Annotated in this window: 53 protein-coding genes and 1 riboswitch (2 of these 54 running past the window's edge); of the genes, 28 read left to right on the plus strand and 25 right to left on the minus strand. The window is 70.6% G+C overall.

Going from position 1 to position 55,854, the window contains the following annotated elements; translation table 11 throughout:
- Nucleotides 1-1,519 carry the 3' portion of an ATP-dependent Clp protease ATP-binding subunit gene (locus ACZ561_RS09925; protein WP_470991766.1) on the plus strand. It extends 986 nt beyond the left edge of the window, so the window shows 1,519 of its 2,505 coding nt (coding positions 987-2,505); the start codon falls outside the window, past its left edge; the stop codon is at nt 1,517-1,519.
- A gap of 143 nt (nt 1,520-1,662) precedes the next feature.
- Here the strand turns inward: ACZ561_RS09925 and ACZ561_RS09930 are convergent, their stop codons facing one another.
- Nucleotides 1,663-4,014, minus strand: a complete 2,352-nt coding sequence (locus ACZ561_RS09930) for an FtsX-like permease family protein (protein ID WP_470991769.1) — start codon at nt 4,012-4,014, stop codon at nt 1,663-1,665.
- On the minus strand, nt 4,011-4,733 hold the full coding sequence (locus ACZ561_RS09935) for an ABC transporter ATP-binding protein (protein ID WP_470991772.1): 723 nt from the start codon (nt 4,731-4,733) through the stop codon (nt 4,011-4,013). Before ACZ561_RS09935 ends, ACZ561_RS09930 begins: the two co-directional genes overlap by 4 nt.
- Nucleotides 4,734-4,873: 140 nt before the next feature.
- On the opposite strand from ACZ561_RS09935, the gene ACZ561_RS09940 reads away from it, so the two are divergent.
- Nucleotides 4,874-5,719, plus strand: a complete 846-nt coding sequence (locus ACZ561_RS09940; protein WP_470991775.1) for a sensor histidine kinase — start codon at nt 4,874-4,876, stop codon at nt 5,717-5,719.
- Nucleotides 5,716-6,432 carry a response regulator gene (locus tag ACZ561_RS09945; protein WP_470991778.1) on the plus strand — a complete coding sequence of 239 codons (717 nt, stop codon included), beginning with the start codon at nt 5,716-5,718 and terminating at the stop codon, nt 6,430-6,432. The genes ACZ561_RS09940 and ACZ561_RS09945 overlap by 4 nt, the downstream gene beginning before the upstream one ends.
- An 11-nt stretch (nt 6,433-6,443) precedes the next feature.
- On the opposite strand, the gene ACZ561_RS09950 is transcribed toward ACZ561_RS09945, so the two are convergent.
- The 3 genes from ACZ561_RS09950 to ACZ561_RS09960 form a co-directional block, all read right to left on the minus strand.
- Nucleotides 6,444-6,749 carry a CU044_2847 family protein gene (locus ACZ561_RS09950; RefSeq protein WP_362358037.1) on the minus strand — a complete coding sequence of 102 codons (306 nt, stop codon included), beginning with the start codon at nt 6,747-6,749 and terminating at the stop codon, nt 6,444-6,446.
- A gap of 277 nt (nt 6,750-7,026) precedes the next feature.
- Nucleotides 7,027-7,821 (minus strand): ArsR/SmtB family transcription factor, encoded by a 795-nt coding sequence (locus ACZ561_RS09955; protein ID WP_470991782.1) that lies wholly within the window; start codon nt 7,819-7,821, stop codon nt 7,027-7,029.
- Nucleotides 7,822-7,883: 62 nt separating this feature from the next.
- Complete coding sequence (locus tag ACZ561_RS09960; RefSeq protein ID WP_470991785.1) at nt 7,884-8,462, minus strand: TetR/AcrR family transcriptional regulator; 579 nt, start codon at nt 8,460-8,462, stop codon at nt 7,884-7,886.
- Between the two features lie 90 nt (nt 8,463-8,552).
- Between ACZ561_RS09960 and ACZ561_RS09965 the strand changes: the two genes are divergently transcribed.
- The 8 genes from ACZ561_RS09965 to ACZ561_RS10000 all read left to right on the plus strand — a co-directional run bounded on the left by ACZ561_RS09965 (nt 8,553) and on the right by ACZ561_RS10000 (nt 15,186).
- On the plus strand, nt 8,553-9,767 hold the full coding sequence (locus tag ACZ561_RS09965) for an FAD-dependent monooxygenase (protein ID WP_470991788.1): 1,215 nt from the start codon (nt 8,553-8,555) through the stop codon (nt 9,765-9,767).
- A 57-nt stretch (nt 9,768-9,824) separates the two neighbouring features.
- A complete protein-coding gene (locus ACZ561_RS09970; protein ID WP_470991791.1) occupies nt 9,825-10,394 on the plus strand; it encodes a PadR family transcriptional regulator in 570 nt (189 codons plus the stop codon).
- Between the two features lie 93 nt (nt 10,395-10,487).
- Nucleotides 10,488-11,444 carry a LysR family transcriptional regulator gene (locus ACZ561_RS09975; protein ID WP_470992954.1) on the plus strand — a complete coding sequence of 319 codons (957 nt, stop codon included), beginning with the start codon at nt 10,488-10,490 and terminating at the stop codon, nt 11,442-11,444.
- A 74-nt stretch (nt 11,445-11,518) separates the two neighbouring features.
- Nucleotides 11,519-11,974: a peroxiredoxin gene (locus tag ACZ561_RS09980; protein WP_470991794.1), complete on the plus strand. Its 456-nt coding sequence runs from the start codon at nt 11,519-11,521 to the stop codon at nt 11,972-11,974.
- Between the two features lie 125 nt (nt 11,975-12,099).
- A complete protein-coding gene (locus ACZ561_RS09985) occupies nt 12,100-12,495 on the plus strand; it encodes an SHOCT domain-containing protein (RefSeq protein ID WP_470991797.1) in 396 nt (131 codons plus the stop codon).
- A gap of 113 nt (nt 12,496-12,608) precedes the next feature.
- Nucleotides 12,609-13,436, plus strand: a complete 828-nt coding sequence (locus ACZ561_RS09990; protein WP_470991800.1) for a hypothetical protein — start codon at nt 12,609-12,611, stop codon at nt 13,434-13,436.
- 36 nt (nt 13,437-13,472) lie between these two features.
- Nucleotides 13,473-13,925, plus strand: coding sequence for an RrF2 family transcriptional regulator (locus ACZ561_RS09995; RefSeq protein ID WP_470991803.1), 453 nt, complete (start codon nt 13,473-13,475; stop codon nt 13,923-13,925).
- A 73-nt stretch (nt 13,926-13,998) separates the two neighbouring features.
- The gene (locus ACZ561_RS10000) at nt 13,999-15,186 is read left to right on the plus strand and encodes a globin domain-containing protein (protein WP_470991806.1); all 1,188 of its coding nucleotides are present in this window, start codon (nt 13,999-14,001) and stop codon (nt 15,184-15,186) included.
- Between the two features lie 96 nt (nt 15,187-15,282).
- On the opposite strand, the gene ACZ561_RS10005 is transcribed toward ACZ561_RS10000, so the two are convergent.
- From ACZ561_RS10005 to ACZ561_RS10020, 4 genes are all read right to left on the minus strand, one after another.
- Entirely contained in the window at nt 15,283-15,654 is a 372-nt protein-coding gene (locus ACZ561_RS10005; protein ID WP_470991809.1) for a peptidase inhibitor family I36 protein, read from the minus strand.
- Nucleotides 15,654-16,352: a hypothetical protein gene (locus ACZ561_RS10010; protein ID WP_470991812.1), complete on the minus strand. Its 699-nt coding sequence runs from the start codon at nt 16,350-16,352 to the stop codon at nt 15,654-15,656. The genes ACZ561_RS10005 and ACZ561_RS10010 overlap by 1 nt, the downstream gene beginning before the upstream one ends.
- A gap of 419 nt (nt 16,353-16,771) precedes the next feature.
- A complete protein-coding gene (locus tag ACZ561_RS10015; RefSeq protein WP_470991815.1) occupies nt 16,772-17,548 on the minus strand; it encodes a polysaccharide deacetylase family protein in 777 nt (258 codons plus the stop codon).
- A gap of 346 nt (nt 17,549-17,894) precedes the next feature.
- A complete protein-coding gene (locus ACZ561_RS10020; RefSeq protein ID WP_470991818.1) occupies nt 17,895-18,272 on the minus strand; it encodes a hypothetical protein in 378 nt (125 codons plus the stop codon).
- Nucleotides 18,273-18,458: 186 nt separating this feature from the next.
- On the opposite strand from ACZ561_RS10020, the gene ACZ561_RS10025 reads away from it, so the two are divergent.
- On the plus strand, nt 18,459-18,989 hold the full coding sequence (locus ACZ561_RS10025; RefSeq protein WP_470991821.1) for a DUF6328 family protein: 531 nt from the start codon (nt 18,459-18,461) through the stop codon (nt 18,987-18,989).
- Between the two features lie 9 nt (nt 18,990-18,998).
- On the opposite strand, the gene ACZ561_RS10030 is transcribed toward ACZ561_RS10025, so the two are convergent.
- Complete coding sequence (locus ACZ561_RS10030) at nt 18,999-20,546, minus strand: ATP-dependent DNA ligase (protein WP_470991824.1); 1,548 nt, start codon at nt 20,544-20,546, stop codon at nt 18,999-19,001.
- A 98-nt stretch (nt 20,547-20,644) separates the two neighbouring features.
- Nucleotides 20,645-21,118 carry a MarR family winged helix-turn-helix transcriptional regulator gene (locus ACZ561_RS10035; protein WP_470992957.1) on the minus strand — a complete coding sequence of 158 codons (474 nt, stop codon included), beginning with the start codon at nt 21,116-21,118 and terminating at the stop codon, nt 20,645-20,647.
- 250 nt (nt 21,119-21,368) lie between these two features.
- Between ACZ561_RS10035 and ACZ561_RS10040 the strand changes: the two genes are divergently transcribed.
- Nucleotides 21,369-22,919, plus strand: a complete 1,551-nt coding sequence (locus ACZ561_RS10040; RefSeq protein ID WP_470991827.1) for an MFS transporter — start codon at nt 21,369-21,371, stop codon at nt 22,917-22,919.
- Here ACZ561_RS10040 and ACZ561_RS10045 read toward each other — a convergent pair.
- Both ACZ561_RS10045 and ACZ561_RS10050 read right to left on the minus strand, forming a co-directional pair.
- The gene (locus tag ACZ561_RS10045; protein WP_470991830.1) at nt 22,873-23,880 is read right to left on the minus strand and encodes a DUF6397 family protein; all 1,008 of its coding nucleotides are present in this window, start codon (nt 23,878-23,880) and stop codon (nt 22,873-22,875) included. The two genes, ACZ561_RS10040 and ACZ561_RS10045, sit on opposite strands and share 47 nt — an antisense overlap.
- A gap of 131 nt (nt 23,881-24,011) precedes the next feature.
- A complete protein-coding gene (locus ACZ561_RS10050; RefSeq protein WP_362357998.1) occupies nt 24,012-24,425 on the minus strand; it encodes a roadblock/LC7 domain-containing protein in 414 nt (137 codons plus the stop codon).
- Between the two features lie 137 nt (nt 24,426-24,562).
- Between ACZ561_RS10050 and ACZ561_RS10055 the strand changes: the two genes are divergently transcribed.
- Nucleotides 24,563-24,988 carry a PPOX class F420-dependent oxidoreductase gene (locus ACZ561_RS10055; protein WP_470991834.1) on the plus strand — a complete coding sequence of 142 codons (426 nt, stop codon included), beginning with the start codon at nt 24,563-24,565 and terminating at the stop codon, nt 24,986-24,988.
- Between the two features lie 28 nt (nt 24,989-25,016).
- Here ACZ561_RS10055 and ACZ561_RS10060 read toward each other — a convergent pair whose 3' ends face one another.
- The 5 genes from ACZ561_RS10060 to ACZ561_RS10080 all read right to left on the minus strand — a co-directional run bounded on the left by ACZ561_RS10060 (nt 25,017) and on the right by ACZ561_RS10080 (nt 30,428).
- Nucleotides 25,017-25,637, minus strand: a complete 621-nt coding sequence (locus ACZ561_RS10060; protein ID WP_470991837.1) for a GTP-binding protein — start codon at nt 25,635-25,637, stop codon at nt 25,017-25,019.
- Nucleotides 25,618-26,034: a DUF742 domain-containing protein gene (locus ACZ561_RS10065; protein ID WP_376434100.1), complete on the minus strand. Its 417-nt coding sequence runs from the start codon at nt 26,032-26,034 to the stop codon at nt 25,618-25,620. The genes ACZ561_RS10060 and ACZ561_RS10065 overlap by 20 nt, the downstream gene beginning before the upstream one ends.
- A 12-nt stretch (nt 26,035-26,046) precedes the next feature.
- Entirely contained in the window at nt 26,047-26,481 is a 435-nt protein-coding gene (locus ACZ561_RS10070; protein ID WP_470991841.1) for a roadblock/LC7 domain-containing protein, read from the minus strand.
- Nucleotides 26,478-29,348: a sensor histidine kinase gene (locus ACZ561_RS10075; RefSeq protein ID WP_470991844.1), complete on the minus strand. Its 2,871-nt coding sequence runs from the start codon at nt 29,346-29,348 to the stop codon at nt 26,478-26,480. Before ACZ561_RS10075 ends, ACZ561_RS10070 begins: the two co-directional genes overlap by 4 nt.
- A 189-nt stretch (nt 29,349-29,537) precedes the next feature.
- Entirely contained in the window at nt 29,538-30,428 is an 891-nt protein-coding gene (locus tag ACZ561_RS10080) for an MHYT domain-containing protein (RefSeq protein ID WP_470991847.1), read from the minus strand.
- A gap of 151 nt (nt 30,429-30,579) precedes the next feature.
- Between ACZ561_RS10080 and ACZ561_RS10085 the strand changes: the two genes are divergently transcribed.
- The 4 genes from ACZ561_RS10085 (at nt 30,580) to ACZ561_RS10100 (ending at nt 34,114) form a co-directional block, all read left to right on the plus strand.
- Nucleotides 30,580-31,176 carry a class I SAM-dependent methyltransferase gene (locus tag ACZ561_RS10085; RefSeq protein ID WP_470991850.1) on the plus strand — a complete coding sequence of 199 codons (597 nt, stop codon included), beginning with the start codon at nt 30,580-30,582 and terminating at the stop codon, nt 31,174-31,176.
- A 101-nt stretch (nt 31,177-31,277) separates the two neighbouring features.
- Nucleotides 31,278-31,592 (plus strand): hypothetical protein, encoded by a 315-nt coding sequence (locus ACZ561_RS10090; protein WP_470991853.1) that lies wholly within the window; start codon nt 31,278-31,280, stop codon nt 31,590-31,592.
- A gap of 99 nt (nt 31,593-31,691) precedes the next feature.
- The gene (locus tag ACZ561_RS10095; protein ID WP_470991856.1) at nt 31,692-32,600 is read left to right on the plus strand and encodes a hypothetical protein; all 909 of its coding nucleotides are present in this window, start codon (nt 31,692-31,694) and stop codon (nt 32,598-32,600) included.
- Between the two features lie 134 nt (nt 32,601-32,734).
- On the plus strand, nt 32,735-34,114 hold the full coding sequence (locus ACZ561_RS10100) for a tannase/feruloyl esterase family alpha/beta hydrolase (protein ID WP_470991859.1): 1,380 nt from the start codon (nt 32,735-32,737) through the stop codon (nt 34,112-34,114).
- Between the two features lie 42 nt (nt 34,115-34,156).
- Here the strand turns inward: ACZ561_RS10100 and ACZ561_RS10105 are convergent, their stop codons facing one another.
- The 3 genes from ACZ561_RS10105 to ACZ561_RS10115 all read right to left on the minus strand — a co-directional run bounded on the left by ACZ561_RS10105 (nt 34,157) and on the right by ACZ561_RS10115 (nt 36,215).
- The gene (locus ACZ561_RS10105; RefSeq protein ID WP_470991862.1) at nt 34,157-34,702 is read right to left on the minus strand and encodes an MOSC domain-containing protein; all 546 of its coding nucleotides are present in this window, start codon (nt 34,700-34,702) and stop codon (nt 34,157-34,159) included.
- Between the two features lie 213 nt (nt 34,703-34,915).
- The gene (locus ACZ561_RS10110) at nt 34,916-35,098 is read right to left on the minus strand and encodes a hypothetical protein (protein ID WP_329112629.1); all 183 of its coding nucleotides are present in this window, start codon (nt 35,096-35,098) and stop codon (nt 34,916-34,918) included.
- A gap of 16 nt (nt 35,099-35,114) precedes the next feature.
- The gene (locus ACZ561_RS10115) at nt 35,115-36,215 is read right to left on the minus strand and encodes a fatty acid desaturase family protein (protein ID WP_470991867.1); all 1,101 of its coding nucleotides are present in this window, start codon (nt 36,213-36,215) and stop codon (nt 35,115-35,117) included.
- 277 nt (nt 36,216-36,492) lie between these two features.
- Between ACZ561_RS10115 and ACZ561_RS10120 the strand changes: the two genes are divergently transcribed.
- Nucleotides 36,493-39,417, plus strand: a complete 2,925-nt coding sequence (locus tag ACZ561_RS10120) for a DEAD/DEAH box helicase (RefSeq protein ID WP_470991869.1) — start codon at nt 36,493-36,495, stop codon at nt 39,415-39,417.
- A complete protein-coding gene (locus ACZ561_RS10125; RefSeq protein ID WP_470991875.1) occupies nt 39,414-40,700 on the plus strand; it encodes an SWF or SNF family helicase in 1,287 nt (428 codons plus the stop codon). The genes ACZ561_RS10120 and ACZ561_RS10125 overlap by 4 nt, the downstream gene beginning before the upstream one ends.
- 22 nt (nt 40,701-40,722) lie before the next feature.
- On the opposite strand, the gene ACZ561_RS10130 is transcribed toward ACZ561_RS10125, so the two are convergent.
- The gene (locus tag ACZ561_RS10130; protein WP_470991878.1) at nt 40,723-41,400 is read right to left on the minus strand and encodes a hypothetical protein; all 678 of its coding nucleotides are present in this window, start codon (nt 41,398-41,400) and stop codon (nt 40,723-40,725) included.
- Between the two features lie 107 nt (nt 41,401-41,507).
- On the minus strand, nt 41,508-42,362 hold the full coding sequence (locus tag ACZ561_RS10135; RefSeq protein WP_470991880.1) for a bifunctional 5,10-methylenetetrahydrofolate dehydrogenase/5,10-methenyltetrahydrofolate cyclohydrolase: 855 nt from the start codon (nt 42,360-42,362) through the stop codon (nt 41,508-41,510).
- A gap of 28 nt (nt 42,363-42,390) precedes the next feature.
- Nucleotides 42,391-42,497, minus strand: a riboswitch (ZMP/ZTP riboswitch).
- Between the two features lie 134 nt (nt 42,498-42,631).
- Here ACZ561_RS10135 and ACZ561_RS10140 point away from each other — a divergent pair.
- Nucleotides 42,632-43,912: a GAF domain-containing protein gene (locus ACZ561_RS10140; RefSeq protein ID WP_470992960.1), complete on the plus strand. Its 1,281-nt coding sequence runs from the start codon at nt 42,632-42,634 to the stop codon at nt 43,910-43,912.
- 45 nt (nt 43,913-43,957) lie between these two features.
- Nucleotides 43,958-45,481, plus strand: a complete 1,524-nt coding sequence (gene exaC, locus ACZ561_RS10145; RefSeq protein WP_470991882.1) for an acetaldehyde dehydrogenase ExaC — start codon at nt 43,958-43,960, stop codon at nt 45,479-45,481.
- Between the two features lie 226 nt (nt 45,482-45,707).
- On the opposite strand, the gene ACZ561_RS10150 is transcribed toward exaC, so the two are convergent.
- Complete coding sequence (locus tag ACZ561_RS10150; RefSeq protein WP_470991885.1) at nt 45,708-46,349, minus strand: zinc-binding dehydrogenase; 642 nt, start codon at nt 46,347-46,349, stop codon at nt 45,708-45,710.
- Nucleotides 46,350-47,207: 858 nt separating this feature from the next.
- On the opposite strand from ACZ561_RS10150, the gene ACZ561_RS10155 reads away from it, so the two are divergent.
- The 5 genes from ACZ561_RS10155 (at nt 47,208) to ACZ561_RS10175 (ending at nt 54,614) form a co-directional block, all read left to right on the plus strand.
- Entirely contained in the window at nt 47,208-49,316 is a 2,109-nt protein-coding gene (locus ACZ561_RS10155) for a CHAT domain-containing protein (RefSeq protein ID WP_470991888.1), read from the plus strand.
- Complete coding sequence (locus ACZ561_RS10160; RefSeq protein ID WP_470991891.1) at nt 49,313-50,878, plus strand: nSTAND1 domain-containing NTPase; 1,566 nt, start codon at nt 49,313-49,315, stop codon at nt 50,876-50,878. Before ACZ561_RS10155 ends, ACZ561_RS10160 begins: the two co-directional genes overlap by 4 nt.
- A gap of 9 nt (nt 50,879-50,887) precedes the next feature.
- Complete coding sequence (locus ACZ561_RS10165; RefSeq protein ID WP_470991894.1) at nt 50,888-52,336, plus strand: hypothetical protein; 1,449 nt, start codon at nt 50,888-50,890, stop codon at nt 52,334-52,336.
- Between the two features lie 43 nt (nt 52,337-52,379).
- Nucleotides 52,380-53,753 (plus strand): hypothetical protein, encoded by a 1,374-nt coding sequence (locus ACZ561_RS10170; protein WP_470991897.1) that lies wholly within the window; start codon nt 52,380-52,382, stop codon nt 53,751-53,753.
- A gap of 84 nt (nt 53,754-53,837) precedes the next feature.
- Complete coding sequence (locus ACZ561_RS10175) at nt 53,838-54,614, plus strand: hypothetical protein (protein ID WP_470991900.1); 777 nt, start codon at nt 53,838-53,840, stop codon at nt 54,612-54,614.
- A 6-nt stretch (nt 54,615-54,620) separates the two neighbouring features.
- On the opposite strand, the gene ACZ561_RS10180 is transcribed toward ACZ561_RS10175, so the two are convergent.
- Nucleotides 54,621-55,370 (minus strand): transposase, encoded by a 750-nt coding sequence (locus tag ACZ561_RS10180; protein ID WP_470991903.1) that lies wholly within the window; start codon nt 55,368-55,370, stop codon nt 54,621-54,623.
- A gap of 239 nt (nt 55,371-55,609) precedes the next feature.
- On the opposite strand from ACZ561_RS10180, the gene ACZ561_RS10185 reads away from it, so the two are divergent.
- Nucleotides 55,610-55,854, plus strand: partial view of a hypothetical protein gene (locus tag ACZ561_RS10185; RefSeq protein WP_470991906.1) — the 5' portion only. 7 nt of this gene lie beyond the right edge of the window; only the first 245 of its 252 coding nucleotides appear in the window; it begins with the start codon at nt 55,610-55,612; its stop codon lies beyond the right edge, outside the window.

The following is a 55,854-nucleotide window of genomic DNA, read 5'->3' on the forward strand; positions in this document are numbered from 1 at the left end:
CGCGGGAAACATGCTCAAGCCGGCGCTGGCCCGCGGCGAGCTGCATGTGGTGGGCGCGACGACGATTGACGAGTACCGGCGGTACGTGGAGAAGGACGCGGCGCTGGAGCGGCGCTTCCAGCCCGTGATGATCCCGGAGCCCTCGGTGGAGGAGACGGTCCTGATCCTGGAGGGTCTGCGGGACTCCTACGAGGCCCACCACCAGGTCCGCTACAGCGACGCCGCGCTCGTGGCGGCCGCCGAGCTGTCCGACCGCTATGTCTCCGACCGGTTCCTGCCCGACAAGGCCATCGACCTGCTGGACCAGACGGGTGCCCGGGTGCGGCTGCGTTCGCTGGGCAAGTCGACCGAGGTGGTCGGCCGCGAGGACCGGCTGGCGAAGCTGCGCCGTGAGAAGGACGAGGCCGTCGGCGCCGAGGACTTCGAGAAGGCGAACGAGCTCAAGCAGGAGATCGCCCGTCTGGAGGGCGAGCTGGCGGGGGTCGGGGAGCGGCGCGAGGGTGTGATGGAGGTGACCGCCGACGACATCGCGGAGGTGCTGTCACGGCGTACCGGCATCCCCGTGGCGCAGATGACGCAGAGCGAGAAGGAGAAGCTCCTCAAGCTGGAGGACGCCCTGCACAGCCGGGTGGTGGGTCAGGACGAGGCGGTCACCGCCATCGCCCAGGCCGTGCGCCGCAACCGGGCGGGCATGGGCGACCCGAACCGTCCGGTGGGCTCGTTCCTCTTCCTCGGCCCGACCGGTGTCGGCAAGACCGAACTGGCCAAGGCACTGGCGGAGTTGCTGTTCGGCGACGAGAGCCGCATGGTCCGCTTCGACATGAGCGAGTTCCAGGAGAAGCACACGGTCTCCCGGCTCGTCGGCGCCCCGCCCGGATACGTGGGTCACGAGGAGGCGGGTCAGCTCACGGAGAAGGTGCGCCGGCAGCCGTACAGCGTGCTGCTCTTCGACGAGGTGGAGAAGGCACACCCCGATGTCTTCCACACCCTGCTGCAGGTGCTCGACGACGGGCGCCTGACGGACTCCCAGGGGCGGACGGTCGACTTCCGCCACTGCGTGGTGATCATGACGTCGAACATCGGCGCCCAGCGGATCCTGGCCCATCACGGTGACGTCTCGGAGATCCGGGAGGACCTGAAGAAGGATCTGCGGGCCTACTTCGCGCCCGAGTTCCTCAACCGCATCGACGAGACGATCATCTTCCACGGTCTCGCCGCGGACGATCTCACCCGGATCCTCGACATGCTGCTGCGGCAGAGCGAACGCCGCGTCCGGGCCCAAGGCCTGGAGCTGGAGGTGACGGAGGCGGCGAAGAAGCTGCTCGTCGCCCACGGCCACCAGCCGGAGTTCGGCGCCCGGCCGCTACGCCGCACGATCCAGGCGGAGCTCGACAACAGGATCGCGGACCTGCTCCTCGGCGGTGAGGCCGACCCCGGCGACACGATCGTGGCGGACGTCGTGAACGACGCCCTGGTGTGCCGGGTGAGCAAGCAGGAGGCCGGCTCGGCGGCCGCGTGACCCCCTCAGCCCGCGGGGCACGGAAGTGACGTCTCCCCTTCCGGCCCCGCGGCCCATGCCGTCGACCTTTCCGGCCTGCGGCCCCACGCTGTCGCCCTTTCCGGCCTGCGACCCCAAGCCGTCGCCCCGTGCCATCCGCGTGCTCACTCGCCGCGCAGCGCCTCCGAGATGGTGAGGCGCGCGGCGCGGCGGGCGGGGATCAGGGCACCGAGGACGGCGAGCGTGACGCCGGCCAGGCCGAGCAGGACGAGGGTCGGGGTGGCCCAGACGTCGAGAACCGAGTTCGGCAGCGTCACCAGCGCTGCCTCGGCCACGAGCGGTACCACCACCCGGTGGGCGACCATGCCGAGCGGTACGCCGATCAGGCCGCCGATCGCCCCGAGCGCCGCCATCGACGTCACCACCATGGCGATCACCTGACGCGGGGTCATCCCGATCGCCTTGAGCATCCCCATGTCCCTGCGTCGCTCCCTGGTGTTGAGGACGACGGTGTTGAAGACGCCGAGCGCCGCGACCATGCCGAGCATCAGGGACAGGGCCGTGGAGAGGCTGATGACGGCGACCGTGAAGGAAGCGGGTTCGTTGAGGATGGGGTACAGACCGGGGCCCGCCGCCTTGTCCACCGCGGCCGCGTACATCTCCGCCGTGGTCCCGGGGTCGAGCTTGATGTGGTAGCGGTACTGGTGGGTCTGCGGCCGGTGGTTCGCGTCGAGCCGGGTCAGTGTCTCCCTGTCGAGCAACAGCCTGTTCGGCTCATGGTTCATCAGTGAGCCGACGACGGTCACCTCGGTCCTCTTCCCTTCCAGGACCAGGGTCAGCCGGTCGCCCACCTTCCCGCCGGTCTGCTTCAGGAACTCCGAGGCCACGACGGTCTCCCCGGGGCCCTTCAGCCACCGCCCGTCGACGAGCTGTTTGTCGTAGCCGAGCTTGGCGTGGTCGCCGCGGAGGAAGAACCCGTCGACGGCGTCCGTGCGTCCGGCCAGGGTGAGGGCGACAATGAGGTCGGGCGTGACCTCGGCCGCGCCCGGCACGGAGCGCAGCAGCGCCTCCATCTCGGCGTCGCTCCGTTCCTTCGCCGTCTCCTCGCCGAAGAAGGGGTTCGCCGGCCTCATGGTGAGATCGACGTCCTCCTGCGAAGCCTCGGACACCTTGACGACGGTGTCGGCGAGGCCGCTCGCGAAAGTCACCGTCAGCACACCGAGCACGATCGCGGAGAGCGTCAGTACGGTGCGACCGGGCCTGGCCAGCGGGAGACCGAGGCCCAGGCTGACCGCTCGCGGCAGCCGCGTCCCGCCCAGCAGGCGCTGGATCCGCAGCCCGTGGCCGGTCCGACGCGGGGCGCTGCCGGCACTGATCGCCTCGGTCGCGGAGAGCCGACGGGCCCGCAGCGCCGGGACGAGCGCGGCGAGGAGCACCACGAGCGGCATCCCGATCAGGGCGGCGAGCTCCACCCGGAGGCTGATCCCCTCGATGCGCAGACCGGTTCCCTGGAAGGCGCCGGACAGCAGCGGGCGGGCGGCGAGGTCGCCGAGGGCGGTGCCGAGCAGACAGCCGACCACGGCCGGCACGGACACCATCAGCAGGTGGACGGCCGTGACCTGACCGGGCGTGAACCCCAAGGCCTTGAGCACACCGATGTGCCGGAAGCCGGAGACCACGGCGCCGCTCACCACGTTAGCCACGATCAGTACGGCGACCGCGAGGCCGAGGAGTCCGAAGACCAGGAGGAACGGCACGTACGAGCCGGGGCCGGACGCCACGTCCCGCTGGATGGTGAGGTACGTGTGCGAGGCGAGCAGGGAGTCGGACGGCAGGCCGGCACCGACGGTGGCGAGCCCTGCCGCCACGTCGGCGTCCGTCGCGTGGTCGGTGAAGCGGTAGAGCATCTCGCTCATGGTGGGGCCGAGCTCGTCGATCTGGTCCGGTGAGACCCAGCCGTCGGCGCTGTTGCTCAAGCTGTGCGCGTAGCCGACGACGGTGAGGGCCGGCAGGCCGGGCACCTTGATCGTGTCGCCGAGCGGAAAGCCGGGGTGCTCCGCCTCGAAGGGCAGCAGGGCGGCCGCGGGCCGGGAGTCGTTGACGACGATCTCACCGGGAGCGGTGGCCCAGCGCCCCTTCCACAGGTCGACCTGGTCCACGTCCCCGCCGGGCCCGGAGCGGCCCACCACGTTGAAGGGGCCCACGTAGCGGGGCTGGTTTCCTGCGGGGACCTGGAGGACGGCCAGCGGGTACGGGCCGGCGGCCGCCTCGACGCCGTGCGCCCCGGACGCCTCGGTCAGCCGCGCGTCCGTGACCTCGGCCGCGTCGTACGCGGCGACGGCGTGTGCCCCGCGCTGCTGGGCGAAGCCCTTGTCGAAGGGCCCGGAGGCCGCATCGAGGAGGCCGAGGGCCACCACGATCGTGGCGGTGGAGAAGAGGACGACGAGGCCGATGACGAAGGTCTGCAGTCGGCGGCGCCGGACGGCCGCGCGCGAGGCGCGCCACACCGCGCTCATGCCGTGCGCTCCACGCCGCGCTCGCCGGCCACACGGCCGTCGACCATGTCGACGATCCGGCCGGCGCAGCGCGCCGCCATCCGCTCGTCGTGGGTGACCATGAGCAGGGTCTGCCCGATCTGGTTGAGGTCGAGGAGCAGATCCATGATCTGTTCGCCTGCCCGGGTGTCGACGGCGCCGGTCGGCTCGTCCGCGAGGAGCAGCGCGGGCCGGTTCATCAGGGCGCGGGCGACCGCGACACGCTGGCGTTCGCCGCCGCTGAGCACCGCCGGGTAGGCGCCCCGGCGGTCGGCGATACCGAGTTCGTCGAGGAGTTCCAGGGCCCGGCGGCGGGCCTGCGCGGCCGGCGTGCCGGTGAGCTGCGCGGCGAGGGCCACATTGTCGAGGGCGGGCAGGTCGTCGAGCAGGTTGAAGAACTGGAAGACCATGCCGATGCGGCGCCGCCGGAAGAGGGCCAGTTGCTTCTCGTTCATGCCGGTGAGCTCGTCGCCGTGGACGAACACGCTCCCGGAGGTGGGCCGGTCGAGTCCGGCGACCATGTTGAGCAGGGTGGACTTGCCGCACCCCGAGGGCCCCATGACGGCGACGGCCTCGCCGCTGCGGATCTCCAGCGAGACGCCGTCCAGGGCGCTGGTCTCTCCGAACTCCTTGCGTACGCCGTCGAGTCGCACGACGATCTGGTCGGTCCGGCCGGTGCCGGTCTCTATGTCCGTGGTCATGCCAGGAAAGCTACGGTCCGGGTCCCGGGCGGGGCATCACTCCCCCGAGGTATCCGCGGAGCCGCGTCATCCTGGGGATGTATGCGGCTGCATCCCCCGTACTGATGCGGATGACCTGGCGTTCTGCAAGGGTGAACCCCGTGGGTGGATCATGGGTGGGGTGGTGGGCGGCCGGTGCGGTGGCGGCGCTCGGGGCCGTCGCGGGATGGCTGGCGGTGGCGTTGGTACGGGCCCGGCGGCTGCAGCGCAGGACGCTGGAGGACCGTCGACGGCTGCTCGAACGGGAGCGGGAGAGCGCGGCCCGAATCGCGGTCGAGGAGGAACGCGCCCGGATCGCCCGCGAGTTGCACGACGTCGTCAGCCACAATGTGGCGCTGATGGTGGTGCAGGCGAGCGCGGCCCGCGAGGTGCTGGCCACGCTGCCCGAGGAGGCGGCGACGGCGATGGAGGCCGTCGAGTCGGCGGGCCGGGACACGATGACCGAGCTGCGTCATCTGCTCGGACTGCTCGCGCCCTCGCCGAGTGGTGAGGACGCGCCGTACGCTGCCGAACTCTCCCCGCTCGCTCCGCAGCCGGGTCTGGGCAGGCTCGGTCCGCTGGTCGACCGGATCGCCTTCGCGGGGCTGCCGGTCGAGGTGCGGATCTCGGGCGAGCCGCGGTCGCTGCCGACCGGGGTGGAGGTGACGGCGTACCGGATCGTGCAGGAGGCGCTGACGAACGCGCTCAGGCACGGTGACGGGGTGAAGGCGGAGGTGTCGGTGCGATACGGGGAGCGGTACGTGCGGGTGGAGGTGCTGAACAGCGGGCCGAGCGTGCTGTCCGGCGACGCCGCGCCGAAGCTGTCGCTCCGTGACCACGGCGGTGCGGGCCGCGGGTTGATCGGGCTGCGCGAGCGGGTCGCGGTGTACGGCGGGGAGCTGGACGCCCGGCGACGGCTCGGTGGCGGATACCGCGTCCGGGCCCGGATCCCGCTGGACGGCGCGTGACGGCCGCGGGCACGGCTCCATCCCCTCGGGCGCCTCGGGTACTCATCGCCGACGACCAGGCTCTGATCCGTACCGGCTTCCGGCTGATCCTGACGACTCGCGGCATCGAGGTCGTCGGGGAGGCGTCCGACGGGGCCGAGGCGGTGGCAGCGGCGCGGCGACTGCGCCCGGACGTGGTCCTGATGGACATCCGGATGCCGGGGATGGACGGTCTGGAGGCCACGCGGAGGATCCTGGCCGAGTCGCCGCGCCGCAAGGTGCTGATGCTGACGACCTTCGACCTGGACCGGTATGTGTACGCGGCGCTGGCCATGGGTGCGAGCGGGTTTCTGCTGAAGGACGTGACGCCGGAGCATCTGGCGGCGTCCGTACGGCTGGTGGACACGGGCGACGCGCTGCTGGCGCCGTCGATCACCCGCCGTCTGGTGGAGCGCTTCGCGAGCGGCGACCGAGTGTCGGGGGCGGGCGGCGACGCGCCCGCGGTTCACCGTGATCTGGCGGCGCTGACGCCCCGGGAGCGGGAGGTGCTCACGCTGATGGGGCGCGGGCTCTCCAACATGGAGCTGGCCGAGAGGCTGACGCTGAGCGAGGCGACCGTGAAGACCCATGTGGCCCGGATCTTCGCGAAGCTGACGCTGCGGGACCGGGCCCAGGCGGTGGTCCTCGCGTACGAGACGGGCCTGGTCACCCCGGGCGGCGCGATGGAGGGCTGACGGGCCGGAGATCAGGAGGACTTGGTCCATTCGAGGGTCACCCGCAGGTTCGCGCTGCTGCTGCCCTTGACGATGAGTGCGGTCAGGCCGCCCGCGTCCAGGCCCAGTTCGCAGCCGAACTCCACCGTCGCCCGGTCCGGCGCCGCCTGGTGCAGCGCATGGCTGAGCTGGCCTGCGAAGGAGGACAGGGCGCGGGTGACCCCGGAGAGGTCGGGCACACGGTCGCCCAGGCCCTCCAGCTCCGAGTCGGGACCGAGTCGCTCCGCCTCCACGTAGAGCACGGCGCCTTCGACCTCGACCTTGGTGACGTCCCGCATCACGGATCCCTCCGAGGGTGGGTGGCGAGCAGAGCGCCAGTATCACCGAGCGGTGGCCGGAGCCCGGGCAACAGGGCTCCCGAGGCGTGGCGGGGCGATCTTGGGGTACGTCGGGGTGCGGCGGCGTCTGTGAGGACACTCCCGCCGTCGTGGGGAGGGGCGGGCGCACCCGCGGTGCCGACACGGGGTGCCGCCCGTCGGGGATGGTCTCGTTCGATCCCCCGGCGGCCGGCCCCCCGACCGCCGGACAGGGGCACGCGACGCATCCCGCCCGAACTCACCGGGGCGGCTCCGGCAGCTCCTCGCCCGTCTCCAGGAGGGACTTGAGGCTGGAGAGCAACGCCGGCCACCCTTCGCCGATCATGCCGCGCATGGTGCTGTCCGGCTCCAGGTCGTCGTGCACGACGGTGAGCTTGACCGTGTCCCCGGCCGGCTCGATCTCGAACGTCACCTTCGAGCGGCGCTCCTTGGCGAGCTTCGCGTACACGTCGTCCCCGATGCCGACCGCCTCGGCCCACTCCGGCGTGAAGGTGTGCCAGGTGTACGAGAGTCGCCGGCCGGGCTCGGCCGCGAGTACCACCTGCTCGGGGTCGCTGGTCCTGCGGCCGCCCTCGTCCCAGACCATCGGCGATCCGGCCGTCCACGTGGTCTCGAAGGTCACGCCCCAGTAGCGCCGGGTGAAGGCCGGGTCGGTGAGGGCCTGCCACAGCTCGTCGGGGGTGGTGCGGATGTAGGTGGTGTAGACGAACGCGTTGCTGTCCATCGGGTTCTGCTCCAATGCTGACTTCAGGTCGGCGAGCGCACGGACGCGCTCGCGGGCGTACTGACTGATCCAGCGGTCCGCGATGGCATGGATCGGAGCGGCGTTCAGATAGTGCAGCTTCTCCCGTCCTCGCCGCACCGTGACCACCAGCCCCGCCGCCTCGAGAAGCGCCAGATGCTTGCTGACGGACTGCCGTGCCATGTCCAGACCCGCGCAGAGTTCGCGCAGGGTCTGGCCGTTGCGGGCGTTCAGGCTGTCGAGCAGCCGTCGCCGACTGGCATCGGCCAGTGCCTTGAACACCTCGTCCATCGCCCCACCTCAACATGCAGCCTTTTAGCTGCCTCCAAGATAGGCAGCTGCTCGGCTGCATGTCAACGACCCTCCGTTCCGGCGGGCCGGAGTGCAGCCGCCACCAGCCCTTCGATCTCCTCCGTGGCGACACTCCCGCCTCCGACGACACGATCGAGCACGAGCCCGTCCACACAGGCGAGCAGCGTCAGCGTGCGACCCTCGGGGTCCTCGACCCCCTGGGCGGCGAGGAAGTCACGGACCGCATCGCGCCCGGGGTTCTCGCGCGGCACCAGGATTTCGCGGAGTTCGGGGTCACGCACGCTCTCGACCACGCAGGCGTAGCGGGCCAGGGAGCGGCGCCGCCCCTCCCCACCGAGGCGCGCGGCGACCAGCAGACCGATGCCATGGGCGAGTTCGGCGGCGGAGCGCGGCCCGGGGATGCGTTCTCCGGCCGCCCGCAGCTCGGCCTGGTCGAGTTCGACCAGGCGGCGGACCAGGGCGGTCAGGAGGGCCGAGCGGGTGCGGTAGTACGCCGAGGTGGTGCCGGCCGGCAGCCGTGCGGCGGCATCGACCGCACGGTGGGTCAGGCCGCGCATCCCGGCGTCGGCGAGGACACCGAGCGCGGCGTCGGCAAGGAGGGTACGTCGATCGGAGGTCACCCCCTCTTTCTACACCTGTAGAGGACGCACGCTACGCTTTCTACAGATGTAGAAGACGCCTGAGTCGGTTCGGTGAAAGGGCTGGTCGCCATGGGGAACATCGCTGTCGTCGTCGGTGCGGGCATCGGAGGGCTCGCCGCCGCCATCGGGCTGCGGCGCGTCGGCTGGGAGGTGCGGGTCGTGGAACGCGCCCGCGTCCTCGACGACGCGGGCGCCGGAATCTCGCTGGCTGCCAACGGCATTCGCGCCCTGGACGAACTCGGCGTCGGCCCCTCCATTCGGGCGGCCGCGCGCGGTCAGTACACCGGCGGCACCCGCACTCCGGACGGATCATGGCTCGCCCGGATGGACGGCGCCGCGCTCGAACGCGCCCTGGGCACCCCCATCGTCGGCATACCGCGCGCCACGCTGCACCGTCTGCTGCGTGACGCGCTGCCGCCCGAGAGCGTGAGCATCGGAGTCGAGGTGACCGAGGTCGACCGCTCGACTCCGGGCCCCGTCCGCCTACGGACCCGGCCGTCCGGCCCCTCGGCCGCCCCGGGCACCGGCGCGGAGCTCCACGCAGACCTGGTCGTGGCTGCCGACGGCGTCAACAGCCGTACCCGGGCCGCCCTCTTCCCCGACCACCCGGGACCGGCGTACAGCGGCTCGACCGTGCTCCGCGCCCTCACGGAACCGCTGGACCTCACCACGGACTTCGAGATCACCTGGGGGCACGGCGCCGAGTTCGGGCACATCGCGCTCGACGACGGGCGTGCGGAGTGGCACGCCGTCCTCAACGCCCCCGCGGGAGTCCGGCACACCGATCCGCTCGGCGAGGTCCGCAGGCGTTTCGCCGGCTGGCACCAGCCCATCGGGCGACTCCTCGACGCGACCCGCCCCGAGTCCGTCCTCCACCACGACATCCACGAACTGGTCTCACCGCTCCCCTCCTTCGTCTCCGGCCGGGTCGCCCTGCTCGGCGACGCGGCCCACGCGATGACCCCGAACCTCGGCCAGGGCGCCTGCCAAGCCCTGGAGGACGCCGTCGTACTGGCCGCCGCCCTGGCGCGCGACCCCGACACCGACACGGCGCTGGCCGCCTACGACTCCGAACGCCGCCCACGGGCCCAGTCGGTCACCGTCGCCGCCCGCAAGGCCGGCCGCATGGGGCAGCAGCTCGCCGGCCCGGCGGCGGTCACCCTGCGCAACGCGGCCCTGCGACTGGCCCCGTCGGGCATGGCGCTGCGCATGATCCTCCGGCACGCCGACTGGACCCCGCCCAGGCTCCCCGCGGCGGGTCCGGGTACGTCGCTCGTTGAATAGGTGCGGACGAAACCAGGTGCGGACAAAACTACTCAACGAGGCTGCTAGTTTGTCCGGATGTCCCTCAAGCACGCGGTCCTGGCAGCTCTCCTGGAGGGCGAGGCCTCCGGATACGACCTGGCCAAGATCTTCGACGTGTCCGTGGCCAACTTCTGGGCCGCCACGCCGCAGCAGCTCTACCGGGAGTTGGACCGGCTCTCCGACGCAGGTCTCATCGCCGCCCGTGTCGTACAGCAGGAACGGCGCCCGAACAAGCGGATGTTCTCGCTCACCGACGCGGGGCGCCAGGACCTGATGGCCTTCACGGCTCAGCCGCCGCGCCCGACCGCCATCCGTGACGAGCTGATGGTCCAGGTCCAGGCCTGCGACGAGGGCGACACCGACGCGGTGCGCGGTTTCGTCGAGGAGCGGATGGAGTGGGCCCGGGGCAAGCTGGCACGGTGGGAGCGGCTGAGGGAGTGGATGCTCGACGGCCGGGACGAGGCCACGTACCTCCGCGAGGCGGAGCGGATCGGCCCCTATCTCACGCTGATGCGGGGCCGCTCCCTGGAGGAGGAGAACCTGCGCTGGGGCGAGCAGGTGCTCGAGATCCTGGACCAGCGCCGGACCGTGCGCCAGCATGCCTGACGTACGACCGGGCCCGAATCGGCACCCATCGGCACGCCTATGCTTGGCGCTGTGACGGATAGAAGGAGCAATGGCGGAGCGGCCGCCGACCCGATGGACGAACCGAGCCGGTCGGAGGCTTCGCCGCGCGGGGCGGGGGTGGCTTCGCGCGGACCGCTCGACCTGTCGCTGCTGCGCACCTTCCTCGCCGTCCACCGCACGGGCTCCTTCACGGCCGCGGCCCGGCTGCTGAGCCTGTCCCAGCCGACCGTCACGACCCAGATCCGTTCACTCGAACGCCGCCTCGACCGCGAGCTGTTCGAGCGGCAGCCGCGGGGCGTGGCGCCGACGCCGTACGCCGACGAGCTGGCCGCGCAGGTGGCGGGGCCGATCGACGCGCTCGCCGCGGTGGCCGATCACGGCCCGGGGGGCGCGCCTTCCCTCCAGCCGGTCCATCTCGCCGGGCCCGCCGAATTCCTCTGCGTGACCGCCCTGCCCGCTCTCGCGCCGCTGGTCGGGGAGGGCGTGCGGCTCCAGGTGACGCCCGGACTCACCGACGAGCTCCTCGACGGGCTGCGGGCGGGTCACCACGATCTGGTGATATCGACGGTCCGCCCGCGCGGGCGGACCCTGACCTCCGTACCGCTGGACGACGAGGAGTTCGTGCTCGTCGCATCGCCCGAATGGGCGCGCCGGATCGGCCCGGACGCCGTGGCCGAGGACGGCCCGGCAGCGCTGCACGGTGTGCCGATGGTGATGTACGCGGAGGATCTGCCGATCGCCCGCCGTTACTGGCGCCATGTCTTCGGCCGGCGTCTGACCGGCGAGGCCGCCGTCACCGTGCCCGATCTCCGGGGTGTCGTGGCCGCGGTCGCGGCGGGGGCCGGCTTCAGCGTGCTGCCGCGATATCTCTGCCGCGCGGAACTCGACGCGGGTCGGCTCGTGGCGCTGCTGGAGCCGGAGGACCCGCCGATCAACACCGCCTATCTGGTCCAGCGGCCCGGCACCCCCGAGAACCCGCACGTGACGCTCGTACGCGATCGACTACTGGCCGCCGCCCGCGACTGGTGACGCGCCTCCTTACCCTGCGGTAACGTCACCGGTCGTCGACCGGAGGCGCCGGTCGCGGACAAGGGGCGGACCGGATGAACGTCGGTGACATCGTCGAGGACTTCACTCTCCCGGACGAGACGGGGACACCCCGCTCGCTGGTCGGCCTCCTCGCGGACGGGCCGGTCGTCCTGTTCTTCTACCCGGCGGCCCTCACCGCCGGCTGCACCGCCGAGGCCTGCCACTTCCGGGATCTGGCCGACGAGTTCCGGGCGGCGGGTGCGCGCCCGGTCGGTATCAGCTCCGACGTCGTGGAGCGGCAGCAGGAGTTCGCCGAGCGCCACTCGCTCGGCTACCCGCTGCTGTCCGACCCGCAGGGCGCGATCCGCGACCGGTTCGGGGTGACGCGGGGCTTCTCGCTCGCACCGACGAAGCGGGTCACGTTCGTCATAGACACGGACCGCCGGATCCTGGAGGTGGTCCGCAGCGAGCTGAGGATGAGCGTCCATGCCGACCGCGCGCTGGCGGCGCTGAAGACCCGCACGGCCTGACGGGCAGGGTCCGGACCGGGCACGGGTGCTCTGACGCCCCGCCCCGACATGCGGCAGGGCCGGGGTTGGGCAACACTCGCTCGTACGCGGTCGACTTCCGGCCGCGGCCGGAACGGAGTGTAGGCATGGACGACTACCCCCTCCTCAATGTGTTCTGGACCATGCTCTGGTTCTTCATCTGGATCATGTGGCTGTTCCTGCTGTTCAAGGTCATCACGGACATCTTCCGGGACCACGACATGAACGGCTGGGCCAAGGCGGGCTGGCTGATCCTGTGCATCGTGCTCCCGTACCTCGGCGTGCTGATCTACGTGATCGCCCGCGGCAAGAGCATGACCCAGCGGGACCTCAAGCAGGCCAAGGAGAGCGAGGCCGCGTTCCAGTCGTACATCCGCAAGACGGCGGGGACGACCTCCGGCGGCGGGCATGCCGACGAACTGGCACGGCTCGCCGAGCTGAAGGAGAAGGGCGCCATCACGAACGAGGAGTTCGAGAAGGCGAAGGCCAAGGTCCTGTCCTGACGGACGACGAGAAGGAAGCGTCCACCGAAGCGCTCTCCCGCTCCCTGCTGCGGGAGGCGCTCGCCGACCCGGGGCGGCTCCCGGAGCTTCTGGCGGGGTACGCCCTGCGGCACATGGGCCCGCGGGCCGGGCGACGCGTGGAGCGCCTGCGCAAGGAGCATCCGCAGGCCACCCCCGGCGAGCTCCGGGCCATGGCGGCGGAGCGAGGCCGGCGCGCGGTCACGGCCGAAGGGTCCTTCGTGGGCGGCCCGTTCATCCTGCTCGTGCCCTTCGCCTTCTGCGGGGCACTGCTGCTCCAGGCACGGACGATCCTCGAACTGGCGGGCCTCGAAGGCCGGGACACCACCGATCCCGAGCGTGCCGCCGAACTGCTCGTGCTGCAAGGGGTGTACGAGGACACCGCCGCTGCACGCACCGCCCTGCGCACACGCCCGACAGCACGCGGCAGCAGTCGTCCCCGGCCCGGCAGAATCGCCGCGCTCCGGGACCTGGTCATGCGGATGGCCCGCCTCCTCGGCCTCATCACGCCCGACGACGACGGCCGCAGCCGCCTCGTCCGCATCGGCCAGTGGTCTCTCGTCGTCGTGGTCTTCCTCATCGGTCTCGTGGCGCCGCTGGTGTGGATGCCCTATCTGGGGGTCTCGTTCTACCGGGCCACCACCCAGGTGACGGACCGGGCGATCCTCTTCTACGTCGGCAGCCGCGACACGCGTGCGCCACGTCCGGGCCGCCTCAGACCGGAGATGGTGGGCGCCGGCCTGCGTGCGTTGGCGTCGATCCTGGTACCTGCCGTGAGTGTGGCTCTGGTCCTCTTCACGGATTTGGAGCTCGGGGGCGCGCGGTGGCCGCTGATCACACTGCTGTTGATCGTTTCGCCTGTGGTCGTGGGCGGCCTCTGGCTGTGGCGCCGCCACTCCTCGGCCCACCGCGAGGACCCTTAATAGGTGTCCAAGATGCTTGTTTGATACGTTCATGGCGTGCGGCTGACGAAATTCACCGACCTGGCGCTTCGTGCCGTGATGCGCCTGGCGGTCCCCGGAGCTCCCGGGCAGGACCCTTCCGCCACCACCCGCGAGGTCGCGGAGGTGATGGCGGTGCCCTACGCCCATATGGCGAAGGTGGTCACGCGACTCCAGCACCTCGGGGTCGTGGAGGCCCGGCGTGGTCGGGGTGGCGGTCTCGCCCTGACCGAAACCGGTCGGCGCGCCTCTGTCGGCTGGCTGGTGCGGATGCTCGAGGGCGAGGAGGAGGTCGTCGCCTGCGAAGGCGACACCCCCTGCCCGCTGCGCGCGGCCTGCCGCCTGCGCGGGGCCCTCCGCGAGGCGCAGGAGGCGTTCTACCGCACACTCGATCCACTGACGGTCGCGGACCTGGTCGAGTCCCCCACCGGTCCGGTGCTCGTCTCACTGAGCGCGCGCCACTCCGACTGACTCCCCTCCCCGATCCAACTCCGTACCTCTTCATCGCTTTAAATACGTAGATCATCTACCACTTAGAGTGTCGATGCTGTCCGAGCAGGCCGTCCCGGTCGTCCGAGCCACCCTCCCCGTCGTCGGAGCCTCGCTCGGCGACATCACCGATCGCTTCTACGCCGGACTGTTCGCGGCCCACCCCGAGCTCCTGCGGGATCTGTTCAACCGTGGCAACCAGGCCAACGGCGACCAGCGGCGCGCTCTGGCCGGCTCGATAGCCGCGTTCGCCGGGGCGCTCCTGGACAGCCCGGACACCCGGCCGGACGTCATGCTCTCCCGTATCGCGCACAAGCACGCCTCGCTGGGTGTCACGTCCGAGCAGTACAAGGTCGTCCACGAGCATCTCTTCGCCGCGATCGTCGACGTGCTCGGCGAGACCGTGACCCCCGAGGTGGCACGGGCATGGGACGAGGTCTACTGGCTGATGGCGAATGCCCTCATCGCCCTGGAGGCCCGTCTCTACGAGGAGACGGGTGTCGCGGAAGGCGGGGAGCGTCGGTCGATGGAGATCGTCGAGCGCCACCAGGAGGCGGCCGACACCGTCTCCTTCACCCTGCGGCACTCCGACGGGCGGCCGGCGGAGCCGTTCCGGCCGGGGCAGTACGTGAGCGTACGGGTCGAACTGCCCGACGGCGCCCGGCAGATCCGCCAGTACAGCCTCTCCGCCGCGCCCGGCCTCCCGCACTGGCGGATCACCGTGAAGCGCGTCCACGGCGACCCGGCGGGCGAGGTCTCGAGCCGGCTGCACGAGCACGCTCGCGTGGGCGACACGGTCGAGGTCTCCGCGCCGTTCGGCGATCTCGTCCTGCCCGAGGGCGAGGGACCGCTGCTCCTCGCCTCCGCGGGGATCGGCAGCACGCCGATGCTGGCCATGCTCGGCCACCTCGCCGCCATCGGCTCGCGCCGCCCCGTCACCGTCGTCCACGCCGACCGGTCCCCGGCGGACCATGCGCACCGCGAGGAGCTGCGGAGTCTGGTCGACGCGCTGCCGCAGGGCTCCCTCCACCTCTGGTACGAGGAGCCGGGCGACGCCATCGACGCACGCCTCGGCCGCGCGGACGTCACCGCGCTCGACGTACCCGCCGACGTGACGGCGTACCTCTGCGGCCCCTTGCCGTTCATGCGGCAGGTTCGCGGTGGCCTGCTGGCCGGCGGGGTCGCCGCGGCTGCCGTGCACTACGAGGTCTTCGGCCCGGATCTGTGGCTGGGCGCCGCCTAGGGTCGCCCCGGCGGCGCCTCCGGGAGCCGGGGCTCCGAGGCCCGGCCGGCCCCGCGCCGTCGGCGGTGCGGGACCGGCCGGGCGGCCGGGCTCGGTTCAGCAGCTCATCGCCCAGGTGTGGGAGTCCCCGCGGTCGTTGGCGGCACCGTTGTAGCCGACCTCCTGGCCGGGCGCCAGGCAGATCGTCATCGAGCCGCCCTGATGGGCGCTCTCGTACACCTTGACGTGGTCCTTGATTCCCGGGCCGGAGATGCCGTGGTTGGCCCAGGAGGAGTCGGTGTCGGCGATCCAGCTCTCCCACCAGCCGTCGTCGCCGCTCCAGTTGGCCCGCTGGCCGCCGAAGTTGGCCTCCTGCCAGACACAGAACTCGCCGCTCGGGCATTCGGCCGCCTGGACCGGCGCGGTCAGGGCGAGGCCGCCGGCGAGGGCGAGCAGAGCCGCGGCGGTGGTGGTCAGAATGCGCTTCATCAGGTGTGGGTGCCTTTCCCTGTGGTGGTGCCCGCGGACAGTTCGGCTGCCCGCTGCAGCGCGCGGTCGCGCAACTGCCGGTAGGTGGTGAGCTGATCGGCGCGCAGGACACGCACCTCCGCCAGCTCGGCGGGTTCCAGCCGGGCGCGTACGTCGACGAGTCCGCTCTCGCGCTCGCACCGGGCGGTGACCGCGGGGTCGGGGCGATCGGGGCGCGGGCCGCCGGTCGCGGCGGCGCACCGGTTCCAGCGCTCCAGTGCCGCTCGGTGGGCGGGGTCGTTCTTCATCCGGGCCTGGGCCTCGGCGCGCAGGTTGTCGACGGTCACCTGGGCGCGGAACCAGCGGCTCGGGTCGCCGTAGAGGGTCTGGCGTGCGCCGGCCAGGCAGCCGTCGGTATGGGCGGTGACGGTGTGGCCGGTGGCGAGCTTGAGGGACAGCTCGCGGGGGCCGGTCCCGAAGAGGGCTGCCTGGAGGCGACGGGCGGCCTCGGGGGTGCGCGGCTTGGCGGCGAGGGTGAGCCCCTGGGCGTCGAGGCAGCGGTCGACGAGGGCGCGCTCGACGGTCCTGAGGAGCTCGTCCTGAGCCTGGGGCGTCGGCGGGACGGTCGGTCCGGATGTGGTGGTGACGCAGCCCGTGAGGATCAGCGCGGCGACCGCGGTCCCGACGGTGCGGCGGATGTGCGCGGTCGTGCGGAGCATTGCGATCCCCCTCGCGAAGTGCCTGGTCAGCGGGGAGTCATGGTGATCATCCCGGCCCGGAACGATCATTGCCCGGGCGGAAGCGGGCCATGCGGGAGGTCACTCGAAGGGGTCGAACGCGCCGGAGCGTGCGCCGCTCGGGAGCTGCCCGCGCCTGCGGAAAGGTGTCGAAGGGGGTCCGGCCTGCGGAAAGGTGTCGAAGGGGGTCCGGGAACGACACGGCCCCGGTTGGACGGGGGATTCCAACCGGGGCCGTTTGCCGTGACGAGAAGAGCGGTCACCTCAAGGGGGGACTCGGGGACCGGACCCCTTCACTGTCACATATGCATGAACGATAAACCTTCATGCGGTGTTCCACGATGTCCGAGGTGACCGCTGTGAGACACCTCACCCCGTTTTCACCGCTCCCCTGTCTCGCCCTACGGACGGTAGACCTCGCCGGGCTCGGCCTTGCCCGGCGCCAGCAGCTGCGGCACGGTCACGAACGTGAAGCCACGCTTCTTCAGCTCGTCGATGATCCCCGGGACGGCCGGGACGGTCCCGTCGTAGATGTCGTGCAGCAGGATGATCCCGTCACCCTCGGCACTGTCGAGTATGCGCTGCCGTATGAGCGCGGAATCGGTCGTGGAGTAGTCCTTGGCCGTGGCGCTCCACAGGATCTGCGCGAGACCGAGCTCGCGGCTCACATCAGACACCGTGCCGTCGGTGCGTCCCTGCGGCGGTCGCATCAGGGTGGGCCTGCGACCGGTGATCTTCTCGATCGCGTCCTGGGTGCGGGAGAGCTCGTCACGCACCTCCTCGGCGTCCAGGTCGGTCAGGACGCGGTGCGTCCAGGTGTGATTGGCGACTTCGTGCCCCTCGTCGGAGATGCGCTTGACCACCTCGGGATAGCGGTCCACATGCTTCTTGCCAAGCAGGAAGAAGGTGGCCGGGACCTGCTTCTCCTTGAGGACGTCGAGAAGGTGTGGCGTGTCCTTCCCGGGGCCGGCGTCGAAGGTCAGCGCGATGCACTTCACCTTGGCGCAGTCGACCGCTCCGCCCGCGCCCGGCTTGTCGTCCGAGCCGGCGGCCTCACCCCTGGCATCACCCGGGGTGATCGGGTCGACCCCGCAGCCACTGAGCCCCAGCATCAGAGAGGCCGCCGCCAGAAGGGCGACGGCCGGTCCCCGGCGCTTCCCCGGTTTGGTTCGGAACATGCTGCTGCAACCCACTTCCCCGTAGACGACTCAGAAAAGCCACTCGCGCCTGGTCAAGGGGGCTGCGAGTGGCAACGCCGAGCACTCTACACACGGTGTATACATGCCATGCATAGGGGTGGGGCAGCGATCCGCGCCCGGGGCCGCCGAGGCACACCTGTGCACCAGGTGGGCCGGACCGGGCACAACGTGCGCCGTGGGGGGCAAGAGCACAGCTGTGCCCGGGAGGCCGCCCGGGGCACACGTGTGCCCCGGGCGGCGCCCGTCCGCTCCGCCCGGGGCGTCCTGTGTGCCGGCGGGGCTCGGCTCCGGCGGGACGTGTGGGGGGCTTGGTCCGCGCTACCCGTCAGCGGGAGGCGAGCAGCAGCCGGGCCTCGGTCTCCTGGTCGCCGGAGACCGACTGCAGCGACTGGATGTCGAAGGTGGCGGCGAGTGTCTTCTCCATCTCGTCGACCGCGTGGTAACCGCCGGTGAGCAGCGCTCCGACCATCCCGTCCAGATGAACGGGGGTGGGCTCCTCCCGGCGGCCGGCGGCCGTGTCGAAGGTGGCCATCCAGACGTTGGCCGCGGGTGCCGTGGCGGCCCGCGGTCCCGGCGCCGTCATGTCCTCGAGCTCGTAGTAGTGGTCGAGGACGTCGAAGACGGCCTGGGCGTCCTCCCGGTTGCAGTCGCTCAGCTGCACCGTGACGTCGGTGTCGATGTGCGTGTCGTACACGTCGCTCATCTCCTCGCGGCCAGGCTGGCCGGTCGTTTCACGCTTCCAGCATCCCTCGCGGGCGGGCGTCCCGCGAGATCCGGACCGGCGTGCCGGGGGATTCGGAGGGCACGGACGCCATCCTTCCGGGACCATCGGGATTGAGGTGACCCCTGAGCGGTTACCCGCGAGGAGGGGGCTACATCGGGAGGTTCCGTGACCAGTGAGCCCAGTCGGCCCAGAGAGCAGACGGAGGGTGGCGGACCTTCCCGAGGCCGCAACGAGACGCCGGAGGAACGGGCGGACCGGCAGTGGGGCGAGTTGATGCAGGAGATCAGGGTCGCCCAGACGGGCGTGCAGATCCTGTTCGGCTTTCTGCTCACGGTCGTGTTCTCCACTCGCTTTCCGGAGCTGAGCGCGACCGACCGGACGATCTACATCGTCACCGTGTCGCTGGGAGCGGCGGCGACGGGCGCCCTGATCGGACCGGTCTCCTTTCACCGGCTGGTGGCAGGGCGGCGGATCAAACCGCATGCCGTGGTCTGGGCCTCACGGCTGACGTTCATCGGACTTCTGTTGCTGCTCGCGACGCTGGCGTCCGCGCTGCTGCTGATCCTGCGGGTGGCGACAGGGGACTCGTACGTGCCCTGGCTGGTCGGCGGACTGGTCGCCTGGTACCTGATCTGCTGGTACGCGCTGCCGCTCTGGGTGCGGGGTCGCTACACGAACGGCGGGAACAGGGACTGATTTTACGGTTCAGGACTGCCCGGTGACGTGCTCCACCGTGTCGGCCTCGGCTGCGGACTTGTCCGGGCGGTGGCGTACGACCCGGGCGAAGCGGAGGGTGATGCCCGCCGGGTAGCGGGTAGAACGCTGAAGGCCGTCGTAGGCGATCTCGACGACGAGCTCAGGGCGTACGCGTACGGTGAATCCGTCGTCGTCCACGGCCAGTTCGCCCAGCTTCTCGGTCTGCCAGCGCAGCATCTCGTCGGTGAGGCCCTTGAACGTCTTGCCGAGCATGACGAACGTGCCGTCGGCGGCGCGGGCGCCGAGGTGGAGGTTGGAGAGCAGTCCGGTGCGACGGCCGTGACCCCACTCCGCGGCGAGGACGACGAGGTCGAGGGTGTGCACGGGTTTGACCTTGAGCCAGGTGCGGCCGCGTCGGCCCGCCACATAGGGCGCGTCCAGCGCCTTGACCAGGACGCCTTCGTGCCCGAGGGCCAGGGTGTCGGTGAAGAACCGCTCCGCCGCCTCCACCTGGGCGGCGGATCCGGGGTCGTCGACGACGAACCGCCGCACGCGCAGGGACTCGGGGAGCAGCCGGGCCAGGACGGCATGACGTTCCTGGCCTGGGTGATCGATGAGCGCCTCGCCGTCCGCCGCGAGGACGTCGAAATAGACGGGTGAGAGGGGCACTGTGGCACGGGCCGTCTCGACGTCGACGCGTGAGCCGACCCGTGAGGCGATGTCCTGGAACGCCATCGGCCTCCGCGTGGCCGGGTCCAGGGCGATGACCTCGCCATCCAGGATGAACGAGTCGGCCGTCATCTCCCGGGCTCGGGCGACGACTTCGGGCAGCCGTCCGGTGATGTCGTCCAGGGAACGGGTGAACACCCGGACCTGGTCGCCGTGACGGTGCACCTGGATGCGGACGCCGTCGAGCTTCTCCTCGACGACGCAGGGGCCGAGGCCGGCGACGGCCTCAGTGACCGAGCCGGCGGTGTGGGCGAGCATGGGCAGGACGGGCGTGCCGACCCGCAGGGCGAAGGTGTCCAGGGCGGCCGGGCCGTCCGCGAGCACGGCCTGGGCGACGCGGGGCAGGGAGCCTTCGAGCATCACGGCGCGCCGGAGCTCGGCGGAAGGCACGGTGGCTGCGCGCGCGACGCCCTCCAGCGCGATGGCGTCCAGGGCGCCCTGGCGCACGTCACCCGAGAGCAGCCGGAGCAGGAACTCCTGCTCCGGCCGGGTGGCACCGGCCATGAGTTCGTGCACGAGCCGGGCCCGCTCCGCCTGCGAACCGGCGCCGGACACGGCCGCGAGCGCGGTCATGACGGCATCGGCGCCGGCGAGCGTGAGGGTCGGGTGCTCGGCGGGTGGCACGGCCGGCGGGATCGCGTTCTTGAGGACGCTCCAGCCGACACCGATGCGCCCCTGCGGCAGTCGGCCGGAGAGATACGCGATCACCAGCGGGCTCTCCTCGGGCGCGGCCTCCGCGAACAGCTCGGCAAGCACGGCGATCTTCCGTGAGCGGGCAGAGGTGGCGGCGACCTGCTGGGAAGCGTCCGCGACTCGGGCCAGAAGCATGGGCCCATCCTCCCCCGCGCTCACGGCAACCCGCCATCGGGCGCGGTGCGGAATCCCGCCATTCCCGGCCACGCCTGCCGTCTGCGTTCACACGCCGATCAGGCTTTGCCTCCTACGGAAGGGCCGCCTGGGCGGCGTTCTCGGTACTCGTTCGCGAGCAGCGAATCCATGGTCCCGCGCAGATGCTCGACGAAGTTCTCGAACTGTCGTAGCTGCTCCGGGGTGTACTGCGCCATCTCCGCGGCCATGCGCTCCGCGTAGGGGCCGAAGAACTCCTCGGCCCGCGGCCTGATGGCGGGGCTGCTGCGCAGTGTGACGACTCTGCCGTCGGTGTGCTCACGGGTGCGGACGACATGCCCGGCGAGTTCGAGGCGGTTCAACAGGATGGTCGTGGCGCCGGACGACAGGGAGATGCGCTCGCTCAGCCTGGCGGGAGACAGGGGAGAGCCCTTGTCCTCGGCGTAGAGGATCTCGGCAAGGGCCGCGGCGTCGGTGGAGTGCAGCCCCAGCCAGGTCGCGAGGCGCCGAGTGAGCTCGGTGTAGTTGGCGCCGAACCCTCGCAGCCGGTCCATGAGGCGGTCGCGTTGAACCTCCACGCCGCCGAACTCCGGTTTCACCACTGGCCTGCTCCCCTTCCCGATCCACACGGATCGGCGCGTGCCCGACTGCTCCGTTGACAACCTACCCGAGTAAAAACTAACTTTGCGACAAAGGTAGTTACCTTTACAGTAAAGCTATCCAAGAGCGGAGCCCCTTGTGGACGTCACAACAGAACCCCCTTCTCCACGGCGCTGGTTAGGGCTCATCGCCGTATCTCTGGGCGTGGCCCTGATCGTCGTCGACCTCACCATCGTCAACGTGATCCTCGCCCCGGTCATCGAGGAGCTCTCGCTCGACACGATCGAGGCACAGTGGGTTCAGGAGTCCTACGCGATCGTCTTCGCCGGACTGCTGCTCGTCTCCGGACGCCTCTGCGACCTGCACGGCGCCCGCCGCATCTTCCTCATCGGCCTCGTCGTGTTCGGCCTGACGAGCGTGCTGGCCGCGATCGCGCCGAACGGCGGCCTGCTGATCCTGGCACGGTTCCTGCAGGGCATCGGCGGCGCCCTGATCCTGCCGACCTCGTTGGCCCTGGTCAATGCGACGTTCACAGGGCGGGCGCGAAGTCAGGCGTTCGCGATCTGGGGTTCGACCATCGGAGCCACCGCAGCCGTCGGCCCACTGTTGGGCGGCTGGCTCGCGGACTTCTCGTGGCGTTGGGCCTTCGGTATCAACGTTCCACTCGTGGCGGTGATCATCACAGGTGCCCTGCTCCACCTTCCGGCCTCGCCCCGCACCCGAGGGAGTGTCGACGTCCTCGGCGGAATCCTCTCGGCGCTCGGCCTCGGGCTCCTGGCCTTCGCACTGATCGAAGGCCGTACGTACGGCTGGTTCATGACGCGGGAGCCACTGGATATCGGCGGCTTGTCGTGGAGTGGTGGTCCTTCCCCGGTCTTCGTCGCACTGGTCGTGTCCGCTCTGGCCCTGTGCGCCTTCTGGCGCCGGCAGACGGCGCTCAGCCGCGAGGACCGCGAGTCGCTGATGGATGTGCGGCTGTTCTCCGTCCCCTCCTTCCGCAACGGCAACGTCGTCACTCTGGTCGTCGGCCTCGGCGAATTCGGCATCATCGCGGTGATCCCACTCTGGTTGCAGTTCGCCCTGGACTACAGCGCCTTCCAGGCGGGCCTCGCGCTCGTCGCCCTCGCCGTAGGCAGTTTCTGCGCGAGCGGCGCGAGTTTCTCGATGACCGCCTCAGCGCTCACCCAAGTGCGCACGGGTCTGTCCCTGGAAGCCGGCGGCCTGGCGATGCTGGGGCTGTTCGCGACCACCGACAGCACCTGGTGGCTGATCGCGAGCGCGCTCTTCCTCTACGGCATCGGCGTCGGCTTCGCCACCGCGCAGGTCACCAACATCGTTCTCGCGGACGTGCCGACCGAAAGCGCCGGACAGGGCTCGGGCATCCAGAGCGCGGCACGCGAACTGGGCTCCGCGCTGGGCATCGCCGTACTCACCACCCTGTTCTTCAGCACGCTCACGTCCACGCTGCGTGACCGCCTCGCCGGCACCGAGCTCAGCGGCCCGGACGCGGAACGGCTCAGTGGAGCCGTGACGGAGAGCGCCGGGTCGGTGATCCCTGCGCTGTCGTCCGACCCACGGACGGCAGCTGCCGCGGACGCCGCGCGCGAGGCGATGACCGATGGGCTTCAGGTGTCCGCCTCCGTCTGCGCAGGACTGCTGGTGCTCGCACTCGTGGCCACGCTGTTCATCGCTCCCAGGACCGCGACCGTCACCGCCGTGCGCGAGCTGCCGAAGCAGGAGTCGAGCCCTCGATAGCCGGGCCCTGGCCCAGCACCGTTGCCTCCTTGTCTCCGGCCGTCCCCGCCTTCCGGCGACGGAGGCGGTCGAGGAGGCTGCGGCGGGTGCGGTGGGTGGAGGGGCGCGGGAGCATGGCCGGGCGGGGCGGCCGGGCGACGACCGGTCCGACTCCCCCGTCCGGGCGCGGGGCCTGGCGGTCCGCGCGGGCCTCGTCCAGTGCGAGGGCCAGGCTCATGCGGTGCCAGAGGATCTCGTCCGGGTCGTCCGCCAGCATCAGTCGGTCCGCGATCTCGCGAGAGGTCGCCGACTCCGGGCGCCCGGACGGTGGTTCCGGACGCAGCCGGTCCAGATGGGTACGTTCGTAGGGATCGTCGACGACCTCGGCCAGCTGGACGGGGTCCAGGAGCGAGGCGATCGCCGCCGCCCGCACCCATGGGTCCTCGGTCGCGCGGAGCAGCAGCCCCAGCCGCCGGGCACGCCAGTTCCGGGGCCGCCGGTCCTCGCCTCCGTCGACCCTCTCGCGGACCTCCCGCGGCAGCCTGCCGGTCAACAGGGTCTGCCGCGTCAGGGCGAACTCGCCCAGCTCACCGGCGAGATAGAGCCAGACCACGGCGCGGTAGCGGTTCAGATAGAACCGCACCGGGCTGAAGTGCCCCGTCCTGGCGAGCTTGGTGAAGCGGTCCGGCGTCACGGAGAGCAGCTCGGCCGCCTCCGTCGTACCGACCGTGCGAACGCGGTCGCGCAGTCCGTCCGGGAAGTCCGGCGCGGCCCTGAGCCGGTCGATCTCGGCCCGCTCCACCCGGCGCCGCCCGCTCGGTGCGCCGGCGGCCCCCGGCCCCTTGGGCGCACCGGGCGCGACGTCCGGCACCGTCCTCACCAGTCCCAACTGGACGGCGAGCTGGAACTCGTCGCGCCTCAGTTCCAGTTCCTGCGCTGCCCGCGTCGATGCCACCGCGCGCGTGCCTTCTTCCACCGTCATGACGGTCTCCCCCGTGAGCGACGAATACTCTCGGTGACGACCGTAGCCCGCAGCGCCCCGTTCCCGCTCGGCCTGTGGACAACCGTGGAACGCGCCGGCCGACCGCCTCGGCCCGGTGCCTGTGGACAACCTCAGAGCTCGGCTACGCCCGCCCTGCCCGGCTGTCGCGCCGCCACACCGAGGTGCTCGCCGACCCGGTTCACCAGCAGCGTCATCTCGTAGGCGACTTGGCCGACATCCGCCTCCGCCGCGCTCAGCACGCACAGGCAACTGCCTTCGCCCGCCGCCGTCACGAAGAGCAGAGCCTCGTCGAACTCGACCATCGTCTGCCGGGCGCGGCCTGCCTGGAAGTGCCGGCCCGAGCCACGGGCCAGGCTGTGCAGACCCGAGGACACCGCGGCCAGATGCTCGGCGTCCTCCCGCTCCAGACCACTGCTCGCACCTGTCACCAGCCCGTCGTTCGACAGCACCAGCGCGTGCCGTATGTACTCGACCCGCTGGGTCAAGTCGTCCAGGAGCCAGTCGAGTCCCTTGTCCAGCGCCATGTGTCGGTCCTTCCCCCTGTGTGTGGCGTCCCCGTCGACCCGAAGTCCCCGCGGTCCGCGTGTCGCGCGCAAGCCTTACGCACTGTCGTGGACAGAGCAAGCACCCCTGGACGCCTCGCGTGGCTCACCATGGGGCCATGGCAAAGATGACCGAGGAACAGTGGCGGGCCTTCGTCTCCGAGGGAACACGCACCGGCAAGCTGGCGACCGTGCGCGCGGACGGAAGTCCGCACCTGGCGCCGATCTGGTTCGTGCTCGACGGCGACGACTTCGTCTTCAACACCGGTAAGGACACCGTGAAGGGGCGCAACCTGGCCCGCGACGGACGCGTGGTCCTGTGCGTCGACGACGACCGGCCGCCGTTCGCCTTCGTCACGCTCCAGGGCCGTGCCGAGATCAGCGAGGACCCGTTCGAGCTGCGCCGCTGGGCCGCCCGGATCGGCGGCCGCTACATGGGCGAGGACCGCGCCGAGGAGTTCGGCGAGCGCAACGGAGTCCCCGGCGAACTGCTGGTCCGCGTACGGATCGACAAGGTGGTCGCCCAGGGCGGCGTCTCCGACTGACCCTGGGCCTCGGGAGCCCCGATCCTCCTCACCCGACGGAGTCCAGCAGCCGGGCCGTGTGCATCCGTCCGGCGTATTCGACGAGCCGGATCAACACTTCCTTGCCCGAGTCCCGGTCCCGCGCGTCGCACAGCACCACAGGTGTACCGCGGTCCAGGTCCAGCGCGCGCGAGACCTCGTGCGCGCCGTAGTTCCGGGCGCCGGCGAAGCAGTTGACCGCGACGACGAAAGGGATCTTGCGGTGCTCGAAGTAGTCCACCGCGGGGAAGCAGTCCTCGAGTCGTCGCGTGTCGGCCAGGACGACGGCACCGAGCGCACCCTGGGACAGCTCGTCCCAGAGGAACCAGAACCGGTCCTGTCCCGGTGTACCGAACAGGTAGAGCGAGAGCCCGGAGCGGATGGTGATGCGGCCGAAGTCCATCGCCACGGTCGTGGTGGTCTTCTGGGCGACGCCTCCGGTGTCGTCGACGGTCTCCCCTGCCCGGCTGAGCTGTTCCTCGGTGCGCAGCGGACGGATCTCGCTGACCGCGCCCACCAGGGTGGTCTTGCCGACGCCGAACCCGCCGGCGACCAGGATCTTCAGGGCGAGGGCCGTGGTGTCCACACCGCCGCCCGCACCGGTGCTGCTGTCAGAGCGCTCGTAGGCCATCGATGACTTCCCTCAGGATCCGTTCGTCGGGCAGCTGTGCGGGCGGCACCGGTCGACTGACCTTGACGAAGCCCGCTTCGAGGAGGTCGCCGAGGAGTACACGGACGACCCCGACGGGCAGGTCGGCGTCGGCGGCCAGCTCGGCCACCGACTGCGTCTCCGCCCGGCACAGGGTGAGCAGGGCCCGGTGCTCCGGGCCGAGGAGCGACTCCTCGGCCCGGCCGGGTGGGTTGTCGTCGACGACGACGAGTGCGATGAGGTCGAACCGTACGTTGCTGGGTCCCGGCTTCGTACGGCCACCGGTCATGGCATACGGGCGGACGAGCGGCCCCGCGTCCGCGTCGTACCAGTGACTGCCCGGCACGGCCTGGCCGTCGCCGATGCTGTCCTCGTTCATGGGTGTCTCCGGTCAGCCCGCGGCCGGCGGGGTCGTGGTGAGCCGCGGCGGGGTGTGGAGGTGTTCGCCGACCCGCTTCACCAGGCGGGCCATCTCGTAGGCGATGAGGCCGATGTCGGCGCTCACGGAGCTGAGGACGGCGAGACAGGAACCGTCTCCGGCAGCGGCGACGAACAGGAAGCCGTCGTCCATCTCCACCATGGTCTGGCGCACGCCGCCGGTGTGGAACTGGCGGCCCGCGCCCTTGGCGAGGCTGTTGAACCCCGAGGCGATGGCGGCCAGATGCTCGGCGTCCTCCCGGCTGAGGCCGCTGGAGGAGCCGACGGCCAGCCCGTCGTTGGACAGCACGACCGTGTGCCGGACTTCGCGGACCCGGACGACGAGGTCGTCGAGGAGCCAGTCGAGTTCGCCGGAGCGATGGTGGGAAATCCTCTCGTGGTCGATCATGCGGGGTCTCCTTCATTGCCGAATTCGCGGCCGAGGTCACGGTCGTGGTCATGGTCGAGGTCGCTGCCCGGGCCTGTGCCCGGGTCGTTGGCGAAGTGGCGGCCGGGATCGGCGACGACGTCGCGGCCCGGGTCGTGGCCGACGTGACGGCCGGGATCGCTCGCGAAGTCGCGGCCCGGGTCGTGGCCGAAGGCGCGGCCGGTGCCCGTCCCGAGGGGGCGCCGAGTGCCGGGGGCTGCTCCGCCTCCTCGCGTCCAGCCGTCGCGGTAGGCGGTCATGCGGTCCCTGACCTGTTCGGGGGTGCGTTCGTCCGCGCCCTGGACGGCCGGGGTGGGCGGGAGGTCGGCCGGTGGCGCCTCGCGCAGCTGCGGTACGAGGCTGGCCTGGCGCACACGGCGCGGCAGATCGCCGGAGTCGTCGACAGCGGCTTCCTTGGGGCCGGATTCGGCCGAGGCCGAGGCCGGCGCCGGCTGCGGGGGCTGGGGCTGGGGCTGGGCCGAACGGCCGCGCTGACGCAGGGTGGTGACCCCGGCGGGCGGCTGCTCCGGGAAGCTCGCCTCCGGGCCTTCCGGCTGTCCCGCGAGTGCCGGGATGCGCGGCGGGCGCGGCAGCGGCTGTGCCGGGGACGGTGCGGGGGCCATGGCGACGGGCTTCTGGTGCCGGGGGCGGGGGAAGGGGGTCTCCGGCCCGGTCTCGGCGCGCCCGCGCTCTCCGTGCGTACGGGGCGGCGCGTAGCCGTGCGCGGTGTCCGCACGGGAGCCCTCGGACGCCCGCGGGTCAGGCGCGCTCCTCCCGGGCGGAAGCGCGCTCTGCAGCACGTCGTTGGGGAGCAGGACGACCGCTGTCGTGCCCCCGTACGGCGAGGTCCGCAGATGGACCTTGATCTCGTGCCGGGAGGAGAGCCGGCTGACCACGAAGAGGCCGAGCCTGTCGCTGTCGAACAGGTCGAGGGCCTCGGACTGCTTGATCCGGGTGTTGGCCTCGGCGAGGCTCTCCTTACCCATGCCGAGCCCCCGGTCCTCGATCTCCAGGGCGTAGCCGTTGCCGACCGGTTCGCCGCTGATCCGCACCTTGGTGTGGGGCGGGGAGAACTGGGCGGCGTTCTCGATGAGCTCGGCCAGCAGGTGGGTGAGGTCGGCGACGGCGCCGCCGACGACGGCCGTCTCGGGGAGCTGCCGCATCTCCACGCGCGCGTAGTCCTCGATCTCGGAGACGGCGGCCCGTACGACGTTGGTGAGCGGGACCGGCATCCGCCAGGCACGGCCGGGGGCGGCGCCGGAGAGGATGATCAGGCTCTCGGCGTGGCGTCGCATCCGGGTCGTGAGGTGGTCGAGCCTGAAGAGGTCGCCGAGTTCGTTCGGGTCGTCGGCCCTGCGCTCCATGCTGTCCAGCAGGTTGAGCTGGCGGTGGACCAGAACCTGGCTGCGGCGGGCGAGGTTGACGAAGACGCCGGAGATGCCACTGGCGAGTTCGGCGCGTTCCACGGCGGCGGAGAGCGCTGCCCGGTGGACGGTGGTGAGCGCCTCTCCGACCTGGCCGATCTCGTCCTGAGGGGCGGGTCCCGGCGGGGCCTCGGCCTGGACGTCGATCTCCTCGCCGGCCCTCAGCCGCGTCATCGCGGCGGGGAGTTTACGGCGGGCGATCGCCAGAGCGGTGTTGCGCAGGCTGATCAGTTCGATGACCAGGGCGCGTCCGATGCGTACGGAGATGACGAGGGAGGCGGCGACGGCGGCGAGGCCGAGCAGCACCGCCGCGCCTCCGGCCGTCAGCACGCCTCCCGCGAACGGGTCGGCCCGTTCGGCCGCCGCGCGCCGGGCGTCCGTCTCGATGGTGCTGAGCCCACCGCGTACGACCGCCATGGCGTCGTCCCAGGTGGCGGCGGGCACGGCCTGGGCGGCCTTGCGGCCGGGAGCCGCGGCGCGTACCCGGTCCTCCGCGGCGGTGAGCTGCTGGTAGCCGCGCTGGGCGGCGAGGTTCTCCCAGGCGGCGCGCTCGGCTCCGCGCAGGTCGGCGGTGGCGGCCTCGGTGAGGGTGCGGCGCGTCTCGACGGCCCCGGTGAACTGCCGGAGCCTCTCCGCACCGAACTCTCCGCCGAGGTGGGCCGAGGCGAGCAGGGCGTCCTCGCGGGCGAGCATCTCGCCGGCGCGGCCGAATTCCAGCAGCACGCGCGCGTCGGAGCCGATCTCCGCGTCCTGGATGCCGCTCAGTGCGCCGTCGACGGCGAAGGCGGCGGTGATCGCGGCCGTGTACTCCTTGTACACCTGGTCCCAGTCGGCGTTGCCTGCGGCCGCGGCGGTACGGAGTCGGTCGAGGCCCTCGGCCTTGGTGACGAACCGTCCGATCCGGTCGGCGACGTTGCGGGGCAGGTCCCCGGTGTCGCCGACGGTGTGCCCGCCGTCGAGGCGGAGCCGGGCGACGGCTGCGTCCGTGCGCCGCATCTGCTCCTTGAGTTCGGTGACGCGTCCGGCGCCGGGCACGGCGACCTGGCGCACGGCGGCACGGCGTTCGGCCTGCAGGGCGGTGACGGCGGCGGCGACGGGCTCGCGGATCTCCGCGTCGACCCGCTGGAGTTCGCGGAGTCGGGCGATGTCCTGAGCGGTGGTGACGGTGGCGAATCCCCACAGGGCCAGCAGCGACACGACGGGGACCATCAGCAGCGAGACGATCTTCGCCCGGACGGTCCTGGGGCGCAGCCCGCGGCGTCGGGGCGGGGCGGACGGCCTGACCGCCCGACCGCCCGGGTCGGCCTGTGCCTCGGGGGCACGCTCCGCGGGTTCGTCGGCGGGCGGCCCTGCGTGCGCGCGCCGTCCGCGCGCCGCCTGCGGCGCCGGGGTGTCGGCGTCCTTGGTCTTGCGGGGAGTTCGCATGGCCTCCTCGTTCCGGCTGCGTCTGTCCAGGTGCGGTGTGCGTCCCGCGCGGGCCGCGGTGCGGCGTCGGCGCGGAGGCGGGGTCGGTACGGCCCACGTCGGGCACGGCCTCGCGGGGTCCGGCTCAGGTCCCGCTCGAGCCCGGTCCAGGCATGACCCGGTCCGGCCCGGGTCGGCCCCAGGGGTGGCCTACGTGTGGTGCCGGCCGCCGTCCACGGGGCCCGCCGGGTAGGCGTAGGAGGCCGCTGCCCTCGCGGTGTCGGCGGTGGCCTGTTCAGGCCGGTAGCCGGGGGGTGCCACGTCGACCGCGCGTTCGTCGGGCTCGGTGAGGCGCTCGGCCGAGGCGTACGCCGCGCGCTCCCTGGCCGTCGGGGAGAGGGCGACGAAGGCGGAGGTGATGAAGAGATAGGAGCCGAGGCCCACGGCGAGGGGGAAGATGAACTGCATCGCCGTGGCCCCGGGCAGCGCAGCCGTCGAGGGAGCGACCTCGACGCGGACGGCGAACATGCCCGTGTAGTGCATGCTGCTGACGGCCGCTCCCATGACCAGCGAGGCGACCGCCACGGCGGCCGGGGCGTGGATGTTGAGCGCCGCCCACAGCGCCGCCGTCGCGGCGACGACCGCGATGACGATGGAGAGTGCGACGAGCATGGGGTCGTACGTCACCTGCCCGTGCAGTCGCAGGGCGGCCATCCCCATGTAGTGCATGCTCGCGACGCCGATACCGGTCGTGAGCCCGCCGATCAGGAGTGAGCGGACCCGGTCGCGGCCGTGGCCGACGGCGAAGACTCCGACTCCGACGACCGCCATGGCGATGAGAAGGCTGAGAATGGTCAGCGGTACGTTGTAGCGGATGTCGGTCCCGGTCACGCCGAAGCCGAGCATCGCGACGAAGTGCATCGTCCAGATGCCGGTGCCGATGGCGGACGCGGCGGTGAGCAGCCAGTTGCGTCGCGATCGGCCGGTCGCGTCGAGCGCTCGTACGGTGCAGCGCAGCCCGAGGGCGGCGCCTATGCAGGCCATCGCGTACGACAGCGCAGGTGTCAGCCAGCCGAAGGTGGCGTGGTCCAGGTGTCCCATGACCCAGGGACGCTAGTCCGGACAAGGGGGCGCATCGGGGGCGCATTTCGAAACCTGATGGAATATGACACAGAGATGTTCCAGAACGATCGTGCCGCGCTCGAACATGCGCACAGGACGTTCACCCCTGAGGCTGAGGCATCATGCACGCATGAGCGATGACCCCACCCATGTCCAGGAGTTCTTCGGCCCCCGGGCCGCCGACTGGGACACCCGCTTCCCCGACGACGGCCCCGCCTACGCCGCGGCCGTCGCCGATCTCGCACTGCGTCCCGGCGACGCCGTGCTCGACGCGGGGTGCGGCACCGGCCGCGCCCTGCCCGCGCTGCGTGCGGCCGTGGGCCCGACCGGGACCGTCATCGGCGCCGATCTCACCCCGGAGATGCTGGCTCAGGCGGTACGGGCCGGGCGCGACAAGTCCGCCGAACTGCTCCTCACGGACGTCGCCCGGCTGCCGCTGCGCGAGGGCGCGCTCGACGCGGTGTTCGGGGCCGGTCTCATCTCCCATCTGGCGGACCCCGCCGAGAACCTGCGCGAACTGGCCCGGGCGGTCCGCCCCGGCGGACAGCTCGCCCTCTTCCACCCCATCGGCCGCGCCGCCCTCGCCGCCCGCCACGGCCGGCAGATCACCGACGACGATCTGCGCGCCGAGCCCAACCTGCGCCCACTTCTCTCCGGTTCCGGATGGCGGATGGTCAGTTACGTCGACGAGGACGACCGTTACCTGGTGCTCGCCGTTCGCGAATGAGCCACTTGGTCGTCATCACGGCCAACGCGGCCTTCTGTCCCGGCACTTCCCTGTCTACGGTGGAAGTGCCGGGCAGCCGTGTCCGGGGAAGGCGGCAGGCCATGGCCCGAATGCGAGCACTCCTCAATGCCCTCCTGCCGACCGCGCGACGGGCACCGGACGGTACACCCGAGCCGCCCCGGGTGCGGCGGCAGCACAACATCTTCGAGGCGGCGGCGACGTACGTGGCCGGCTGCGTGGAGGAGGATCAGGACCAGATCGAGGAGGCCGCCACCTGGGTCTCCCCCGAAGCCCTCTCCTTCGGCATCAACGAGCTCGCCTGCCGTGCCGTGATCGCACTCGCCCGTGAGCGCGGCGAGTCGCCGCAGACCGTGGCCCGCTCCCTCCTGGGACTGCCCGGGCTGCCCACGGCCTGAGCCGTACGGAATCGGCCGTGCCAGATTCCTCCCGGAGACTCTCGACGCGCGGGTTACCCACTGGTTAAGGTGCGCCGACGACCAGATGGGGAGGCTGACGTGGCTACCGCCGACGACGACGCGCTGTACGTGCTGACCGCGGTGCTGCTCACGCCCGCGCGGTTCCCGAGCGCCTTGGGCGACGACTATCCGGCGGCCTGCGCGGCGCTGGAGCTCAAGCCCTACGCCGAGGGGTACGGGCTCGTCCTCGGCCAGGACGGCGAGGGCGCCCGGTGGACCGTGGCCATCGACGACGTCTCGCTGGTCGCGGTGGCCATCGCCTCCTGGGACTGCGGGATGGAGTACGACCTCTCCCCCGACGAGCGCTCGGTCGTGGCCGCGCTCCCCGGCTGGCCGCTCGCCGTGGCGACGGCTTCGCCTGACCTCCCGGCCCCGCACGACCCGGAGCCGGAGGAGGGCGACCGCACGCCACTCACTCCGCCGGACGACGACGCCTGGGGACCGGCCCAGCGCAGGCTCGGCGCCGACGAGGTGGCGCTGCAGTGGGCATCCTGGCGGGCGCAGATGGACGACGCCGAGGGAGCCGAGGACGCCGGGGCCGACACGGCGGACCCGGCCACCGGCAACCGATCCGTACCGGACGAGTCGCGGACCGGGGCCGACACCGGGACGGGCGGCACGCCGGACAGCCCGGGCACCGGCGACGGGGGCGGGGACGGCGACGACGCTCCCCGCGATCCGTACGACGGCGTCCGTCGCGCGCTCTCCGAGCTGCGTGGCTATCTGGAGGACGCACCCCCGGTGGGACGGGTGCGGTCGAGCTTCGCCGCCGGCGGGGCGCGCATGCTGCGCGCCGACGGTCCCGGCTGGTCGCTCGTCGCGCGGACCGACGACATGGCCTTCGTCCTCCTGGACGACGAACCCCGCGAAGTCCTCCCGGTGGCGCGCGGCCCGAAACTGCCGGACCTCCTGGAGGCCCTGGACGCGATGGCGGTGCGCCCCTCCTGAGGCCGGGGGCCCGCACCCGCGGCCCCACATGGGCCGACGGCCCGAGGTGTGGGCCGGGACCATGGCCGCACGGGAGGGCGCGCCGCACGATGTGGCGGCACACCCCGTTCCCGTCGTCCCACCGGAGGCCGTCCATGCGCCTGAACCGAGGCGTCCCGTTGCTCGTCGCGCTCCTGACCGGGCTGACCGTCATCGGTCCCGCCGGGCCCGCAGGCGCCCGGTCGGGCCCGCCGTCCATGTGCGCGGGGCAGCACCGGATCCATGTTCCCGGCGCCGAGCACCAGGAGACGGCCTGCCTCGGGGATCTCACGACGGCGGGACTGGCCGGCACCCCGTACACCGACATGGCCGACCAGGCCGGCCTCTCGGCGAAGGGCACCAAGAACCCCTCCGGCGTCCCCGGGATCCAGATCGACGGCTACTTCCCCGACGACTCGCGGCTCAACGCGACCCACGGGTGGGGCCACGACTCCCAGTTCGTGCTCAGGCTCCCCGAGAACTGGAACGGCGGCCTGGTCGTCACCGGCGCGCCCGGCACCAGGCGCCAGTACTCCACCGACGCGCTCATCTCCGACCAGGTGCTGGCCCAGGGCTTCGCCTACGCCGCCACCGACAAGGGCAACACCGGGCCGGACTTCTTCACCGACGGTCGCCGGCCCGGCGACGCGGTCGCCGAGTGGAACCGCCGGGTGACCGAGCTGACGAAGGCGGCGAAGAGGGCCGTACGGGAGCGCTACGGCCGGGCGCCCCAGCGCACGTACATGACGGGCATCTCCAACGCCGGCTATCTGACCCGCTGGCAGCTGGAGAACCGTCCGGAGCTGTACGACGGCGGGGTGGACTGGGAGGGCGTGCTCTGGACGACCCGCGGGCCGAACCTGCTCACGAGCCTTCCGGTCACCGTCGCCCGCTCCCTCGGCCAGGCCTCGGACGAGGACCTGATCGACGCCGGCTTCGCGCCGGATTCGCGTTTCCTGTGGCCGTACCACGAGAAGGCGTACTGGGGGCTGACGCAGAAGGTCTTCCGGGCGGAGTTCGATCCGTCGTACGACCCCGAGTGCCCGGGCTCCACGGCCGGTTCGACGATCGAGCAGATCCTCGCCCCCTGCGCCTCGGACGCCTCGTACGACTACACCACCCGCCCCGCGTCCGTACGCCGGGCCGTCGCCGAGGTCGCGCTGACAGGACGTATCGGCAAGCCCTTGATCACCCTCCACGGCGATCTGGACACGCTCCTCCCCATCGCGACCGACTCCGATGTGTACGCGCGGATGATCGACGACCGGGGGCGGGGCGGGTTGCACCGGTACTACAGGGTCCAGGACGGCACTCACACCGACGGTCTCTCCGACACATATCCGGACCGGCTGCGTCCGATCCTGCCCTGCTACCGCTCGGCTTTCGCGGCGCTCACGGAGTGGGTGGAGGAAGGCACGGCTCCGCCCGCGGACCGTACGATCGCACGGCCGGCGGGCGGTGACGTGGTCAACTCCTGTGCGCTGGAGACCCCGTAGGACTGACGGTCACGAGGCCGGAGGCTCAAGGGGGGCCCAGGCTCAGACCATCTCCAGGGAGTGGTGCGGCTCGGCCGGCAGCTCGATCCGGATCGGGTCGCCGGGCCGCACCTCGCCGCCGGTCAGCACGATGCTCATGATCCCTGCCTTGCGGACGATCTGCCCGCTCTCGTCCCGGCCGAGGACCTGCTTCAGCAGCCCGTGCCGGTAGGTGTCGATCTGGGCGCAGGGGTTGCGCAGGCCCGTCACCTCGACGACGGCCTCGGCACCGAGGTGCAGCCGGGTGCCGGTCGGAAGACCGAGGAGGTCGATGCCCCGGGTGGTGACGTTCTCGCCGAGCGCCCCCGGGGTGACCTCGAAACCGGCCCCGGCGACCTCGTCGAAGAGCTCGGCGTGGATGAGGTGCACCTGCCGCAGGTTCGGCACGGTCGGGTCCTTGGCCACGCGGGAACGGTGCTTGACCGTGACGCCGGAGTGGACGTCGCCCTCCACGCCCAGACCGGCGAGCAGCGTGATGCTGTCCCTGTTCGGCTTGGTGAACGAGTAGACGCCGTTGCTGCTGACTGTCGTGACGGTGGCGTTGCTCATGAGGTGGAGCTCCCCTTCTCCGTTCCGATGATCACGTGCGGGTGATCGCCACCGAGCGTACGTCAGGCGTTCTCCGGGGCAGCGGTGCTCCGCCCGGTCCGCGCAGGTCAGCCCGGTCCGCGCAGGTCAGCCCGGTCCGCGCAGCTCACCCCGGTCCGCGCAGCTCACCCCGGTCCGCGGTGGTCCGCGGAGGTCAGCGGTGGTCCGCGGAGGTCAGCGGTTCAGCTCCTTGCGGGAGATCCTGCGCAGTCGGCGCCGCTGGCTCGGGTCGAGGGCCAGGTAGGCGACGGCCGGCACGCCGAGTATCACCAGCAGGGACATCCAGAATCCGATGAGAGGGATCAGGAGCAGCCCGACGGCCACTCCCCCGATCACGATCTTCGTCCGTGTCGACATGTCCGACGCCTCCTTGTCACGCTGCCGAGCGCAGCGGCTCCCCGACCTCGTGCAGATGTCCGAGCGCCTGTCGGTAGGACTCGACGAAACCGGTCTCTGTGTAGGGGATACCCACCGTACGGCAGTGCGCACGCACGGCGGGCTGCGCCAGTCGAAGATGCGGCCTCGGCATGTTCGGGAAGAGGTGGTGCTCGATCTGGTAGTTCAGTCCGCCGAGGAACCAGTCGGTGAGGATCCCGCCCCGGATGTTGCGCGAGGTGAGCACCTGCCGGCGCAGATGGCCCCAGCTGTCGCCGTCAGGATGGGCGTCGGGCATCTCCATGCCCTTGTGGTTGGGGGCGAAGGCCATGCCCAGGTGCAGTCCGAGGAGCATCTGGTGGATCAGGGTGAAGAGGAGGGCCTGACCGACGGTGAGGGTGGTCAGCAGCAGGGTGGCGTAGCCGGCGACGTGGGCGAGGAGCAGGGCGCCTTCGACGAGCCGCTCGCGCCGGGTCTTGTACGGACCCTCCTTGGAGAACAGCGCCTGGAATCCGTACACCTTGAGCGCGATGCCCTCGAGCGTGGTCAGCGGGAAGAAGAGCCAGGCCTGATGGCGGGTGAGCCAGCCCCGGAAACCGGCGCGCCCGGTGGTCTGGTGCTGGGCGAAGACGAGGATGTCGGCAGCGACGTCCGGATCCTTGTCGAGGTGGTTGGGGTTGGCGTGGTGGCGGTTGTGCTTGTCGTTCCACCACTCCTGGCTCATGCCGAGCAGGAGGTTGGCGTGGACGAGCTGGATGATCCGGTTGTGGCGCCGGTCCCCGGAGATCTGGGAGTGCCCGGCGTCGTGTCCGACGAAGGCGACCCGGGCGGAGAGCAGGGCGAGCGGGACGGCGAGCAGCAGGGCCCACCAGGACGGGCCGAGCAGGACCAGACCCGTGACGACGGCGGCGAGGCCGAGGAAGTTGACGGCGATCCCACGGGCGTACCAGCCGGCCCTGCGCTCCAGCAGCCCTTGCTCCTTCACGATGCGCAGCAAGGGTGTGAACTCGCTGCCACCGCCCCTTCTGGTGGCGCTGCCCCCATCGGGTGCCAGAAGGCTCCGGTCGGGCGCCGTGAGCGTTGCGGTGGCCTGGGGCATGGCGGTCTCCGGTGTCCGTGGGCGGGGCCCGGGCGCGGGTCGCCCGGACTCCCTCGAACGTACGGATCGGTGATCGTCCGGAGCCATGGCGTCACCCCCCGGGATTCCAGGGGGCTTGCCCGGGGGTGGGGGTGGGGCTGGCTCCACCCCGGGGCGTTCGGAGAGTCCGGTCGTTCGACGGGGACGTGAGCCAGGTCACGTCGATCGCGTTCACGGGAGGTCGGTCGGTTCAGGTACCCTCGGCCGCTCGGCCCAGTAGTCAAATTTGAGGAATGCGTTGCCGTCGTCCCAGAGACTCGATGAACTCGCCCGCTGCTCCGCCGTCTTCCTGCCCTCCGATCCGTCGCGCGCCGGCCGGATCGCCTTCTGGTCCCCGGACGGGTCCCTGTCCACCGACCGTCTGTCGGCGGTGGCCGACGAGCTGACCCTGGTGGCGGACGAGCTGACCGTGGTGAGCGCGGTGGCCGACGACGTCCGCCCGCACACCGTTCCCGCGCTCCTGCTCCCGGTACGGGACGCTCTGCCGGTCCTCACTCGCGCCCGCTTCTCCGACGTGTCCTCGCCCGCCGCCGCCTTCTGGGGTGCCGCTGCTCTCTTCGCCCTGCACCTCGGGGCCAAGGGCCTGTTCCTTCCCGGTCTCACGACCACCGACCGGGACGCCTGGCGGGCCGGGCCACTCGGCCCCGAGGAGCTGGCCGAGCTGCGGGCGCTCGCCGCCTCGATGCCGCCCACCGCCCATGCCGTACCGCTGTCCGGGGCCGGTCCGCTGCTGCTTCCCGCACCCGAGCGGCTGCTGCGCTCCTTCGTGGACGCGGTCGCCGACACGCTGCCGCGCTCCCCGGCCGCGCCGCTCGCCGCCGGCGGGCCCGCGTTCGCGGCCGAAGAGCCGCAGGAGCTGCCCGCGCAACGCGCGTGGGCGGCGGACGTGGCGGCCGGTCATGACGCAGGCGTACGCCTCTCCCTGCGCCTCGAACTGCCCGGTCTCGGCGAGCAGGACGCTCCGGCCTTCCGGGCCGTGCTGCAGATGCACAGCGTCGCCGACCCGACTCTCGTCGCGGACGCGGCGGACGTCTGGGCCGGATCGGGCACCGCCGGCGCGATGTTCGAGCCTCGGGCCCGGATGGATGCCCTTCTCGCGCTGCGCCGCGCCGCCCGCGCCTGGACGCCGCTGACCCCGCTGCTCTCGGCCGCGGTCCCTGACTCCGTGGAGCTGGCGGACGACGAGGTCACCGACCTGCTCGGCCCCGCGGCACGGGCTCTCGCCGCGACGGGCGTCCAGATCCACTGGCCGCGCGACATGGCCCACCGACTCACGGTCCGCGCGGTGATCGGTCCGCCGGACGGCGATTCCGACGCTACGGACGCGACGCACGCCACCAAGAGCGCCGAAGCCGAGCATGCCCCCGCCGACGGTCCCGCCGACCACCGCTCCTCCGCGCTCCCCTCCTTCCTGTCCGCCGACGCGCTCCTCGCCTTCAACTGGCGCTTCGCGATCGGCGACCAGCAGCTCACCCGTGCCGAACTGGACCAGCTCGCCGAGGCCGGTCGTCCGGTGGTCCGGCTGCGGGACCAGTGGGTGCTCGTCGACCCGGCGGAGGTGCGCCGCGCCCGCGCCTCGCACGACCGCAAGATCACTCCCGTGGACGCACTCGGCGCCGTCCTCACCGGGACGACGGAAGCCGACGGCCGACGGGTCGAGGTGCACGCGACCGGCTGGCTGGAGCAGCTGCGCGCCCGCCTCGCCGACCCCGAGGGCGGGCCTCAGGAGGTCGCCCAGCCCGCCGCGCTCGCCGCGACGCTCCGCGACTACCAGCTGCGCGGCCTCAACTGGCTGCACCGGATGACCTCCCTCGGCCTCGGCGGCTGTCTCGCCGACGACATGGGTCTGGGCAAGACGATCACGCTCATCGCGCTCCATCTGCACCGGCAGACCGAGCCCGCCGCAGCGGGTCCCACCCTCGTCGTCTGTCCGACCTCGCTGATGGGCAACTGGCAGCGGGAGATCGAGAAGTTCGCGCCCGGCACGCCCGTGCGCCGCTTCCACGGCCCGGCCCGGAGCCTGGAGGGCCTGGCCGACGGCGAGTTCGTCCTCACCACGTACGGCACCATGCGGCTGGACACCGAGCCACTGGCCGGACGGCCGTGGGGCATGGTCGTCGCGGACGAGGCCCAGCACGTCAAGAACCCGTACTCGGCCACCGCCAAGCAGCTGCGCACCATCGGAGCCAAGGCGCGCGTCGCGTTGTCCGGCACTCCCGTCGAGAACAACCTCTCCGAGCTGTGGGCGATACTCGACTGGACGACGCCCGGCCTCCTCGGTCGGCTCGGCACCTTCCGCTCCCGCTACGCCTCGGCCGTCGAAGGCGGTGAGGACCCGGCCGCCGCCGAGCGGCTCGCCGCCCTGGTCCGCCCGTTCCTGCTGCGCCGCCGGAAGTCGGACCCCGGCATCGCACCCGAGCTGCCGCCGAAGACCGAGACCGACCGGGCGGTCTCCCTGACGAAGGAACAGGCGGGGCTCTACGAAGCGGTGGTGCGGGAGACTCTCGCGGCCATCGCCGATGCCGACGGCATGGAGCGGCGCGGACTGGTGGTGAAGCTGCTGACCGGGCTCAAGCAGATCTGCAACCATCCCGCGCAGTACCTGAAGGAGGAACGGCCGCGCATCGACGGCCGATCGGGCAAGCTGGAGCTCCTCGACGAGCTGCTCGACACGATCCTCGCCGAGGACGCGAGTGTCCTGGTCTTCACCCAGTACGTACAGATGGCGCGGCTGCTCGAACAGCACCTGGCGGCGCGGGGCGTACGGACGCAGTTCCTGCACGGCGGCACGCCCGTCGCCGAGCGCGAGGCGATGGTCACGCGCTTCCAGGACGGCGAGGTCCCCGTCTTCCTGCTGTCGTTGAAGGCGGCGGGCACGGGGCTCAACCTGACCCGGGCCGGGCATGTCGTGCACTACGACCGCTGGTGGAATCCGGCCGTGGAGGCCCAGGCCACCGACCGCGCGTACCGCATCGGGCAGACCCAGCCGGTGCAGGTCCACCGGCTGATCGCCGAGGGCACGATCGAGGACCGGATCGCGGACATGCTGCTGCGCAAGCGGGCGCTGGCCGACTCGGTGCTCGGCGCGGGCGAGGCGGCGCTGACCGAACTGACGGATGCCGAGCTGGCGGATCTGGTCCAGCTGCGAGGGGACGGACGATGAGCGGGTACGCACACGACGACGAGCGGACGTTCGCGGCGCTGCCGCCGGCCCGCGGTTCCGGTTTCGCCCGCACGTGGTGGGGCCGGGCCTGGCTGAAGGCGCTCGAGGACACGGCGCTCGACGGCCGGCAGCTGAAGAAGGGGCGCAAGCACGCCCGTGAGGGTGCGGTGGGCGCGGTCGCGGTGCGGCCGGGACGGATCACGGCTGTCGTACGGGACGACGACGGCTCCTCGTACCGCAGCGATGTGCTGCTGCAGGAGCTGTCGGCGGACGAGTGGGACCGGCTGCTCGCCCTCGCGGTGGAGAGCGCGGGGCACATCGCGGCTCTGCTCGACCACGAGATGCCGCCGCATCTGGTGGAGGACGCGGCGGCGGCCGGGCTCGAACTGCTGCCGGGCATCGGCGATCTGGACCCCCAGTGCGGCTGTGAGGCCTGGGACCACTGCCCGCACACGGCGGCCCTCTGCTACCAGATGGCGCGGCTGCTCGACGAGGACCCGTTCGTGCTGCTGCTGATGCGGGGGCGCGGTGAGCGGGCGCTCCTCGACGAGCTGCAGGAGCGCAGCGCGGCGCGGGCGGCTCCGGCCGCCGGCGACTCCGCCGAGGAGGAGGTGGAGGCCGGAGGCGTCCCGGCCGCGGAGGCGTTCGCCGCGCGGGACATCCTGCCGCCGCTGCCGGCCCCACCGATGCTGCTGTCGGCGCCGGGCGTGCCGCCGTCCCTGGACACGGAGACGGACCCGGCGCCCGGTGTCGACCCGTCGGCGCTGGAGTTCCTGGCGGCGGACGCGGCCGGGCGGGCGCATCGGCTGCTTGCCGATGCGCTCGCCCCGGGTCATGAACAGACCGCGATGGAACCCTCCCTGACGGTCGGGCAGGACGCGGTACGGCTGGCGGCCGCCGGGTCCGTCCCTTCGGGGATCGCGGCCCGGCTCGCCACCGGGTCAGGGCGACGGCGGGCGGAGCTGGACCTGGCCACGCGCGCGTGGCGGTACGGGGGCGCGGCCGCCCTGTCCGTGCTGGAGGAGGAATGGACGCCGGACGCCGAGGCGCTGGCACGGGCGAGGACGCTGCTCACGGAAGCCTGGGAGGACGCCGACCGGCCGGTGTTGAGGCCGGCGGGGGCGGCGCGCTGGACCGTGGTCGGTGCCGAGGCGCAGCTGCGGCTCGGCGAGGACGGACGCTGGTGGCCCTACCGCAAGGAGCGCGGACACTGGGTCCCGGCCGGTCCCGCGGACCCGGACCCGGCCGCAGCGCTCGCGACTGCGGTGGCGGGAGAGGACTGAGGCGTCGCCATCACCATCACTGTCACTGGAGCGGCGCGGTGAGCTCGCGAGCCGTGCCGCCCGTGGCGGAGTTCGGGGTGTGGGCGGCGAGGCTGCAGGCCACCGAGTCGGAGCCGAGGAGGTAGCTGCTGCGGTACGGGTACTGGACGAAGGTGATCCAGCGCGTGCCGTACGGCTGCTCCGCGGCCTTGCGGCGCAACGGCTCTCGGCAGAGAGCCGCGGCCGCGTCGCGTATGTCCCGGTCGGCGGCGTGGTCACCGGACAGCCTTAGCTTGGCGACGAGTTGGGCGTCGTGCGGCTGCTCGCAGCCGCGCCGCACGACGGTGCCCGGCGCCTCGCGGTCGATGTCGAAGCACTCCCCCGGCGCGAGCTCCTCGTACGCAACGGGCGAGCTCGCGCCGGACGGGCCGGCGCTCGGCGAGCGTGGGGCGGACGGGCGGGCGGCGGGCAAGCCGGGGCGGCGCGAGGGCCTGCGCGTAGTGGCCCCGCCCTGGGGTGCGAGCTCGCGGCTCGCGGCCTGTGCCGTCGCGGACCCCAGATCCCCCCGGTCCTCCGGGTCCGCCGAGAACCGGCCCGCGCCCCCGCCGCCGTGAAAGCTCACGGCCACGAGAGCCGCCACCAGGAGAAGGACGGGCACAAGGAGGTGCCGTAGCGGCGGCAGCAGGTCGACGGAGAGCCGGGACATGGCGACCAGGGTCACTCACGAACCGTCAGCTTCTGTTGCCTGAAGGCAAGTTGCAGCACACCGCGTACAGAACGGTGACAAAGTCAGTTCACTCAGGGGTCGCGCGACACCCAACCCTCGTGCTAGAGGCCGAGCTGGCGCTCCGCCCCTTCGACGGTCTGCGCGAGGAGCACGGCGATGGTCATCGGGCCCACACCACCGGGTACGGGCGTGATCAGCGAGGCTCGCTCGGCGGCTGTCTCGAAGTCGACGTCGCCGATGTTGCCGGGGTTGTAGCCCGCGTCGATCACGACCGCGCCGGGCTTGATGTCCTCACCCTTGATGAAGCGGGGCTTGCCCACGGCGGCCACGAGGATGTCGGCCTCGCGGACGATCGAGGAGAGCTCGGTGGTGCGCGAGTGGCAGTACGTGACGGTGGCGTCGCGGCTGAGCAGCAGCAGACCGGCCGGCTTGCCGAGAATCGCGGAGCGGCCGACGACGACGGCCCGCTTGCCGCTCAGCTCGACGTCGTACGCGTCGAGCAGGCGCATGATGCCGCCGGGGGTGCAGGAGACGAAGCCCGGGAGGCCGAAGCCCATGGCGGCGAAGGAGGCCATGGTGACACCGTCGACGTCCTTCTCCGGCGCGATCGCCTCGAAGGCGGCGCGCTCGTCGATGTGCGGTCCGACCGGGTGCTGGAGCAGGATGCCGTGGACCTCGGGGTCCTCGGAGAGCGCGGTGATCGCATCGACGAGCTCCTCGGTTGTCGTCGAGGCGGGTAGCTCCACGTGCTTGGAGCGGATTCCGGCCTTCGCGCACCGGTTCTGCTTCATCTTCACGTACGTGACGGAGGCCGGGTCCTCGCCGACGAGCACCGTGGCGAGACAGGGCGTGACGCCGGTGCGGCGGGTGATCTCGGCGGCACGCGCGGCGGTCTCCTCGACCGTGCGGCGGGCGAGCGCGGTGCCGTCCATGAGGGAAGCGGTGCTGGTGGACATGGGCCACTCCTGGGCGTCGTCGATGACAGGTGATCGCCCAGGCGCACGGCAGCGACGGATCCGCGCGGGTGCGTGGAGTCCGCGGGGCCGCTCCCCGGTGGTGATCCACCTCAAGCGCCAGTCACGGCCCGAGCCCCACTCTACGTGAGGGCCTGGTGGCGGTGTCAGGACAGGGGGCGTGTGCCGCGGTGTCCGCACGCTTGTGGGCGGCTCCCGCGCGCACGACGATGGCCACGAAGGGAACGGTGGACCTCGACGTGGAGGCCGAGTTGAGCGATGCGTGGGTGGCGTCCGAGCCGGACACCGGGGCGCTGAAGCGGGCGCACGAGGCGTTCACCAGCGGCGGCCGGGTGCAGCTCCCTCCGGTACGGCCGCTGGTCGCCGACTCCTGGCGGCGCTCGGCGCGGGCCAGGGTGAGCCCGGACGGCGCGGCCTGTGTGGAGCTGGCCGACGAGGAGCTCGCCGGGCATCGGGAGGAGCATCCGCTGTCCGCCGCGATGCCGGTGATCCGCGAGCTGATGGGCGCGTACGCGACGGATGGGGAGCATCTGCTCGCGGTCTGCGACGCGGCAGGCCGGATGCTGTGGGTGGAGGGTCATCCCGGGACGCTGCGCCGGGCCTGTGTGATGAACTTCGTCGCCGGGGCGCGCTGGTCGGAGTCGGTGGCGGGGACGAACGCGCCGGGGACCGCGATCGCCGTGGACCGGCCGGTGCAGGTCTTCAGCGCCGAGCACTTCCGTCGGCCGGTGCAGGCGTGGACGTGCGCCGCCGCTCCCGTACACGACCCGCGGACCGGACGGCTGCTCGGCGCGGTCGACATCACGGGCGGGGACCGGCTCGCCCATCCACACAGCCTGGCGTTCGTGCAGGCGGTGGCGCGGGCGGCCGAGTCCCAGCTGGCCCTGCTCGCTCCCGCCCCGGACGCGGACCGGGTGCGGCTGACCGCGCTGGGCCGGGACGAGGCGCTGCTGAGCGTCGGTGGCCGCCGGCTGCGGCTGAGCCGGCGGCACAGCGAGATCCTGGTCGTCCTCGCGCATCGCCCCGACGGGGTGAACGGCGACGAGCTCCTGACGCTCCTGTACGAGGACGAGTCGGTCACCCCGGTCACGCTGCGGGCGGAGCTGTCCCGGCTGCGGGGGCTGCTCGGCGCGGAGCTGTTGCGCTCCCGCCCGTACCGGCTCGACGCGGTGGTGGACGCGGACTTCGGCACCGTGGACCGGCGGCTCGGTTCGGGCGCGGTGTCGGCGGCGCTCGGCGAGTACGCGGGTCCTCTGCTGCCCGGTTCCCGCGCACCGGGGGTCGTACGGCTCCGCGAGCGGCTCGCCGACCGGCTGCGGGCGGCGCTCGTGGACCGGGGCGATCCGGTGCTGCTCGCGGACTGGACCTACAGCGCGTGGGGCGAGGACGACGTGGAGATGTGGCGGGCGCTGTCGGAGGTCGTACCGAGCTCCGGACTGGCGCCTGTGCTGGCCCGACTGCGGGCCCTGGACGCGGAACTGTCGGCAGGCGCAACGGTGTTGCAACGTCGGACGGCGCACTCTCGGCGGTGAGCGCCGGTCAGGGACGGCCGGCGCGGTCCGAGGGAGGCCATGTCCATGACCCGTTACGCAGCACCCGGGACCGAGGGCGCGATCATGTCGTACCAGGCCCGCTACGACCACTGGATCGGTGGTGAGTACGTCGCCCCCGCCCGCGGGCAGTACTTCGAGAACCCGAGCCCGGTCGACGGCCGTTCCTTCACCGAGGTCGCCCGCGGCACGGCCGAGGACGTGGAGCGCGCTCTGGACGCGGCGCACGCGGCGGCCCCGGCATGGGGGCGTACGGCCGCGACCGAGCGGTCGAACATCCTCCTCCGTATCGCCGACCGGATGGAGGCGCACCTGGAGGAACTGGCGGTCGCGGAGAGCTGGGAGAACGGCAAGCCGGTCCGCGAGACCCTGGCCGCCGACATCCCACTCGCGATCGACCACTTCCGCTACTTCGCGGGGGCGCTGCGCGGCCAGGAGGGCACGCTGAGCGAGATCGACGACGACACCGTCGCGTACCACTTCCACGAGCCGCTGGGCGTGGTCGCGCAGATCATCCCGTGGAACTTCCCGATCCTGATGGCGGTCTGGAAGCTCGCCCCGGCGCTCGCGGCGGGCAACGCGGTGGTCCTCAAGCCGGCCGAGCAGACCCCGGCGTCCGTGCACTTCTGGATGAGCCTGATCGCCGACCTGCTGCCGCCGGGTGTGGTGAACATCGTCAACGGCTTCGGCGCGGAGGCGGGCAAGCCGCTCGCGTCCTCGCCGCGCGTCGCGAAGATCGCCTTCACGGGCGAGACGACGACGGGGCGGCTGATCATGCAGTACGCCTCCGAGAACATCAAGCCGGTCACGCTGGAGCTGGGCGGCAAGTCGCCGAACATCTTCTTCGACGACGTATGGGCGGCGGACGACGACTTCCGCGACAAGGCGCTCGAGGGCTTCACGATGTTCGCCCTGAACCAGGGCGAGGTCTGCACGTGCCCGTCAAGGGCCTTGATCCAACGGGGCCACTACAGCGAGTTCCTGGATGCGGCGATCGCCCGCACGGAGAAGATCCTCCCGGGCCACCCGCTGGACACGGACACGATGATCGGCGCCCAGGCGTCCAACGACCAGCTCCAGAAGATCCTCTCGTATCTGGACATCGGCCAGCAGGAGGGCGCGAAGATCCTGACGGGTGGCCGGCGAATCGAGTACGACGGTGAGTTGGCGGGCGGGTACTACGTCCAGCCGACGATCTTCGAGGGCGACAACCGTATGCGGATCTTCCAGGAGGAGATCTTCGGCCCGGTCGTCGCGGTCACCTCCTTCACCGACTTCGACGACGCGATCCGCACGGCGAACGACTCCCTCTACGGCCTGGGCGCGGGCGTCTGGACCCGCGACGGCAACACGGCCTACCGCGCGGGCCGCGCGATCCAGGCGGGCCGCGTCTGGACGAACTGCTACCACGCGTACCCGGCCCACGCGGCGTTCGGCGGCTACAAGCAGTCGGGCATCGGCCGCGAGACCCACAAGATGATGCTGGACCACTACCAGCAGACGAAGAACTTGCTCATCTCCTATTCACCCAAGAGTCTTGGCTACTTCTAGAGAGAGCAAGCACGTTGCCTGACGTAGGGAAGAGCCACGCCAGGCGCGTCCTCTCGATCCCGCGAGCAGCGATCGACGTCGGCTGATCTCAGGTTCGTCGTTAACCTCAATCCGCGCCCAGAACTCACCTGCTCGGCCGTCTCTGGTCGTCCAGAACCGGGCTGAGATCGGCCGGGCCCACGCCGCTGCCGGCCGGGGGACGGCGAGGGGCGCAGGCGAGAGCGACTCAGGAGATGTCGACGATCGTGCGCAGTGCCTCGCCGGTGTGCATCTGACGGATCGCCTCGTTGATGTCCGTCAGCGGGACGTGGTGGGTGATCATCGACTCCAGGTCGATGTGGCCCGCGCGCCAGTCGATGATCGTGGCGTAGGTACGGCGGATGCCGTCGCCGCCGTAGAAGCAGGGCAGGATCACCTTCTCGTTGAGGACCAGTTCGGCCATGCGAGGCGAGTCGCGTCGTACGCGGCGCGCAGCGTGCCGGCCTTGCCGACGGCCTCGAAGGTAGTCGAAGCCGAAGCCTCCGGTGACGCGCCTGGTCACCTCGGTCAGCTCGTCGGGGGCGACCGCATCCATGGCGCCGAACTTCAGCGCCCACTCGCGGCGGTTGGGCGTCGGGTCCACGGCAATGATCTGTGTCGCGCCCGCCACCTTGGCGCCCTGCAGGATGCTGATGCCGACGCCGCCGAGGCCGATCACGACGAGCGACGAACCCGGCTTCACCTTGGCGGAGTTTAGAGCTGCTCCGATTCCGGTGGTGACACCGCAGCCGATCAGGGCGGCGATGTCGAACGGCACGTCGTCGGGGATCGGGATCGCCGCATAGGCCGCGATCACGGTCCCCTCGGCGACGGTGCCGGCGCCCAGCATGCCGGGGACGATCGTCTCCCGCTGCGGAAGTTGGGGTGGGCTAGATTGCGGTAGCCGCCGCGGCAGCCCTCGGCTCTCCGCGTTCCCCGCTGCTGGATGGGCTCCGACGGGCTCCGAATGCGGTCTGGGCAAGCACTTCCCCGAGCCCAGGTCTCGCTGCTGGTTAACCTCACTGAGGACTTCGCCCCGGAACCGGCACCCGCCGAACCATCGTCGCGCCAGTCCGCGCAGAGCATCCCTCGGCACCACACCACCAGGTGTCCCGCGAGCAACGGCCGGCGACACGAGCAGCCACACTCTCTGACGTTCGGCCGACCGGGCATCGACCGGCCGTCACTGGCGGAGGCCCGTCCAGCACTGCCCCACCTTCCCCGTCGGCCGCTGTTCGACACGATCTCCCTGTCGTGAAATCGGTCGGCAGTCCGGCCGGATCACGCGACCGGACCAAGGACGAGTTGGACGTCGGTGAGAGGGAGGCTGGGGTCCTCGGCCATCCGATGGGCGGCGGTGTGCCGCAGCGCGTGCAGCGTCGCGGACGTCCCAGTCTTGGCTTCGCCCGCTCGAGCATACGGTGAACAGCGTGGTAGGTCACCGGCCTCGACGGCGAGCGCAATGTCCACCAACAGCGAGAGGCGTGGATGGATGTCCAGCCAAACCGGGGAGGCACGCGGGCGGCGCGCTCCCGAGCACAACCAGCCTTCGATCCGGTGTGTCTGGCCGGGACCACGACCACCCAAGCAGGCCTCCTTGTGGAGATGTTGCCCCCCGCCCTCCGCCGGATGAGACTGAAACTATCGGGGATTCACGCAGACACCGGGTGTCGCATCTGGCGTCCCCGCATGGCAATGCGGAGGAGTCATGTCTGACGTCAACTTTGAGTTCGGCTTGGCCTGGAAGAAATACCAGGATGCTTTCGATATCAACCTTCGCTACTGGGACTCCACTTCAGCCGACTGGCCGCAGCATCCGAGTGCGCCGCTATCGATAGATCTAGAAGAACTCGGGCGGCACCTGGATGACGCCGACGCCTACGGTCGGACTCTGACTGAAATGGTGTTCGGTCAGTCAGACGAAACAGCCAATTTCTTCGAAAAGGCAATTGCTGCTGCAGGCGGCAGCAATGTGCATTTCCGTATTCATCTCGATGGTCCAGCGAAGTATCATTCGGTCCATTGGGAGCTGCTGCGCACACCTGACGGAAGTCATCCTATAGCCACGAGCAGCAATATGCTGCTGTCGAGGTACCTCGCCAACGCCGACTGGAATCCGCTGCCCTCACGTCCCGCACATGACACACGGGCTCTTATCGTGATCGCCTCGCCGAACAATTTGCACGAGTTCGCACCGGGGCCACAACGGAAGCCGCTGGCTCCCATCAACGTTAATGAAGAACTGCAACACGCCTGGACTGCGCTCCAACCCTATCGATGCCAGACGCTCGCCGGGCCGGAAGCTCGGCCGACCTTGGACCAGATCATGCGGCGCATAGACGACTTCCAGGGTGCTTTCGACATACTCTACATCGTCTGCCACGGGACCATGTACCACGATCGCCCCATAGTATTCTTGGAGTCGTCGGACGGTACCGCCGACCCGGTCGACGCGGTCCAACTTGCCGACCGTATCCGTGGACTCGAACGGAAGCCAACTCTGGCGGTTCTGATCTCCTGTCAGTCCGCTGGCAGCGATGCCGATTTCCATGGCGACGACGACGAACTGCGCAGTGACGACAATGGCGTGCTAGCAGCACTCGGACCGAGGCTGGCGAGTGCGGGTGTCGGCGCCGTTGTGGCAATGCAAGGCAACATCACCAAGACATCCGCCGACATCTTCACGCCCACGTTCTTCAAGAGATTCGCGGAAGATCTGGCCGTCGACCGGGCGATGGCCACCGCGCGGAACGCGATCCGGGATCGGCCGGACTGGTGGGTTCCCGTGCTCTTCTCCCGGCTGCGCTCCGGCCAGGCATATCACCGCCTGACGCCCACCGGTGACCTGACGAAGACTTGGACAGCTTTGGTAACCATGGCCCGGAGTGGCCGATTCACTCCCATCCTCGGGCCCGGTCTGGCTGACGGGATCCTGGGTTCGCGGCAGGAGATCGCCCGCAGGTGGGTGCGTCGTTGGCAGATGCCGATTGCCCCGCACGGGCACGGAAATCTTGCCCAGGTCGCCCAATACCTCCGCGTCTCCTATTCACCGAACATGGTCAGCGCCTACCTAGAGGACTATTTGAAAACCGAATTCCGGGAGAGGAAGGCCAACGCCGAGGGCGCCGACCCGTTTACCTCGCTATCGTCTTCGACGATAGAAGAGGATCCTGCGGGTGCCATAGTCGAGGTTGGACGCAAGCTCCGCGCCGCATGCGACGACGATCCGTATCGCGTCCTTGCGTCGCTGCCGATCAAGGTGTATGTGACTACCGGGTGGACCGACCTCCTCCAAGCCGCCCTGCGAGAAGGAGAGAACAAATCTCCGGTGACTATGTGCTTCCCGTGGACACCCCGCGCGCAATGGAACAGAGTCGACACCTCCGTTCTGCCGTCGGTGGAGAAACCTTGGGTCTATCACCTCTTCGGGCGTCTCGAGAACCCGACTTCACTCGTCCTGACGGAGGATGACTATTTCGCATGGCTCACCGCATGGATCGACAAACGCCCCGAGGTTCCCGAACTCGTGCGGGGCAACATGAGCGGTGCCTCGCTGATGTTCCTCGGATACCAGCTGGACGACTGGGATTTTCGAGTGGTCTTCCAGAGCATAAAGAGCTTCCTCGGCTACCCAGGGGTGAGCGATTCGGACAACGTTGCGGTCCAGCTCCGGCCCGACAATGAGCTCATCGAGCCGGAAGCTGCACAAAAGTATCTGCAGTCGTATTTTCGGCCAGACAACGTAAAGATCTTCTGGGGCACCACCCAGAACTTCCTCGCTGAGCTGAAACGGCAGCTGGAGGGAGGTGTCCGATGAAAGCCGAAACCATGCCGACCACCTGGGTGACCGGTTCGCGCAGCAATCCATATATCGGGCCGCGAGCCTTCCAGTCGGGCGAACATCTACCGAACCGTGCGCGCGAAGCCAGCGAGCTCGCGAATCTCGTCGTCGCAGAACGTGTAGTGCTGCTCCACTCACCGTCCGGGGCCGGGAAGACCTCTCTGATCCAGTCAGCGGTTATGGGGATCCTCGCCGAAGGCGGCTTCCGTTCCCTTGGGCCGGCTCGAGTAGACAAACTCCCGCCGCCCGGACTACAGGTCCGCAATCGGTATGTCTACAGTCTGGCGCTACACTTGCTCGGCCAGCGGTCCACCGATCCGCAACTGTTCGCGTCCTGCACGCTTCGGCAGGTCCTTGATCGCGCCATGGCTGAGGCCGAGCCGCCATTCGGCCCACTACAGGAGCCGGTCTTGCTCATCGACCAATTCGAGGAGGTCCTGACCCTCGACCCCACCGACTGGGAGCAGAAGACGGAGTTCTTCGAGGAACTGGGCGGCGTGCTGAGCAACTTCGCCAGTTCCTGTGGGCCCGATGCCCCCGATCAGGTGACGGAACCCCAGGCTCCGGACGAGCCCCCTGAACGGACCTGGCCACACAGGCTCTGGTTGCTGCTCGCGATGCGCGAGGACTACATGGGGGGTTTGGAGCCGTACCGCAAGCTTCTCCCTGGCCAGCTGCGCGCGCGGTACCGCCTCGATTTCCTCACACATCAGGAGGCGCGCCTGGCGATCCAGCGTCCAGCTGAGAACCGGGGAGTCCGATTCTCGGACGCCGGGGCACAGGCACTCATCGAGCGGCTGGCCACGACCAAGGTGAGCAGTCCCGATCACCCGAGCGAGTGGCAGCAGACACCCTACGTGGAGCCCGTTCAACTGCAGGTCGTCTGCCACCGCCTGTGGCGAGAGGTCAAAGCGGCGAGTCACGAAGGCTTCGATGCCATCAGCATCGACGACGTAGAGGCGGCCGACATCGACGACGCACTTAGCCGGTTCTACGGGGACTGCGTGTCCGACGCTGCATCGACGACGGGCGTGCCCCAGCAGGCGATACGCGACTGGTTCGAGAACCACCTGATCACAACACAGGGCTTCCGCAGCCAGACGGTCACAAGACCAGCACCGGGGGAGGAGGGCGCACAGCTACTGAGGGTGTTGGAGGACTCGCATCTCATCCGGGCCGACACTCGTGCCCAGAACACCTGGTACGAGCTCGAGCACGATCGACTCATCACAGCGGTGCAGCGGAGCAACGATTTTTGGCGCTGGGCCAACCTCCTCCCATGGCGGGTCACCGCGCACGACTGGCAGCGCAGCGGGCGGCCCAAGGCACTCCTGGCCCCGTCACGCGAGATTCCCCGCTTGGCGCTGGGCAAGGATGAGGACCTGACAGCGACAGAACGCGAATTCCGTGCGGCCTCCATGGAGGAGGCGCAGCGCGGCCGGCTGATGTGGGCCGCCCGCAGCGCTCTGAAGATGCTCGCCGTGCTCTGCCTCATCCAGTTCGGGGTGATCATCCTCCTCATCATCCTGCTGGTATAGGAGGCGGCCATGTCCCATGCACCCGGCGCAGGCGACGTGCCTGGAACCGAAGAGTGGCAGGCCATCTTCAACGGGGTCGACGCGGACACCGGTTCTTATCTCTTCGCCCCGACGCCGCTTTCTGCTCTGGCCGAGCAGATCCAAGGCGGGGTTCAGTCAGAGGGACAGCATCTTCTGGAGCTCAGGAACCGACGTCACCGGGACGAAGCGCACTTGGCGGTGATGTATGGACGGAATCCCGAGGAGCTGGCGTCGGTAGGCTGGGCACTGCTCACACCGGAGGAGACGGACCCGGCGGTCTTGGCTGCCCTCGAACCCCTGCGGCGCCTGCGGCAGCAGCAAGCCGGCGATCTGTACCGGGAACTCACGGTGAAGACCGGAGAGACCGTTGAGGAGTTCCGGTCGCGGCATCGCCTTGCGCCTGGACCCGTGGACCCGCGGATCATGCCGTATTACCTGCTGCTGGCAGGCAGCCCGGAACAGATCCCCTTCTCCTTCCAATACCGGCTCGGTGTCAGTTACGCGGTGGGCCGTGTGCACTTCGACACCGCTGAGGAATACGAGTCCTACGCGGTCTCAGTGATCGCCGGTGAGAGAGGCTCCGTCTCTGAGCCGGCATCGCGCGAGGGACCACGAGTGCACCTGTTCGGCACACGCAACCCCGGTGACACGCCGACGGCGCTCAGCGCGTCACGGCTGATCGAGCCGCTCGCCGTCGATCTGGCCTCACTCGCCCCCGGAGTCGGTCTCACCCACGACATCGGCGAGGGGGCGATCAAGGAGCGCCTCCACAGTCTACTGTTCGACGCATCAGCCCCCGAAGTAATCTTCACTGCGACCCATGGCCTGGGCCGTTCGGCCGACGGGCGGCGAGAGACCCAGGGCGCACTGCTCTGCCAGGACTGGCCCGGTCCCTTGACGAAGCCGGGCAGGATCTGCGGCGACCACTACCTGGCAGGAGCGGACGTCCCCAACGATCGCCCGGTCATTCCGCGGGTCATGTTCTCCTTCTGTTGCTATGGGGCCGGTACGCCCGCCGTGGCCGAGTTCCCGGAGAACGCCGCCAACCAGCCTCCCCCTGCCGCTGAATCGCCCTTCGTGGCCCGCCTCCCTCAGCGGCTGCTCGGCAACGCCGCTGGCGGTGCACTGGCCTTCGTCGGCCACGTGGACCGCGCGTGGAGCTGCTCGTTTCTGTGGGGCGGCCTGACTCCGCAGATCACCGCGATGACCAGCACTCTGCTGGCCGCCCTCGACGGCAACAGGATCGGCCACGCCATGGAGTCCCTGAAGTCACGGTATGCGGAGGTCTCCACAGAGCTCACCAGCAAGCTGGACCTGCTCGAGCGCGTGGGGTTGCGCGTTGGGGACCGGGACCTGGTCGGACTGTGGACTGCCAACAACGACGCGCGAAACTACATCGTCATTGGGGACCCCGCTGTTCGGGCCGTTCGCCAGTGACGGAGCACGTCTGGAGCGCCTGGAGTCACCTGAGGAGGATCGAATGCCTGCCGAAACCGTACCGGGGACCGAAACCCAGTACCATCTCGTCGCCTTCGACGCCAAAGGCCGCGAACGGGTGGAGGCCAACGGACCGTACAGTCCGGTCCTGCTCCGCCATGCCGCTGCCGCTCGCCCCACGGACGTGTTCCTCTTTAGCCACGGCTGGAACGCAGACGTCCCGGGATCCCGCATCCAGTACAGCCGCTGGATCACGGCGATGGAGTCCTGTGCCGACGACCGGGGCGCGCTGGCTGAGCGCCCCGGCGGATACCGGCCCCTGCTGGTCGGCCTGCACTGGCCGAGCAAGGCTTGGAGCGACGAAGATCTCGCAGACCATCCAGGTGGGGCGTACGCCGTGCCGGTCGACGCGGCGCCACCGGACACCGCATCCTCCGGCACCGCACACGAGGAGCCCAGCGCCGGGATCGACTGGCTCGTCGACCACTACGCGGCGTTGCTCGCGGACACGCCACAGACGCGTCAGGCTCTGCGCACGATCCTGCAGAGCGCCCTGCTGGACGCTGCACCCCTGGTCCTGCCCGAACCAGTACAGAGGGCATACGAGGTGATTGACGCGGAGGCAGGCATGAGTAGCGACGGGGCGGGAGCGGCGCCCGGTGAGGATCGCAAAGCCTTTAATGCGGAAGCCACATATCAAGCCTGCCAGTTGGAGGAGTTCGCGTCGTTCGGCGGGCCGTCGTTCGGAGGAGTTCTCTCACCGCTGCGTGTTCTGACGTTCTGGCAGATGAAGCGACGAGCCCGGACCTTCGGCGAGAGCGGGGCGGCCACGCTTCTCAACAACTTGAGAGGCGCGGCATCGACCGCACGCATTCACCTGATGGGGCACAGCTTCGGCTGCATAGTCGTCTGCGCTGCCATCGCGAGGGCCGCTCGGGACCAGGCCAACCGCCCTCTGGCGGACACGCTCGTCCTCGTGCAGGGAGCGATGTCGCTCTGGTCGTTCTGCTCGAGTATCCCGCCGAGGCCCGACCGACCGGGCTACTTCCATCGAGTCCTGGCGGACGGGCTGGTGAGCGGACCGGTGCTCGCCACAACCTCAATTCACGACCGCGCGGTCCGGACCTTCTACCCCCTGGGCGCGGGGGCAGCGAACCAAGTCGACTTCGAGGTCGGTGATCTGCCTACCTACGGCGGGATTGGCACGTTCGGCGTACGTGGTCCCGGCATCGGCCTGACCGACGGACTCCTGGGGCCCATGGACACGTTGTACGACTTCCAACCTCAGGGCGTATACAACCTGGACGCGAGCGGAGTGATCAAATCCGGGAGAGGTCTTTCCGGCGCCCATAGCGACATCTGCCACCCGCCCGTGGCCCATGCGATCTGGCAGGCGGTGGCAGCCGACGACCACTGAGGCTGGTCGGAACGGTCGGCAAGCCCCGCATCGCCCCACGGCGGCGGACCCATTCGTGGGGCAGCTTCCCCGGCGGACCTCTATGTGGCGGCGATCAGCTGGTGGTCTGCAGCCATCGCCCCCGCGGTCTCGGTCAGTACATCGCCGGACGCCCCGGTGGCTGTCTGGACGTCTCTCGTGCGTTCCGACCCGTCCGACGGCGAGTCGCTTCATCATCTCCTCCCCCAGCTCCTCAACGGGCCGGCCCCGTTGGTCGCCCACTGCGACATGACGGACCACCAGTTGCTCAGCAGGGCATCCCGCGCCACCCGTCGAGCGGACAACGCCAGCACAGGGCAGTTCGGATCCCTGTGGGACTTGTCCGCAAGCGAGTGGCGGGGCTTCCTTTCCACTGACGTTGCCGCTTCTTCCCGCGTCCTGCATTTCGCCCGGGGGACAGCGCCCGCCCAGCGCGCCGAATCGACGTTGGGTAGTTGGCGGCACGAGCTGGCAGCGGCATACGGCTGGGCCTTCAACAACCGCCCGATCCTGACCTACACCACTCACACCCAGCAGCAGTGGCAGGCACTTCGCGAGGCCGAGCACAGCTGGGACGCCACCCTTCCCGCGCACTACGCCGAATTCTTCGCCCGGAGCGGCGATCACGTCTCTAACATCGCCGGATCGCTCGTGGCTACCGAACGCAGCGCCATCCACAGCGCCCGCATCGAGGCCGCCTGGCCACTCGCCCACCGCGCCTTCCTGGAGACGGCGCACCTCGCCGGCATGGACCTCAGCACGGTGGAACCGGTCGTCAAGAACCTGGACGACCGGCTCTTCGGCGTATCAGCACCGGAGGGAGATGCCTCTCCGATTCACTGAGCGTTTTCAGCGTTGCCTCTCCAGGGTGAGGACGGCTTTGGTGATGACGGTCATGCGGTTGGGGCTGATGCGGGATCTGCGGAAGATCTGCCAGGACTTCAGCCGTGCCATGCCGCGTTCGACCGGTGCCCTCGCCGTGGCCAGTGCCCGGTTGACGGTGCGTTGGGTGAGAGTGAGTTCCCCGCCCGGTGGCCGTTTGAGCCCGGTAGTGACCCAGGGCCCGGCGCCCTGGTAGGCGCGGTCGGCGAGGATCGGGACGCCCTGACGCTCGCAGATCCGGATGATGTGGTGAGTGCGGGCTGCGGTGAGGTCGTGAGTGCGGCCCGGCAGCGCGGGCGAGATCCACAGGACCTCGCCTGTGGGGTCGGTGACGACCTGGACGTTCACGCCGTGCCGGCGGTGCTTGGCCGAGTAGTCCGCCCGGCTGTCGCCGACACGGTCGCACTCGGCGAGAGTGCCGTCCAGCAGGACGAACTCCGGATCGTGCTCACGCACCGTCTTGAGCAGGCCAGGGGCCCGGTCGGCGAGCAGGCCGGTCACACTGGTGACGTATGCGTGGGCGGTGCCGACGGATATCCCGAAGCCGGACGCGATGCGGGTGAGGGTGTCGTGGCGGCGCAGGTACACCAGAGCGACGAGCGCACGCCGGTGCGGCGGGAGTTTGCAGCGGCGGTCACCCTCGCGGGTGACGATGAGCATGGTGACCCACTCGACCAGGGCGTGAGGGAGGTCGAGTGCGGCAGGATAGGGAACCAACAGGGCTCCTGTGCCGGTGGGTTGAGACGTCGAACACCTCCCTCAACGGCACGGGAGCTTTGTGCGTTGCGGCCCTCACCCCGACCTGACCGGCGTCACCCGATCAGTGGCCACGCTGAAAACGCTCACTCGAGTGCGCCGGAATGCGAACAGTGGCAGCCGCCCAGCAGAGCCACGCACAGGAATCAGCCTTGGCAGCCGTATGCAAACTCAAGCAGTGGTACCAGGACCGTTGCCAGATGTGTTCCACGGTCCTGTTCCTGCCCTCACTGCGCCAGCGCTACAGCGAAGCAGCCCATATCCGAGCCAGAGAGGACAACGGACCCGACATCATCGAGAACCTGCTTTGCCTCCTCTGCCCAACCCGCCACGTCCTCTTCGACGCAGGAGCACGCGTCCTGACCGACGACCTCACGATCGTCGACACCGTGACGGGCCGGCCCGGGAAAAGGATCAAACTCCACCAATCGCATTTCGTCGACTC

The organism is Streptomyces sp. NPDC039609, from assembly GCF_055596705.1.

Coding starts and splice junctions, on each gene's coding strand:
- ACZ561_RS09930 (WP_470991769.1), bottom strand. CDS start 4,014: ATGAGCGCGGTGTGGCGCGCCTCGCGCGCGGCCGTCCGGCGCCGCCGA.
- ACZ561_RS09935 (WP_470991772.1), bottom strand. CDS start 4,733: ATGACCACGGACATAGAGACCGGCACCGGCCGGACCGACCAGATCGTC.
- ACZ561_RS09950 (WP_362358037.1), bottom strand. CDS start 6,749: ATGCGGGACGTCACCAAGGTCGAGGTCGAAGGCGCCGTGCTCTACGTG.
- ACZ561_RS09955 (WP_470991782.1), bottom strand. CDS start 7,821: ATGGACGAGGTGTTCAAGGCACTGGCCGATGCCAGTCGGCGACGGCTG.
- ACZ561_RS09965 (WP_470991788.1), top strand. CDS start 8,553: ATGGGGAACATCGCTGTCGTCGTCGGTGCGGGCATCGGAGGGCTCGCC.
- ACZ561_RS09970 (WP_470991791.1), top strand. CDS start 9,825: ATGTCCCTCAAGCACGCGGTCCTGGCAGCTCTCCTGGAGGGCGAGGCC.
- ACZ561_RS09975 (WP_470992954.1), top strand. CDS start 10,488: ATGGACGAACCGAGCCGGTCGGAGGCTTCGCCGCGCGGGGCGGGGGTG.
- ACZ561_RS09980 (WP_470991794.1), top strand. CDS start 11,519: ATGAACGTCGGTGACATCGTCGAGGACTTCACTCTCCCGGACGAGACG.
- ACZ561_RS09985 (WP_470991797.1), top strand. CDS start 12,100: ATGGACGACTACCCCCTCCTCAATGTGTTCTGGACCATGCTCTGGTTC.
- ACZ561_RS09990 (WP_470991800.1), top strand. CDS start 12,609: ATGGGCCCGCGGGCCGGGCGACGCGTGGAGCGCCTGCGCAAGGAGCAT.
- ACZ561_RS10000 (WP_470991806.1), top strand. CDS start 13,999: ATGCTGTCCGAGCAGGCCGTCCCGGTCGTCCGAGCCACCCTCCCCGTC.
- ACZ561_RS10005 (WP_470991809.1), bottom strand. CDS start 15,654: ATGAAGCGCATTCTGACCACCACCGCCGCGGCTCTGCTCGCCCTCGCC.
- ACZ561_RS10010 (WP_470991812.1), bottom strand. CDS start 16,352: ATGCTCCGCACGACCGCGCACATCCGCCGCACCGTCGGGACCGCGGTC.
- ACZ561_RS10015 (WP_470991815.1), bottom strand. CDS start 17,548: ATGTTCCGAACCAAACCGGGGAAGCGCCGGGGACCGGCCGTCGCCCTT.
- ACZ561_RS10020 (WP_470991818.1), bottom strand. CDS start 18,272: ATGAGCGACGTGTACGACACGCACATCGACACCGACGTCACGGTGCAG.
- ACZ561_RS10030 (WP_470991824.1), bottom strand. CDS start 20,546: ATGCTTCTGGCCCGAGTCGCGGACGCTTCCCAGCAGGTCGCCGCCACC.
- ACZ561_RS10035 (WP_470992957.1), bottom strand. CDS start 21,118: ATGGACCGGCTGCGAGGGTTCGGCGCCAACTACACCGAGCTCACTCGG.
- ACZ561_RS10045 (WP_470991830.1), bottom strand. CDS start 23,880: ATGACGGTGGAAGAAGGCACGCGCGCGGTGGCATCGACGCGGGCAGCG.
- ACZ561_RS10050 (WP_362357998.1), bottom strand. CDS start 24,425: ATGGCGCTGGACAAGGGACTCGACTGGCTCCTGGACGACTTGACCCAG.
- ACZ561_RS10055 (WP_470991834.1), top strand. CDS start 24,563: ATGGCAAAGATGACCGAGGAACAGTGGCGGGCCTTCGTCTCCGAGGGA.
- ACZ561_RS10060 (WP_470991837.1), bottom strand. CDS start 25,637: ATGGCCTACGAGCGCTCTGACAGCAGCACCGGTGCGGGCGGCGGTGTG.
- ACZ561_RS10065 (WP_376434100.1), bottom strand. CDS start 26,034: ATGAACGAGGACAGCATCGGCGACGGCCAGGCCGTGCCGGGCAGTCAC.
- ACZ561_RS10070 (WP_470991841.1), bottom strand. CDS start 26,481: ATGATCGACCACGAGAGGATTTCCCACCATCGCTCCGGCGAACTCGAC.
- ACZ561_RS10075 (WP_470991844.1), bottom strand. CDS start 29,348: ATGCGAACTCCCCGCAAGACCAAGGACGCCGACACCCCGGCGCCGCAG.
- ACZ561_RS10080 (WP_470991847.1), bottom strand. CDS start 30,428: ATGGGACACCTGGACCACGCCACCTTCGGCTGGCTGACACCTGCGCTG.
- ACZ561_RS10085 (WP_470991850.1), top strand. CDS start 30,580: ATGAGCGATGACCCCACCCATGTCCAGGAGTTCTTCGGCCCCCGGGCC.
- ACZ561_RS10090 (WP_470991853.1), top strand. CDS start 31,278: ATGGCCCGAATGCGAGCACTCCTCAATGCCCTCCTGCCGACCGCGCGA.
- ACZ561_RS10100 (WP_470991859.1), top strand. CDS start 32,735: ATGCGCCTGAACCGAGGCGTCCCGTTGCTCGTCGCGCTCCTGACCGGG.
- ACZ561_RS10105 (WP_470991862.1), bottom strand. CDS start 34,702: ATGAGCAACGCCACCGTCACGACAGTCAGCAGCAACGGCGTCTACTCG.
- ACZ561_RS10110 (WP_329112629.1), bottom strand. CDS start 35,098: ATGTCGACACGGACGAAGATCGTGATCGGGGGAGTGGCCGTCGGGCTG.
- ACZ561_RS10115 (WP_470991867.1), bottom strand. CDS start 36,215: ATGCCCCAGGCCACCGCAACGCTCACGGCGCCCGACCGGAGCCTTCTG.
- ACZ561_RS10125 (WP_470991875.1), top strand. CDS start 39,414: ATGAGCGGGTACGCACACGACGACGAGCGGACGTTCGCGGCGCTGCCG.
- ACZ561_RS10135 (WP_470991880.1), bottom strand. CDS start 42,362: ATGTCCACCAGCACCGCTTCCCTCATGGACGGCACCGCGCTCGCCCGC.
- exaC (WP_470991882.1), top strand. CDS start 43,958: ATGACCCGTTACGCAGCACCCGGGACCGAGGGCGCGATCATGTCGTAC.
- ACZ561_RS10150 (WP_470991885.1), bottom strand. CDS start 46,349: ATGCTGGGCGCCGGCACCGTCGCCGAGGGGACCGTGATCGCGGCCTAT.
- ACZ561_RS10155 (WP_470991888.1), top strand. CDS start 47,208: ATGTCTGACGTCAACTTTGAGTTCGGCTTGGCCTGGAAGAAATACCAG.
- ACZ561_RS10160 (WP_470991891.1), top strand. CDS start 49,313: ATGAAAGCCGAAACCATGCCGACCACCTGGGTGACCGGTTCGCGCAGC.
- ACZ561_RS10165 (WP_470991894.1), top strand. CDS start 50,888: ATGTCCCATGCACCCGGCGCAGGCGACGTGCCTGGAACCGAAGAGTGG.
- ACZ561_RS10170 (WP_470991897.1), top strand. CDS start 52,380: ATGCCTGCCGAAACCGTACCGGGGACCGAAACCCAGTACCATCTCGTC.